The sequence below is a fragment of the Polaribacter sp. genome, from assembly GCF_036480315.1.
Lineage (GTDB): Bacteria > Bacteroidota > Bacteroidia > Flavobacteriales > Flavobacteriaceae > Polaribacter.
The window spans coordinates 1-57,671 of the sequence record NZ_JAZGGG010000020.1; the positions used below are offsets into that span (position 1 = coordinate 1).

A 57,671-nucleotide genomic window follows, 5' to 3' on the forward strand; every position below is an offset into this window, starting at 1 on the left:
CACGCGGCATGGCTGGGTCAGAGTTGCCTCCATTGCCCAATATTCCTCACTGCTGCCTCCCGTAGGAGTCTGGTCCGTGTCTCAGTACCAGTGTGGGGGATCTCCCTCTCAGGACCCCTACCTATCGACGTCATGGTAAGCCGTTACCTTACCATCTAACTAATAGGACGCATAGCCATCTTTTACCAATAAATCTTTAATTACAACTTGATGCCAAATTGCAATACTATGGAGCATTAATCTTCATTTCTAAAGGCTATTCTCCAGTAAAAGGTAGGTTCTATACGCGTTACGCACCCGTGCGCCGGTCGTCATCTGTGCAAGCACAATGTTACCCCTCGACTTGCATGTGTTAAGCCTGCCGCTAGCGTTCATCCTGAGCCAGGATCAAACTCTTCATTGTATATTTTAAATAATATTTAATGAATAAGTTTCAAAAGAATTTACATTATATAATAATGTGGTTATTCTACTCTTTGTTTACGCTGTCAATTTCAATATTTTCAATGAACTTTTAGGGTATCGCACTCATGTATACATACACTCGTTGTAAATCCTAATTTGTAGAAACTCTAGAATCGAACTAGAAAGCGATTAAACTTTTTCCAAAAATCTCTTTGATCGTTTTTGCTGTTTTTGTTAGCGGGTGCAAATATAAAACTTATTTCTAATTCTGCAAGAAAAAATAAATAAAATTTAATCTTTTTTTAAACCCTAAAAACTGAACGTAGTTGCCGAAAATTTCGGACTGCAAACATACAAGCTTTTATCACCATAAACCTAATTTAATCTGAATAATTTCTAATTTATTTTTTTTACTAAAAACAAACCACTAAACACTCTTAAACATAGACTCACAAACACTAAAACAACTCTCTCAATGAACTAAACTAACAATGATATTTCCGTTAGCGGGTGCAAATATACAACTCATTCTTAATCTCACAACTACTTTGCTGAATTTCTTTTTAAAATGTTTTAACAAACTATCTAAATCTCTGTTTTTAACGCCGTTATATAGTGAGAAAAAATTGAAACTTTTTATTGAATTATTGGAATTGCTGTTTTTTAGCTTTAAATCTCCTATTTAGAACCTAAATAGGAACTAATTTATTATAAAAACTAATTAGAAAAACATTTCTGTTAATCGTAATTGTTAATTAGAAACACCTGTTTGTGTTTTGGAACAATCAAATCATCCCTTTTTAACAACATAGGAAAAGTAGAAATAAGACTATTAATAAAATAAATTACTTCAACAGTCTAAAAAATTATTGAAATGACCGTGTTAGGGATTGGAATGACATCCCTTTTTGAGGTACGAACAAAAAATAGAATCGAAAGCCCGACAAACGCCTTTTTAGGTGTGGAACACCAAAAAAAAAAAAGACCTTTATAATAAGTACATATATATATTGTGTGAAATATTGTTTTCTAATATCTTTGCATCCTTAAATACGATATATTAAATGATTAAAATTACTTTACCTGACGGAACTATTAAGGAGTTTACTGTAAATAGCACTCCGATGGATGTTGCAAAAAGTATTAGTGAAGGATTTGCTAGAAACGTTATATCTGCAAATTTTAACGACGTAACTGTTGAAACCACTACTCCATTAACAACGGATGGTTCATTAATTTTATATACGTTTAATGATGATGACGGTAAGAAAGCTTTTTGGCATTCTTCTGCTCACGTTTTAGCAGATGCTATTTTAAGTTTTCACCCGAAAGCTAAATTAACTATTGGACCAGCAATTGATAATGGTTTCTATTATGATGTAGATTTAGGGGATTCAGTTATTTCTGATAAGGATTTTAAACAATTAGAAACTAAATTTATTGAAATTGCTCGTGGAAAACATGAGTTCTCTTTAAGATCAGTTTCAAAAGCAGATGCCTTGTCTTTATATAAAGAAGAGAATAACGAATATAAACTTGAATTGATTGAAAACTTAACGGATGGTGAAATTACTTTTTGTGATCATAGTGATTTTACAGATTTATGTAGAGGAGGGCACGTACCTAACACAGGAATTATAAAAGCTGTTAAAATAATGAGTGTTGCAGGTGCTTATTGGCGCGGTGACGAGAAGAATAATCAGTTAACAAGAGTTTATGGAATTAGTTTTCCGAAGCAAAAGTTATTGACAGAGTATTTAGAATTGTTAGAAGAAGCTAAAAAAAGAGATCATAGAAAGTTAGGGAAAGAATTAGAATTATTTACTTTTTCTCAAAAAGTTGGTGCAGGTTTACCTTTATGGTTGCCAAAAGGAGCTGCTTTACGTTCTCGTTTAGAAGATTTCTTAAAAGCTGCACAGAAAAAAGCTGGCTATGACATGGTAATGACACCACATATTGGTCAGAAAGAACTATATGTTACTTCTGGACATTATGAAAAATATGGTGCAGACAGTTTTCAGTCCATAAAAACGCCTAAAATGGATGAGGAATTTTTATTAAAACCAATGAACTGTCCACATCATTGTGAAGTTTATAATTTTAAACCTTATTCTTATAAAGATTTACCAAAACGTTTTGCAGAATTTGGTACAGTTTATAGATACGAACAAAGTGGAGAGTTACACGGTTTAACACGTGTTAGAGGTTTTACACAAGATGATGCTCATATTTTCTGTACTCCAGAACAATTAGATCAAGAATTTAAAGACGTTATAGATTTAGTTTTATATGTTTTTGGATCATTAGGTTTTGAAGATTTTACAGCACAAGTTTCTATTAGAGATAAAAACAATCCTGATAAATATATAGGTGACACTGAAACTTGGGAAATTGCTGAAAATGCAATTATAAGTGCGGCCACAGATAAAGGTTTAGATTTTGTAATTGAAGAAGGTGAAGCTGCCTTTTATGGACCTAAATTAGACTTCATGGTGAAGGACGCTTTAGGCAGAAGTTGGCAACTTGGAACGATACAAGTTGACTATAATTTACCAAAACGTTTCGATCTAACCTATAAAGGAGCAGATAATCAATTGCACAGACCAGTAATGATTCATAGAGCTCCATTTGGTTCAATGGAACGTTTTATTGCGGTATTACTAGAACATACGGGAGGAAACTTCCCACTTTGGTTGACTCCAGATCAAGTTATCTTGTTGCCAATCAGTGATAAATATCAAAAATATTCAGAAAAAGTTTTAAAATCGTTAGAAAATTCCGAAATTCGCGCCCTCGTAGACAGTCGAAGTGAGAAAACTGGTCGTAAGATTAGAGATGCAGAAGTTAACAAAACACCATTTATGGTTATTGTTGGTGAGAAAGAAGAGCAAGATGGCACAGTTTCTGTAAGAAGACACGGTGAGGGAGATATCGGTACATTTACAATTGAAGAATTTATTTCTTTAATTAAAACCGAAGAAAACAAAACATTGAAGAAATTTTAATTAATTTTGAAATTCAATAAAAAAATAAAAGGTTGGAAAACAGCCATAAGTTAAATTTTAAATTTATAAGCCATAGCAATACGTAGAAGTAGGTCGAGAAGACCGTTGAGAGTAATCAAAGAAGATCAACATAGGATTAATGAAAAAATAAAATATGTTGACGAAGTTCGTCTTGTGGGCGACAATATAGAAGTTGGTGTGTATCCTTTAGAAAAAGCTAAAGAACTAGCCATAGAACAGGAATTGGATTTGGTAGAGATTTCACCAAAAGCAAAGCCACCTGTTTGTAAAATTATTGATTACAAGAAATTCTTGTATGAGCAGAAGAAGCGTGAAAAATCTTTAAAATCGAAAGCTACTAAAGTAACTATTAAAGAAATACGTTTTGGACCTCAAACTGATGAGCATGATTATGAATTTAAAAAGAAACATGCTATTAAGTTCTTACAGGAAGGAGCTAAATTAAAAGCATTTGTGTTTTTTAAAGGACGTTCTATTATTTTTAAAGAACAAGGACAAATTTTATTATTAAAACTAGCCCAAGAACTTGAAGAATATGGTAAGGTGGAACAATTACCAAAACTAGAAGGTAAACGTATGATTATGTTTATTGCTCCTAAAAAAGTAAAATAATTAGAATATTAAAGATTCTAAAAAGAATACTGAACAAAATAGTTCAGCATAAACAATCTTATAAGCAAGATAAAAACGAAGGATAGATGCCTAAAATGAAAACAAAATCTAGCGCCAAGAAACGATTTAAAGTTACTGGTACTGGGAAAATCAAAAGAAAGCACGCGTTTAAAAGCCACATCTTAACAAAGAAGTCTAAAAAACGTAAATTAAAGTTAACTCATGATGGTTTAGTACATAAATCAGATAAGTCTAACATTATGCAAATGTTAAACTTGAAATAAGTTTAACAAGGGAATTTAATTATTAACCATGGAGTTAGGCCAAAAATAAAAGTATTCTATATAGAATCGCCTACTACAAAAAAACATTGAAATTATGCCAAGATCAGTAAATTCAGTAGCCTCAAGAAAAAGAAGAAAAAAAATCTTGAAGGCAGCAAAAGGTTACTTTGGAAGACGTAAAAACGTTTACACAGTAGCAAAAAATGCGGTTGAAAAAGGAATGCTTTATGCATACCGTGACCGTAAAAATAACAAGAGAAACTTTCGTTCTTTATGGATTGTACGTATTAATGCTGCAGCTCGTTTACACGGAATGTCTTACTCACAGTTTATGGGAAAAGTAAAAGCTAATAATATCGAATTAAACCGTAAGGTTTTAGCTGATTTAGCTGTTAACAGCCCAGATGCTTTTAAGGCAGTTGTAGAAAAAATAAAATAATTTATAAATTACTTGCTTATAATAAAAACCCAAACGAATTCGTTTGGGTTTTTTTATTACTTTTATTGTTTGATAAAACCTCTATTAAAAATTAAAAAAAATGAGACTACACCTATTAACTTTTGCAACAATTTTATTAGCATCAATTTCTTTTGCACAAGAAACAGTTACAGAAGATGTTTCTTTAAATGGACAATTTGATAAAATCTATAGAACTTCAACTAGCTATCAGGTATATAAAGTAATTAGTAAAGAAGGTTTTCAGAAATTAAAATCTAATGTTTTAGATTCTATAAACTCCTCTAAAAAACTAGTTTTAGAACAAAAAAATTTATTTAAAAAAGAAAAAATAAACTCTGCAGAACTAGAGAACAAGTTAGCCAAAACTAAACTTGAACTCGATGTTGCCTTAAAACAAGAAAACTCTATCTCTTTATTTGGTCTTCAATTAAGCAAAATAACCTACAATCTTATTCTTTGGGCAATTATTGCTCTTTTACTATCTGGCTTAATGTATTTCATCTTTAAGTTTTCTAGAAGTCATATTATAACAAAAAAAGCAGAAAATAGTTTATTAGATGTTGAACAAGAATTTGATAAACACAGAAAAAAATCATTAGAAAGAGAGCAAAAGTTAAGAAGACAACTCCAAGACGAAATTAACAAGCATAGAAATTCATAAATAACAACTATATAAATAGCTTTAAATTAAACTTAATTTAACAATTACACTCTTATATTAAACTTACATTAATAATTTAAAACAATTATTTTAGTCAATATTTATTTTGTAAATTTAGGTTCTAATCATCTAATTTTAAATATTGAATATACTACATATAAGTGCAGAATGCTTCCCAATTGCTAAAGTTGGTGGACTTGCTGATGTTGTTGGAGCTTTGCCAAAATATCAAAAAGAATTCGTTACTACAAGCAACGTAGTAATGCCTTTTTACAATAATAAATTTACACAAAGCAATACCTTTGAAAAAGTTTACGAAAACTTTATTGCTCTTGGTCATGAATATTATAATTTTAAAATATTAAAACTCAACAATAACCAGTTAGGTTTTGATCTTTTCTGTGTTGATGTTCCTTGTTTAATCTTTAAAGAATATGTATACTCTAATGATGATACAGAACGCTTTTTAGCGTTTCAAATTGCAGCATTAGATTGGATTTTAACGTTGGATGAAAAACCAGATGTAATTCATACTCACGATCATCACACAGGTTTAATTCCTTTTATGATGTCTAATAGTTTTAAATATGAAACTCTTAAAGAAATTCCCACAATTTTAACAATACACAATGCACAATACCAAGGTTGGTTTTCTCATGAAAAAGTTAATTTAATTCCGCCTTTTAACTTTGATAATGTTGGTCTTATAGATTGGGGTGGTAATATAAACTCTTTGGCTACTGCCATAAAATGTGCTTGGAAAGTAACTACAGTTTCACCTTCTTATATGGAGGAGTTAAAAATAAAAGCAAACGGATTAGAAGACTTATTAAATCATGAAAGCGCTAAATGTGTTGGTATCTTAAATGGTATAGATTCTAAAGTTTGGAATCCTGAAACAGATGATCGTTTAATAAAAAATTTTTCTACAAAAACAGTTCTTTCAGGAAAAAAAGGAAACAAAGAATGGTTGTGTAAAGAATTTAATTTAGATAGTAAAAAACCACTTTTCGCTTTTATAGGGAGATTAGTTGGCGAAAAAGGAGCCGATTTGTTTCCAGAAATATTTAAAAAAGCATTAGCTGAAAATGATATTTCTATTCTACTATTAGGCTCTGGACATAAAGAAACTGAAGAAAAACTAACTTCAATGCCAAAAGAAAACTTTAATACATTTATTGGTTACGATGAAAAATTAGCACACATTATATATGCAGGTGCAGATTTTTTATTAATGCCATCTCGTGTAGAACCTTGTGGTTTAAACCAAATGTATTCTTTAAGATATGGTACTGTACCAGTTGTAAATGCAATTGGTGGATTAAAAGACACAATTGTAGATATCGAAAACAAAAATGGTTTTGGTATTAGACACAATGGTGTAACAGTAGATAATGTTACTAAAGCGATCACTAGAGCTTCAGAATTTTATTCCGAAGAAAAAGAATTTAAGAAAAACTTAAAAAGAATAATGTCAATAAATCATTCTTGGAACAATTCTGCCCAAGAATATGTAACCCTATATAAATCTTTAAAAGAATAAGTTATGAATGACAACAGCGTATTATCAATCATTTTAGGTGGCGGACAAGGTTCTAGACTTTATCCTTTAACAGCAGATAGATCTAAACCAGCAGTACCAATCGCAGGTAAATATAGGTTGGTAGATATACCTATTTCTAATTGTATAAATTCTGACATAAAAAGGATATATGTATTAACGCAGTTTAATTCTGCTTCTTTAAATCAACATATAAAAAACACGTATCATTTTAGTTTTTTTAGTAATGCGTTTGTAGATGTTTTAGCAGCAGAGCAAACGATGGCAAGTGATAAATGGTTTCAAGGAACTGCAGATGCTGTGAGACAAAGTATGCATCACTTTTTACAAAATGATTTTGAATATGCTTTGATTCTTTCTGGAGATCAATTGTATAATATGGATTTACAAGATATGATTAAAAAGCATAAAGAAAGTAATGCCGAAATTTCTATAGCAACGTATCCTGTAAATGCAAAAGACGCCACTGGTTTTGGGCTTTTAAAAACAAATTCTGAAAACCAAATTACTTCATTTATAGAAAAACCAGGAGAAGATTTGTTAAAAAATTGGACTTCTGATGTAAGTGATGAAATGAAAAAAGAAGGTAGAAACTACCTAGCTTCTATGGGAATCTATATTTTTAATAGAGATTTATTAATAAAATTAATGGAAAACCCAGATACCATAGATTTTGGTAAAGAAATTATTCCTCAATCTATTCACAATCATAAAACAGTTAGTTATCAATATGAAGGTTATTGGACAGATATTGGTACAATAGAATCTTTCTTTGAAGCAAATTTAGGTCTAACAGATGATATTCCTAAATTTAATTTATACGATGAAAATAGAGTGTATACAAGAGCTAGAATTTTACCAACTTCTAAAATTTCTGGAACAAAGATAAACAAATCTGTTATTGCTGATGGTTGTATTATTCATGCAGATAAAATAGAAAAAAGTGTTATTGGTATTCGTTCTAGAATTGGTAAAAATACTTCAGTAACAAATACTTATATGATGGGTAATGATTCTTATGAATCATTAGAGAATATAGAAAAGTTAAAAATTGAAAACCTTTTAGGAATTGGTAATAATTGTAAAATAAACAATTGTATAATAGATAAAAATTGTAGAATTGGTGACGATGTAATAATTAATGGCGGTCCTCATCTTAAAGATTCAGAAACAGACAGCTATTTAATTAAAGACGGAATCGTAGTTATTAAGAAAGGAGCTACTGTAACTAAAGGAACAAAAATTCAATAATTAAATTTTTATTTAAAACAACTAAATGTCTAAAGTTATAGTACATAGTTTATTTTCTAATTTTGATATTAGTTTATTTAAATCGGGTAAACACTACAAATTATATGAGAAATTTGGCTCTCATATTATTACAAAAGATGGTATCGAAGGAACTTATTTTGCAGTTTGGGCTCCAAGTGCTAAACAAGTCTCAGTAGTTGGAGATTTTAATTATTGGAATGACCAAGAACATCAACTAAATGTAAGATGGGATTCTAGTGGAATTTGGGAAGGATTTATTCCTTACGCAGGAAAAGGTAACACTTATAAATACAAAATACAAAGTAATAATAATGGTGAAGTAACAGAAAAGGCAGATCCTTATGCTCGTAGATGTGAGCATCCACCAAAAACAGCTTCAATTATTTGGGAAGACAATTATTTTTGGAAAGATAAAAATTGGATGAAAGAACGCAAAAAGCACAATGCTTTAGACGCTCCGTACTCTGTTTATGAAGTTCATTTAGGTTCTTGGAAGCAAAAGGTAGAAGAAAATAGGTTTATGAGCTATACAGAATTAGCTGATGAACTTGTAGATTACGTTGAAGAAATGAATTTTACACATGTAGAATTTATGCCAATTATGGAATTTCCATATGACCCAAGTTGGGGTTATCAATTAACAGGTTACTTCGCTCCTACTTCTCGTTTTGGTTATCCAGATGAATTTAAATTTTTGGTAGATAAATTTCACGAAAAAGGAATTGGTGTAATTTTAGATTGGGTTCCATCACATTTTCCATCAGACGCACATGGTTTAGGTAATTTTGATGGTTCTAGTTTATACGAACATCCAGATCCTAGAAAAGGGTATCATCAAGATTGGAAAAGTTTAATCTTTAATTATGGTAGAAACGAAGTAAAATCGTTTTTAATAAGTAATGCTATTTTTTGGTTAGAACAATATCATGCAGATGGTTTAAGAGTAGATGCTGTAGCATCAATGCTATTTTTAGATTATTCTAGAGAAGAAGGCGAATGGGAACCAAATGAATTTGGTGGAAGAGAAAATTTAGACGCAATTGCATTTTTAAAAGAGATGAATGAAGCTGTTTACAAAAACTTCCCTGATGTGCAAACAATTGCAGAAGAATCAACTTCATTTCCACAAGTTTCTAGTCCAGTTTTTTCTGGCGGTTTAGGTTTTGGAATGAAATGGATGATGGGTTGGATGCATGATTCTTTAGATTATTTTGCAAAAGAACCAATCTATAGAAGACATCATCAAAATGATTTAACTTTCAGTTTAAATTATGCTTTTACAGAAAACTTTATGCTACCTCTTTCTCATGATGAAGTAGTTTATGGTAAAAAGGCAATTGTAGATAAAATGCCAGGAGATGAATGGCAAAAATTTGCTAATTTAAGATTAATGTATAGTTTTATGTATACACACCCTGGAACAAAATTATTATTTCAAGGAGCAGAATTTGGACAAACTAGTGAATGGAATTTTCAAACAAGTTTAGATTGGCATTTATTGGAACATAATGTTCATAAAGGCGCCCAAGATTTAGTGAAAGATTTAAATAAATTATATAAAGAAGAACCAGCTTTACATGAAAAACAATTTTCTCATGAAGGGTTTGAATGGATAGATCATGGTGATCATGAAAATTCTGTAATTTCGTATATCAGAAAAGGTGAAAATGAAAAAAATAATGTAGTTATTATTTTAAATTTAACGCCAGAACCTAGAGAGAAATACAGAATAGGATTACCTAAAAAAGGAACTTTAAAGCCTGTTTTTAATAGCGATATTCAGAAATATAATGGAACAGGAGATTTTAAAAACACCAAACTTACTTCCAATAAAAAAACATGGAATAGTAGAGATAATTCTATAGAATTAAACTTACCTCCATTAAGTATGCTTGCCTTTAAATACAAATAATTTTTCACAATAAGCCCTCTTTTTAAATCATGCTATTATTATGATAAAAAAAGAGGACTTATTTTTAAACTTCACAATAAAAGGCTTCATTTTTAAGGCTTTACAAATTCTTTTAAGAATTATTAAAACAAAACACATTTAGCTGATTTTCTGTAAAATAAGCAATATTTTTGTATTTAAAATAGACGAATACGTTATCGTAAAAAAAATATTTTAAGTACTAAAATTTTATCAACTTTTACGATTTTTGCAAGTCAAAATAAACAACCAATATTTATGATTGTTAATACAGAATTAGAACAAAAAGGAAATTTATTTCCATCAGAAATTATAAGTTATAAAAAAGACGTAGATACGCTTTTTTTTACAGCAAAAAATAATGTTGTTTTACAAGTTACTGTAGTTAGAGACAGTGTAATTAGATTTAGATATGCAACTACAGGAAAATTTGAAAATGACTTTTCATACGGTGTTACAATTCACGCAAGTAGAGGATATAGTTTTTTAGAAGTTTCAGAAGACGAAACACACTATATTATTACAACTTCAAAATTAATTTGTAAAGTAGAAAAATTAAGCATGCAAGTTGCTTTATACGATGCTTTAGATTTAAAACTAATCAACCAAGATGAAATTGGTTTTCATTGGGAAGAATGTTACGAACATGGTGGAGACATCGTGAAAATGAGTAAAGCTTCTAGACCAGCAGAAAGTTTTTATGGTTTAGGTGATAAACCAGTAGACGTAAATTTAAAAGGGAAACGTTTTGAAAACTGGGCAACAGATTCTTATGCTTTTGGGAAAGATACAGACCCAATATATAAAGCAATTCCGTTTTATACAGCAATACAAGACAATAAATCTTACGGGATATTTTTTGACAACACATTTAAAACTTCTTTCGATTTTGCACATGAAAGAAGAAATGTAACCAGTTTTTGGGCTCAAGGTGGTGAAATGAATTATTATTTCATTTACGGCCCACAAATGGAAGAAGTAGTTAAAAACTATACAGATTTAACAGGTAAACCCCATACTTTACCTCCTTTATGGGCTTTAGGGTTTCATCAATGTAAATGGTCTTATTACCCAGAAAGTAATGTAAAAGAAGTTACTAATACTTTTAGAGATTTAAAAATCCCTTGTGATGCTATCTATTTAGATATCGATTATATGGATGGTTTCCGATGTTTTACTTGGGATAAAAATCACTTTCCAGATCCTAAAAGAATGGTAAAAGAATTAGAAGATGATGGTTTTAAAACCGTTGTTATTATAGATCCAGGAATTAAAATAGATGCAGATTATATTGTTTTTAAAGAAGGGTTAGATAAAGATTATTTCTGTAAACGTGCAGATGGACCCTATGTGAAAGGGAAAGTTTGGCCTGGTGAATGTTATTTTCCAGATTACACAAAACCAGAAGTTAGAGAATGGTGGGCAGGTTTGTTTAAAGAACTAATTGAAGATATCGGTGTAAAAGGTGTGTGGAATGATATGAACGAACCTGCAGTTATGGACGTTCCTAACAAATCTTTTCCAGATGATGTTCGTCATGATTATGATGGAAACCCTTGTTCACATAGAAAAGCACACAATATTTACGGAACACAAATGGCACGTGCAACCTATCATGGGTTAAAGAAATATGCGTATCCAAAAAGACCTTTTGTTATTACAAGATCTGCTTATTCTGGTGCACAACGTTATACATCGACTTGGATGGGAGATAACGTTGCAACTTGGGAACATTTAGCAATTGCAAATAACCAAGCGCAAAGAATGGCAATGTCTGGTTTCTCTTTTGCAGGATCTGATATTGGTGGATTTGCAGAACAACCTCAAGGAGAATTATTTACAAGATGGATACAATTAGGCGTTTTTCACGCCTTTTGTAGAGTTCATTCTTCAGGAGACCATGGATCTCAAGAACCTTGGGTTTTTGGTGACGAAGTTACAGATATTGTTAGAAAATTTGTAGAATTAAGATACCAGTTATTACCTTATTTATATACTGCTTTTTGGAAATATTTAAATGACGGAACACCAATTTTAAAATCTTTGGTATTATACGACCAAGAAGATACTGCTACTCATTATAGAAGTGATGAATTTATATATGGAGAACAAATTTTAGTTTGTCCAATACAAGAACCAAATGCAAAAGGAAGAAGAATGTATATTCCTAACGGAAAATGGTACAACTTCTGGACGGACGAAGTAGTTGAAGGCGGAAAAGAAATGTGGGTAGATGCAGATTTAGACAGCATGCCAATCTTTATTAAAGAAGGAGCTGTAATTCCTAAATATCCTGTTCAACAATATGTTGGTGAAAAGAAGTTTGATGAAATAACTTTAGATGTATATTATAAAAAAGGAAAAGAATCTTCAAAACTATATGATGATGCACATGATGGATATGATTATAAAAAAGGACGATTTAGTTTACGTACTTTTAAGGTAACTGGAAAAAAAGAAGAATTAATTTTACAACAACACAAAAGAGGAGACTTTAACGCAGATTATTCTAAATTTAAAATTGTTTTACACAACTTACCTTTTAAAATTACATCTATTCAAGTAGATAATGTAGAAATTTCTTTAGAAGGTTTAAATAGTGATAAAACACAGTCTATCACAATAGATAAAGAATTTACAGAGCTACATTTATTTGGAAAATAATATTTTTCTCTCACGGTTTTCAGTGAGTTCTCTCACGGAAAACCGTGAGAGAAAAAAAACCCCATTAATGGGTATTGTGGGTTCTCTAAAACTACTCTAAATTTGTAGTGTTAGTAATTTATTCTTTCCCCCACATAGTAATATGTATAGAATAACTTCATAATTATTTGTTTAACATAAAAGCGATTAAAAGTTCCCCCTAAAACTTTAATCGCTTTTTTTTATGTCTAAATTTTGAGGTTTTTAAATTTATAATTTAAGAAAACTAGATTCCGTCTCCTAATGTTTTTAATTTCTCTGTATTTTCTGCTAACATCAATTCATCAATAATTTTCTGAATATCTCCATTCATGATATTAGGTAGATCATATAATGATAAACCTATTCTATGATCTGTAACACGTCCTTGTGCATAATTATAAGTTCTAATCTTTGCACTTCTATCTCCAGAAGAAACCATAGAACCACGTTTTAAAGCATCTTCAGCATTCTTCTTTGCTAATTCTAAATCATACAAACGAGAACGTAATACTTTAAAAGCTTTTTCTTTATTCTTATGCTGACTTTTTTGATCTTGACATTGTGCAACCAAACCAGTAGGTAAATGCGTTAAACGAACTGCTGAATACGTTGTATTTACAGATTGACCTCCAGGGCCTGAAGAACAGAAAAAATCGATTCTTACTTCTTTTGGGTTAATCTCAACATCAAATTCTTCTGCTTCCGGAAAAACCATACAAGTTGCTGCAGAAGTATGAACTCTACCTTGTGTTTCCGTTTGTGGAACTCTTTGCACACGATGTACACCAGCTTCAAATTTTAAAATTCCGTAAACATCTGATCCATTTACTTCAAATTGAATTTCTTTAAAACCACCATTTGTTCCTTCAGAATAATCTACAGTAGAAACTTTCCATCCTCTACCTTCACAATATTTAGTATACATTCTAAATAAATCTCCAGCAAAAATACTTGCTTCATCTCCACCAGTTCCTGCACGTAATTCTACAACTGCATTTTTAGTATCTTCTGGATCTTTAGGTATTAATAAGAATCTTATTTCATCTTCTAATTCAGGAATTCTAGTATTGGCTTCGTCAATTTCCATCTTTGCCATCTCGTTCATCTCTGCATCAGAACCATCTGCAAGAATTTCTTTAGCTTCTGCTATGTTGTTTGTTAAGGTCTGATATTCTTCACCTTTCTTAACAACATCGCCTAAATCTTTATATTCTTTCATTAAACCAGCATAACGTTTTTGATCCATGATAACGTCTGGCTGAATAATTAAATCAGAAACTTCATCATAACGTTGCTTAACAATTCTTAATTTATCTAACATCTTCTGCTCTTTTCTTGGATTGCGAATTTACAATTTTTATCGGAAAGTTAACTATTTCGTTTTTAGTATATTTGAAGAAATCAAAGCTAAACCAATGAAGTATTTACGAATCATTTGCTGTTTTTTATTAATTACTTCTTGTAAAACAGAAAACCTAAAACCTAAAAAACCTTCTTTTCTTTTAGGGGGAATGGATTCGTACAAACGATAAAGATAGCATTACAACTTATGAAACTTGGCAAAATAATTTTTCTGGAGCTGGGTTGACTCTAAAAGGAAAAGACACTATTTTTTTTGAAAAAATGAAAATCATCACCAAAAACGACACTTTATTTTTAAAAGTTTCTGGTGTAAATGAAAATTCTACATTATTCAAATTCACACAACAAACTTATTCTTCTTTTGTTTGTGAAAATCTACAAAATGAGTTTCCGAAGAAAATAACATATTGGCTAGAAAATAAACTACTAAAAGCTGCAGTTTCTAATGATGATTTTAAAATTGATTTCATTTTTAAGAGTATACATTAACACTCTTCCTTTTTACAATCTCTTTAGTTGCTAAAAAAAGTACCATCTAACTAACTTTCAACTGATAAGGTTTTTTATTCCATTTACACCTAAATAATTACAATTGACACATAATACACAATATTAAGCTCTTTGTTGTGCTATATTTATGTTAAAAAAGACATGAAAACATCATTACTTATTTTAGTTTTTTTATTATTTATAGAACAAACAAATAGTCAAACCATACAAAAATTAGATTCCGTTCATTTTCTTTCTTGGGATACAAGCAACACAAATTGGAGGCTTCATACAAGAGAAATTTTAACTTTTGATAATAACGGAAATAAAGAAACCAATTATTTAAGACTGAATCTTTCTGGCACAAATTGGGATAATTTTTATCAAACTTTAAAAGAGTATGATGCAAACAATAATTTAATTGAAACCAATTTTCAGAATTGGAATTTAAATACAGATGTTTGGGACAATAGTACTAAATATGTTTATAATTATTTAGTAAATAATGTTAGTAGTGATGCAAAATTCTATTATTGGAGTGATATTTGGACTCAAGTTGAAAAAACATCTTATCAATATAGTGCTGATAATATAATTGAAGAAATAGTAGAAGTAAGTGATGGCACTAATCCTTTTGTTAATAGTACAAAAACAGAATATGAATATGCTTCAGATAAAATCATCTTACAAACAAAACTTATCTGGAGAGATTTTTTGAATAACTGGCAAAACAATGAAAGAATAATTTATGAAAATGTTGGAGGAAATTTAATAAAAAAATCATGGCATGGTTGGAATATTAGCAACCAAGAATGGAGCGAAAACGGTTATAAAAAAACAGATTATTCGTATAATGCAGAAGGATTAGTGTCTGAAGCAGAAACTGTTCTTGTAACAACTGGTATAGGTGTTGAAAAATTCATATACACGTATCCTACCAATCAATCTATTACTATTCATCAACAATGGTATAGTGTTATTAGCGATTTTAGAAACTATTTTAAACACATAAGAACATTTAATACTAACGAAGATTTAGATGAACATATTCTTCAAAAATGGGATACAACTGATGATTTGTGGAGAAATGATTCACGCTATCTTTATTTTTGGTCAGATGCTCTTGCGTTTTCCTTAAACATAGAAAAAGTAAAACAAGAAGTTACTGCTAATATCTTTCCTATTCCCGCAAAAAATAATTTAAACATTCAATTTTCAGAACAAATAAATGTTGCTTCTACGCTCTATTTTTATGATGTAAATGGTAAAGAACTCTTTAAAAAGAAAATACAACCAAATGAGCAAAAAATAACTCTAAAAACACCTACTTATAATGGTGCCATTTTATTTTTAAAAATTGAAAACAAATTAGGAAACGCTACTTATAAGGTTTTACTTGATAAGTAATATTAAATCACGCTACTAATTTAGTTTGTTTCTATATCTAAAAAACGCTAACTTCGTTATCGACTGACATAAAACATTAAAACGATTTTATATCATAACAATAACGAAACTTAAATTTAATACTCAAAACCACCAAACTCACTTTTAATAGTGAGTTTTTTTTATTCAAATTTCATCAAATTTAAAGAAGTTACTCTTTAAAAATTAAACCAATAAGAAATAACAGCTACCCTTTTGGTGTAAACCACCAAAACACAAAACAAGTGTTTCTACTCTTACAGCTACTAAATAGTAGTTGTAAAATTGTTAATGTATTACCAGGCTAACTTAATACATTAACTAAAACACAGATTATGACTACTAAAGATTACACAAAATTATCCGTAAAAAATGAGACTAAAGAAGCCGTAGAAGTTTTTGTAACTTTTGCTGCAGACAATAATGCAAACAAATGTTGCCCAAGTCCTGCAGCGATTAGCGACTTTCCTGTACTTACAAAAGTAAATAAGCTACGTGGTAAGTTTACGTTAGCCGCAGGAGCTACACAGGTATTCGATTCTAAAGGCGCTTGCTTTAGCGGAAATATCGGTTTCTACATAGAACCTCAATGCCCTGTAAAAAGTGCAGATTTTCATCATGGAAAAACAGGAACTAATATTGCAGAATTCACTTTAAACCCAAATACACCTTGCTTTGAAGCTTATGATATTAGTTGTGTAAATGGTGTAAATTGTTTTATGATGATGAAAGTAGAAGCAGGTTTAGGATGGCATTACGGACCAAAAAACACACCTATAGAAACTATCTACAATAAATCTTTACAAGAAAACAAAGGAAATCCTGGGGTTTTTCCTGTTAATTGTACAGACTGTATACAATTAGTTGGTGACAAACCTTGCCCTGTCTTACCTTTAGGACCAGCACAAACAGAAAGAATTTGCAACATACAACGTTCTGAAAGAGGAGGTACTGTGCAAATTATTTTAGCGACACCACAAATTTTATAAGATTCTTATATAAATAATAAAACCTACAAGAAACAGTTAAGCTATTTTGTAGGTTTTTTATATGTATTGATTTTGATTCTAATACTCAAAAACACCAAATTCACTTTTAATAGTCAACTTTTTTGTTGGTGAAGCTTCTACCTTACCAACAATTTTAGCATCTACATTAAAAGATTTTGAAATTGTAATAATGTCTTCTGCAATTTCTGGAGAAACATAAATTTCCATTCTATGTCCACAATTAAAAACTTGATACATTTCTTTCCAATCTGTATTCGATTGTTCTTGTATCAATTTAAATAATGGTGGAATTGGAAACATGTTATCTTTTACAATGTGTAAATTATCTACAAAGTGTAAAATTTTTGTTTGTGCACCACCAGAACAATGAATCATTCCGTGTACAGTTTCTGAATTAAATTCAGATAATATTTTCTTTATTATTGGAGCGTATGTTCTTGTTGGAGACAACACTAACTTACCTGCATCAATAGGAGAATTGGCTACTTTGTCTGTCAATTTTGTATTTCCAGAATACACTAAATCTTCAGGAACTGCGGCATCAAAACTTTCTGGGTATTTTTCTGCTAAATACTTATGAAAAACGTCATGTCTTGCAGATGTTAATCCGTTTGATCCCATTCCTCCATTATATTCAGTTTCGTAACTTGCTTGTCCGAAAGATTCTAAACCAACAATTACATCACCCGCTTTTATGTTTGCATTATCAATAACATCTGTACGTTTCATTCTTACAGTTACTGTAGAGTCTACAATAATAGTTCTTACCAAATCGCCAACATCTGCAGTTTCTCCACCTGTTGAGTGAATGGTAACTCCAAAACCTTTTAAGTCTTCTATTAATTCTTCTGTTCCGTTTATAATTGCTGATAGAACTTCGCCTGGTATTTTGCTTTTATTTCTACCAATAGTGGAGGAAAGTAGTATGTTATTTGTTGCACCAACACAAAGCAAATCGTCAATATTCATAATTAATGCATCTTGTGCGATTCCTTTCCAAACGGAAATATCACCAGTTTCTTTCCAATACATATATGCTAAAGAAGATTTTGTTCCTGCACCATCTGCATGCATTATTAAACAGTAATCATTATCATTTGTTAAATAATCTGGTACAATTTTACAGAATGCTTTTGGAAATAAGCCTTTGTCTATATTTTTAATTGCATTGTGTACATCTTCTTTGGATGCAGAAACACCTCTTTGTGCGTAACGTTTAGAAACTTCTTGACTCATGTTGTTGTGTTGTGAATTGCAAATTTAGTCTTTTGATTAAAAATAAAATGAATTTGTCTTTAATAATTTTGAACACATAGGTACATAGAAAACATTACTTAAGTTGTGTTTAAATCTATTGGTAAATTTTAAATAACTTACTTATTAAGTTTTCAATATGCGTTAGGGATTGAACGGTTTGTTTGAGCTCTCACGCTTTTTTGCGTGAAGCGAGTAGTGAAAGCCTGTTAAAACGCCCTAATAATGATAAATTTATTTAGTAAACAACAATTCTCTATATTTTGTGAGTGGCCATAAGTTATCATCTACCATGGTTTCTAATTGATCGCAATGATATCTTATATCTACAAAATACGGTTTAACTTTATTACAATAATGTTCTGCTAATTTTAACCCTAAATGTTTGTTAGCCTTCATCTTTTCTTCTTCCATTTTAATGACCAAAGCGTTAATTTGAGTAATATGATTAGAGATAATCATAATTAGTTCTATCTGTTCTTTGGCGATATTTTTATACTCACCTCCAAAAATTTCTTTTAAATTCTTGGTGTTTTCTAACAATGTATTCTGATAAATAATAGCGGTTGGTACGACTTGGTTTCTAGCAATATCACCTAAAACACTACCTTCAATCTGCACTTTTTTTGTGTAAGATTCTAAATCAATTTCATAACGTGCCTCTAACTCTACTTTACTCATAACATCCATTTCTTCAAACAAAGAAATTGTTTTATCAGCAATTTTTACTTTTAAAGCTTCCGGAGTTGTTTTATTGTTACTTAAACCTCGTTTTTTTGCTTCCTTTTCCCAAGAGTCGCCATAACTATCTCCTTCAAAACGAATCGTTTTTGAATCTTTAATATACTCTCTTAATACATTAAAAACTGCTTCATCTTTTTTGAGTTCTTTTTCATCAATTAAAGCATCTACTTCTATTTTAAATTCTTTTAATTGTTTTGCAACAATGGTGTTTAAAACAGTCATTGGTATTGCACAATTTGCCGAGGAACCAACTGCTCTAAATTCAAATTTATTTCCTGTAAATGCAAAAGGAGATGTTCTATTTCTATCTGTATTATCTAATAAAATTTCAGGAATTTTACCAATAATATTTAGCTTTAAATCGGTTTTTTCTTGTGGAGATAATTTTCCTTTTGTTACGTTTTCTAATTCATCTAAAACTGCTGATAACTGTTTTCCAACAAATACAGAAATAATTGCTGGTGGTGCTTCGTTGGCTCCTAAACGATATTCGTTACTTGCAGAAGCAATTGAAGATCTTAATAATTCTTCATACGTAAAAACTGCTTTTATTGTATTTATAAAAAAAGTTAGAAACTGTAAATTTTTCATTGGTGTTTTACCTGGACTTAACAAATTGGTTTTGTCATCTAATGATAAAGACCAGTTATTATGCTTACCAGAACCATTAATTCCAGAAAATGGTTTTTCATGAAATAATACTTTAAATTTATGACGACGAGATACTTTCTGCATTACATCCATCAACAAAGAATTATGATCTACCGCTAAATTTGCTTCTTCAAATATTGGCGCAACCTCAAACTGGTTTGGAGCAACTTCGTTATGTCTTGTTTTTACAGGAATACCTAACAACATACATTCTTGTTCTAAATCTTGCATAAAACTCATAGCTCTTGCAGGAATTGTACCAAAATAATGATCGTCTAACTGCTGTCCTTTTGCTGATGTATACCCTAATAATGTTCTACCTGTTAATAATAAATCTGGTCTAGAAAGTGCCAAAGCATCATCAATTAAAAAGAATTCTTGCTCCCATCCTAAAGTAGCACTTACTTTATTTGCATTTTTATCAAAATATTTACACACAGCAGTTGCATGTGTATCTAAAGATTGCAACGCTCTTAATAAAGGTGTTTTATTATCTAAAGCTTCACCTGTATACGCAACAAAAATAGTAGGAATACACAATGTAGTTTCATAAATAAATGCTGGTGAAGTTGGGTCCCAAGCTGTAAATCCTCTAGCTTCAAATGTATTTCTAATTCCTCCGTGAGGAAAACTTGATGCATCTGGTTCTTGCTGAACGAGTTGTTCTCCATCAAACTTCTCCATCGCTAAACTACCATTAATAGATTCAAAAAAAGCATCATGTTTTTCTGCAGTTGCACCTGTAAGTGGTTGAAACCAATGTGTATAATGTGTTGCTCCTTTAGACATTGCCCAATCTTTCATACTTACAGCAACTTGATCTGCAATTTTACGATCAATTTTAGTACCATGCTCAATTGCATTCATCACACTTTCATATGCAGCTCTCGTAAGGTACTGTTGCATAGCATGCTTATTAAATACATTTTGACCAAAAAGTATTGATCTTTTTTCATTCTGAACCACCTTTATAGGACTTCTATGAAGTGTTTCTTGCAATGCATTAAATCTTATCCTTGCCATATTACTAATATTTTCTACTTATTTTTAATTTTAAACAAATATACCCTTTAGAAATTAGGGATAAAATTATTTTTTAATCATTTTACAAATTTTACCCCTCTTTTTTTTTGATATGACGTAAAAATATTTGATTTTTGCAGTACGAATATCATTACACAAATAATTACATATTATGGCAAAAATTAAGTTAGAATACATTTGGTTAGATGGATATAATCCAACTCAGAACATGAGAAGTAAAACCAAAGTTGAAGAACACGAAAACTTTCAAGGAACTGTTGAAGAATTAAGCCTTTGGTCTTTTGATGGTTCTTCTACAAAACAAGCTTCTGGTGGAGCATCTGACTGTATTTTAAAGCCGATTGCAATTTATATTGATCCTTCTAGGGTAAATGGATACTTAGTAATGACTGAAGTTATGAACGCAGATGGAACACCACACGTTTCTAATGGTCGTGCAACTATTGAAGATGATGATAACGATTTCTGGTTCGGTTTTGAGCAAGAATACTTTATTATGGATTCTAAAACGCAATTACCTCTAGGTTTCCCTGTTGGTGGTTACCCAGGACCTCAAGGAATGTATTACTGTTCTGTTGGTGGTAAAAATACTTTTGGTAGAGATTTTGTTGAAGAACACGCTGATTTATGTATTGATGCTGGATTAAACTTCGAAGGAATTAATCAAGAAGTTGCTTCTGGACAATGGGAATTTCAATTGTTTGCAAAAGGTGCTAAAAAAGCCGGTGATGAAATTTGGGTAGCTCGTTACTTATTAGACAGGTTAACTGAAAAATATGGATGGTATATTGAGTATCACCCAAAACCAGTAAAAGGAGATTGGAATGGTTCTGGAATGCATGCAAACTTCTCTAATACAATCTTAAGAACTTGTGGTTCTGCAGATAAATATGCTGAAATTTGTGAAGCATTTAGACCAGTAACTAAAGAACATATTGCTGTTTATGGTGAATTTAACGACCAACGTTTAACAGGAGATCATGAAACTGCATCTATTACAGATTTCTCTTGGGGAGTTTCAGATAGAGGAGCTTCAATTAGAATTCCAATTATCGCTGTAGAAAAAGGATACAAAGGATGGTTAGAAGATAGAAGACCTTCTTCTAATGGAGATCCATATAAAATTGCTGCAAGAATTATTAAAACTGTAAAACCAGTTAAATAATCTTAAAGCTTATAAATACAAAAAAAAACGCTAACATTAATTTGTTAGCGTTTTTTTTGTTTAATTTTTATAAGATAAATTATATCGTCATATATATGAAGGACACATAAATTACTAATAATAAAACACCATCTTTCCAATTTAAACGCATTCTTTTTGGAAAGAATACTAATGGCAAGATTAAAAAAGAAACACCTAGCATCCAGAAAATATCGTTGGTTAATAGCCCCATGTCTTTTACTGCTACAGGAGTTATTATTGAAGTAATTCCTAAAACAGCTAAAATATTAAACATATTAGAACCAATAAGATTTCCTAATGAAATTGCTTTTTCCTTCTTTAAAACAGCTATAATTGACGCTGCTAATTCAGGGATACTTGTACCTATAGATATTACTGTAACACCAATTACTCGTTCGCTTACTCCAAACTCTAAAGCTAAAGAAGTTGCACCTTTTATTAATAATTCTGATCCTCCCCAAAGCCCTAAACCGCCAATTACTAAAAAGAGCGCAATTTTAAAAACTGATAAAGGTTCATCATCTTCAGACATTTCATCTACAACTGCTGTTTTTTGAAAACGTAAAAGATACACTATAAAAATAATTAGAAATGAAAGTAAAATAACCCCTTCATATTGTACAATTACATTGTCTCCAGATAAAAAGAAATATAATAACAACGATGCAATGATCATTACCGGCCAATCTGTTTTATAAAAACTTTTTTGAACTTCCATAGTTCCTAAAAGCAAAGTAATACCTAAAACCAAACCTAAATTAGCAATATTAGAACCTATAACATTCCCTAAAGCTAAATCTGACGCTCCACTTAAAGCTGCATTTATACTAACAATTAATTCTGGAGCAGAGGTTGCAAAAGAAACAACAGTCATACCAATTACAATTTTTGGTATTTCTAATTTTAATGATAAAGCAACCGCAGATTTTAATAACCAGTTTCCACCTAAAATCAACAACACCAAACCACCTATTATTAATAAAAAATTCATCTATTTTAATTTTTTACGAAGATACATTTTTATCACTTTAAGAAAAAAATAAAAAATCAAAAGCCAAATAATAGCTTCAAAAAAGATGAGATTTCCTTTACATTTAAAAAAAATGTAAAAAAGCCCCTTAAAAACCTAACAGAAACAAACTTATATTAACTTAATAATTAACATATACAACATAGTTATAGATACAAGTATAAATATTAAAACAAAAATCGTTTTTTTAGTTACAAATTATAAATCAATCTGAATAATAAGTAATAAATCGTTTGGTAGACTTCATAGAACTCTCATATATTGAGAAAACAATCCCGGATTTAACCAATTTTACTAACTTAAAACTACTACTAACTATGATTACTATTGTATTAAAAATTATCAAAATTATTGCAGACATTATTTTTCAAATTTTATTTTAATCAACCTAAAAAACCAACGCTATGCTAATATTTATAGGAATAATATTAATTGTTGTAGGAATTGCAACACTCATTTTAAAAACCATTTTTAAAGACAATGCTTCTCTTACTTGGTTCAATACAAAAAGAAGCATTCAAATTACTGTACTCGGTATTTTAATGGCAATTTTAAATGGATTGTTTTTTTACGCTGATGCTGGTACTGCTTATGCTGTACAATATATAACTGGTGGCGATAAAATGATTACCACACAAGGTTTAAAACTAAAATGGTGGGGAAGAATTATACCGCTTTCTTACGAAACATCAATTAAAGACATTATTGTTGCTAACAATAGTGAGTTACCAGAAAACGGACAAGGTTTTTACAATAGAAAAGCGCAAAAATGGGAATTTAGCGATGCTATTAAAGCAGAAATAAGTACTTCCGTTATTGTTGGCGTAGATATTAATGATGAAAAAATTTTCTTAAACATGGCAGATAGAAATAAAAGTGAATCGAAATTAATTTTCGGTAGAATTTTACCAAATATAGATGCTGCCATAAAAAATACGTGTAAACTAATGGATGCTCAAGATTATATTTCTGGACAAGCATCTGATTTTGATCGATATTTTAGAGATCAATTAGAAAACGGAATGTACCAAGTAGAACAATATTATGAAGCAGAAAACAGTAATGAGGTAGTTGGAGATACTTCTACCATCAGAAAAATTCATGTAGGAAAATCGAGTAAGCAGAAGAAGTTTAGGATCAAAAAAGATACAAATGGAGATATTATTAGAGATAATACAAATTCATTAAAACAATATGGTTTAAAAATCTACCAAGCTCAAGTTACGGGTATCGATTGGGAAACTTCATTTGATGAACGATTAGATTTACAAAAAAATGAAGTTGCACAAACTCAATTAGAAAAACAACAAGCAGAACGTGAATATTACAGAGCTAAAAAAGAAGTGGCTAAAGGAGAATCTGAAAAAGCAAAAGAAAGAGCTCGTTTAGAAAAAATTCAAATTCAGCAAACCATAGAGGCAGAAACTGAAGCTAAAGTTGCAGGTTTTAATTTGATAATGGAAAAAAAACAGTATGAAGTTGAACAGTACAAAGCTAAAAGTAAAAAAGTTGCAGCCGATGCTCAATATTATGAAAACGCAAAATTAGTAAGTGCTGGTTTAACACCACAAGAACGCGCAGAGTTGGAATACAAAACTGCAGTTGGTGTTGCACAACATATTAAGGAGTTACAATTGCCATCTACATATATTGAAGGAGGAAAAAATGGTAATAACAGCAATTTATTGGAATCTTTAATTAGTGCAGATCTTGCTAAAAAAATGATGGGAAAGAAAAAATAAATTAAATCCATCAGAAAACAACTCATCTTAAAAGTGAGTTGTTTATTTTTCATTAAATTTGATATACAATCAAACCAAAAATGAAAAAACAATTTTTTAAAATTATTGCTAAAATTAATAAATTGATCTTACCCTCTTTTACAAAAAAAGAGTTAGATATTTCTAAAGCATCTAAATTTCAATTAGCTATTATTGGTTGGAGAGCTTTTGTAACCATAAATTCACTTACTTAAAATTAAAAATTATGACAACAGAACATGTAAAAATATTTTCAGGGTCTTCAATTATTGTAAATGGATTAAAAAATCTACTTGACGATAATAATATTCAATATCTAATTAAAAATAAATTTGAGTCTGCAAGACTTGCAGGTTTTGGAGAACAAATGAATTCAGTTGAACTGCTTGTTCTAAATGTAGACCTAGAAAAGGCACAACTCATAGCAAATTCATATAAAGAAGAAATTAATTCATAAAAAAACAGAATAGCCTTTCTATATTAAAAAAACTCTATTATATTTGCAGCCGCTTAACGGCCATGTGGCGCAACTGAATAGCGCACTTGATTACGGCTCAAGAGGTTGCAGGTTTGAATCCTGCCATGGTCACAAAAACTCATCTTTAATAAGGTGAGTTTTTTTATTTAAGGTAATGTAAAAGGCCTTAAACTTACGTTTAAGACCTTTTCGTCTAACCAAACTTAGTATAAAACTAACTACTACTATTTTTAAGAATCTTTACAAATCCATATATTATTCCTATTAAAAACAACACACCAGTAAAACCATCAATTGGTAAACCTGGTGGATCTGGCGGTCCTGCTGGTGGTGGCATTATCTGTGCAAAAAATATTGGGGGAAACATTAAAATTACTATTAGTAAGATGTTTCTTTTAATCATTTCTATTGTTATTCTGTTTATATGACACATCCTTTTTCAATAAGTCACATGCTTTTTAAATAAAAAAACTCGAGAATTTTTTCTCGAGTTTAATCTAAATATTGCTTTATAGCTATACGGTGTTCTGGTATACTTTTATCGTAACTTTCTACTAGTAATTCTAGAATTTCTGGAGGTTTCTTACCTATTTCACTTCTCAATTTATATTTTGAAACATATAAATTAAGAGTTGAGTTCTTTTTTTCAAAAACTAAAAAATGCTTTAAATTAATCTCTGCATAACAAATTTCGTTTCCAGAAAAAGCTTCAGATTCATCTTTAAAGTAAGGCGAAAATTGAAAATATTTATATACGTTTTCCATAATTACACCAATTCTGCAGATAAACCTAATTGTAATAATTTAGAACATCTTGGTTCCAAATCTTTATATTCACCAGATTTAACGGTACATTTTCCTTTATAATGAACTAATGTTGCGCATTGTTCTGCTTGTTCTAAAGTATGCTCACAAACATCTATTAAAGAATCTATTACATGATCAAATGTATTTACATCATCATTATGCAATACTATTTCATGCTGAAAAACTTCTTGCTCTAAAACATCAACTTCTTCTTGTATTTTTTCCTTTGTACTCATAATCACAAAATTACAATTTATTGTATTTTAATGCAACCCAATTATTTCTTTCGATAAAAGTCTCTTGTTTTAAATAATATTTAGAAACTTCTGCATCTATTATGGGAATATCTTCTTGATAAAATCCACTTAATAGCAAAACTCCATTTTCATTTAAACAGTTTGCATAGACTTTTATGTCCATCAACAAAATATTTCTGTTGATATTTGCAATAATAACATCGTACTTTTTATTAATTAAAAGTGACGAATCTCCTTCAAAAACAGAAATATTATTACAGTTATTACGTTCAACATTTTCTATGGAATTCTCATAACACCAGTTATCAATATCTATAGCGTCTGTAGGTTTTGCTCCTTTCATTTCAGCAAAAATTGCTAAAATTCCGGTTCCACACCCCATATCTAATACTTTTTTATTCTCTAAATCTAATTGTAATAAATGCTGCACCATCATGTGTGTAGTTTCATGATGACCTGTACCAAAACTCATTTTTGGTTCTATTACAATATCATATTTTAAATTTGGATTTTCATGAAATGGTGCACGAATACTTACTAAATCATCAACCTGAATTGGTGAGAAATTCTTTTCCCATTCTGCATTCCAATTTGTTTGTGGAACTTCATTCTGATTGTATTCAATTGAAAACTCATCAGAATTTAAAACAAATATATCATCAAGAATATTCGAATTAAACACTTCTTTCTGAATATATGCTGTTACACCATTTTCGTTTTCAACAAAACTCTCGAAACCAACATTGCCTAATTCAGCAATTAAAATCTCTGTTGCTGGTTCTTTAGGCGTTACTGTAAAGTTGTATTCTATATAAATATTATCCATAAACTTATTATAAAAAAAATGCATCAAGATTTTAAAATCTCGATGCAAATTTATTGTAAATATCTTTAAATACGATACTTATATCGCTTTAATAATTCCTGTAAAATCAGCTACATTTAATGCTGCTCCACCAATTAAACCACCATCTACATCTGGTTTAGAGAAAATCTCTTCTGCATTTGCAGGTTTTACACTTCCTCCGTATAAAATTGATATTTTATTAGATACTTTTTTACTGTATTTTTTTTCTATAATACTTCTAATAAAAGCATGCATTTCTTGCGCTTGTTCTGCACTTGCAGTTTCTCCTGTACCAATTGCCCAAACTGGTTCATAAGCTAAAATAATATTTTTCCAAGCATCACCTTCTAAATGAAATAAAGCCTTTGATAATTGACTTTCAACAACTTTAAAATGATTATCAGATTTTCTATCCTCTAGTAATTCACCGAAACAAAAGATTGTTTCTAAATCGTTTTCTAAAACAGCATCTACTTTTTCAGCTAAAGATTCATCAGTTTCATTAAAATAAGTTCTTCTTTCTGAATGACCCAAAATAACCGTTTTAATTCCGATTGATTTTAACATACTTGCAGAAATCTCACCTGTATAAGCTCCATTTTTTGCTTGATGCATATTTTGAGCAACTACTTCAATTTTAGATTTTCTTGCTGCTTTCATTGAAGTAGAAAGGTTTACAAAAGTAGGAGCAACAATTACACGAGTATTTTTTAGTTCCTCTTTTTTAATTGCCTTTTTTAAATCTTTGATAAGTTCTCTACTTTCATCCCTATCATTGTTCATTTTCCAGTTCCCTGCTACTATTTTTGTTCTCATATATCTTGTTTTTATCCCTTTTTAATAGGTGAAATTTAACTTTTATTCAGCAGTAAATTTAAGGAATGTAAAATAAAAAACTTTTAAATTTAGAAATAGTTACTAAAACGTTTTATATAGATTTTTTTAATGCTGTAATTATATCTTCATCTGATGCATCAGTAGCCTTAAAGAGTAATATCTTTCCTTTTTCATCAACAACTAGATATCTAGGAATCCAACCTAAATTTAAAAAATCTACCAAATCTCCATTCTTCATCCCTTTTGGTAAATTATAATGTTCTCCTTTAATATTATAACGCTTTACACCTCTTTTCCAAGAACCAATTCTTTGATCAACAGATAAAAATAAAAACACAACTTCTGGAAACTCTTCCTGTAATTCTTTAGTTTTGGGTATAGCTGATAAACAATCTCTACACCAAGAAGCCCAAACATCAATTAATATTTTTTTCCCTTTGTGTTCATTTAATACATCTTTAAAAGTTGTAGAAACATCCTTTAAATCATATACGTTCTCACTTAAAGCTTTTTCTGAAAATTCTGTTGGTCTTTCAAAATTACAACTAACAACGATTAATAGTAAAACTAGAATTGAACCCTTTTTAAACATAAATTAATTTTTGAATTTGGTCTTGTAAGATATCTAATACTTACAACTTGACACTAAATTTAAAAACAAAAATACCTACTTTTGCATAACTTTTAGAAAACAAATGACAACACAAGAACTTATTGCCCAAATTAAAAAGAAAAAATCATTTTTATGTATAGGATTAGATGTGGATTTAAACAAAATTCCATCTCACCTTTTAACAGAAGAAGACCCAATCTTTGAATTTAACAAAGCAATTATTGATGCTACTCATCATTTGTGTGTTGCCTACAAACCAAATACCGCTTTTTATGAAGCTTATGGAATAAAAGGTTGGCAATCTTTAGAAAAAACTATCAATTATCTAAACACAAATTATCCTGAAATTTACACAATTGCAGATGCTAAACGTGGTGATATTGGTAATACCTCAACAATGTACGCAAAAGCCTTTTTTGAAGATTTAGCATTTGATTCTGTTACAGTTGCACCTTATATGGGAAAAGATTCTGTAGAGCCTTTTTTAGCTTTTAAAAACAAACACACCATTATGTTAGCGTTAACTTCTAATGAAGGTGCTTTCGATTTTCAAACAAAAATTATAGATGGAAAAGAAGTCTACAAACAAGTTTTAGAAACTTCTAAATCTTGGAAAAATAGCGAAAACTTAATGTATGTTGTTGGTGCTACAAAAGCTGAATATTTTAAAGAGATTAGAAAAATTGTTCCTACTTCTTTTTTATTAGTTCCGGGTGTTGGCGCACAAGGTGGAAGTTTACAAGATGTTTGTAAATATGGCCTTTCAGAAAATATTGGTTTGCTAATCAATTCTTCTCGTGGAATTATTTATGCCTCAAACGAAACTAATTTTGCTGAAGCTGCTACTACAAACGCTAAAGAATTACAGCAACAAATGGAAGTTATTCTTAATAACTAACAATCATTCCGTTCTTGATAAAGAACCTCATTTAGCATGAAAACGTATCAAGACCAAATTGGCAGCCTTTTAGAGTTTGATAAAAGACCTAAACGAATTATCTCTTTAGTACCTAGTTTAACTGAATTATTAGTTGATTTAGGTTTGGAAGAAAGTATTGTTGGTCTTACAAAATTTTGTATTCACCCGAATTATTTAAAGGAAATAAAAACAATTGTTGGTGGAACAAAAAACATCAACATTGAAAAAATTAAAACTTTAAAGCCAGATATAATTCTTTGCAATAAGGAAGAAAACACAAAAGAGATTGTAAAACTCTGCAAACAAGTTGCACCAACACATGTTTCTGATATTTATACAATTGATGATACTTTAGAACTCATTAAATTATATGGGAATTTATTTTATAAAAAGACTGAAGCAAAAGAAATTATTCGAAAAATTAATTTTGAATTAACAGACTTTCTGCAATTCATCAACACTAAAGAAATAAAAAAAGTGGCATACTTTATTTGGAAAACCCCTTGGATGATTGCTGCTAATAATACATTTATCAATCATTTACTTCAACTAAATAAGTTTGATAATATATATCAAAACAAAGAACGCTACCCAGAAATTGAGTTAGACAAAATAAAGTTAAAAGGTAATCTTGACTTCCTTTTCTTATCATCAGAACCGTATCCTTTTAAAGAAAAAGACGTTTCTGAAATAGAACAAATTACCAATTCTAAAGCATTTCTTGTAGATGGCGAAATGTTTTCTTGGTATGGGAGTCGTTTAATTAAAGCTTTTGAATATTTTAAAACGCTTCATCAATAAATAATCTAACAATTCTTTTCTTATCTTGTCATTCAAACGCTACAAAAGAATGACTTCAGAAATTATTGGTAAATTAATTCCCGCAGCCGTATTATTATTTTTAGGAATTATTGAAGCTTTTGGCGGTTTATATATTGATGATAAAAGAACCAAAAACGATTTTACGATAGAGTTAATTAGTTTAGTAACATTACCAACCTTAATTCAGCCAGCAATTATTGTAGCCGTTGTTTTCTTAATGAATACTTTTTTACCTCAACTTAATAATATTTTTATTGATAGTTCTTTTTGGTATCACATTGCAGCTTTTTTAATTTTTGATGACCTAATGCAATATTGGTGGCACAGGTTCTCTCATGAAAATAAAACTTTTTGGAAATTACACAGACCGCATCATGTCGTAGAAGAGATGGGTGTTTTAGTTACGTACAGAAATGCGACTTTATATTACGCAATGATGCCTGGTATTTGGTTTTCTGCAGTTTTAGTCTATTTAGGAATGGGCGAAATTTACATTTATTATATCGCTGTAAAGTTAGTTGTAATTTTATTAGCTCATAGTGAAACAAAATGGGATCGTTTCTTATATAAATACCGAATTTTACAACCATTTGCTTGGTTAATTGAACGAACAATTTCTACTCCTGCAACACACTTTGCACATCATGGTTTAACTTCTGAAGATGGTGTTAGCAATCCAAATGGAAATTACGGAAATTTACTTTTCTTATGGGATATTATATTTGGTACCGCTAAAATAACTAGAAAATACACAACACGTTTTGGAGCATGGAATCAAATGAAAGAACCATGGTATGTACAATTATTATTTCCACTAATTAGATCTAAAGATCCAAAAAGCGAGCTTTATTCTTTAAAAACAAATAATGATTTTGATCCTTCTGTAGATTTTAAGGAATTTAATAAATAAAATAGCGTTCTTGGGATAAATAAAAAAACGCTATACTTTAAAGCATAGCGTTTTATCATTTTTTATTTTAAACTATTTTTATCTATTGTCTTGTAAAGCAAAAACTTGTTTTAATAAAGCTGTACTTCTTAACCCAACTTTTTCTCTAATACCTTTTTCTTCATTAGTAATCATAGTAAAAACACCTTTTAAAGCTTGGTTAGTTACATAACCTGTTAAATCTGGGTTTACTTTCTTAACAAAAGGAATTGAGTTGTATTTGGTAATTAAATTAGACCATATTTTATCTGCACCTACTTTAGAAAAAGATTTATTAATAACTGGGCTAAAACTATTATACAAACTTTCTGAAGTTTTAGATTGCAAATATGCAGTTGCTGCGTTTTGCTCACCTAATAAAATGTTTTTTGCATCTGCAAATGTTATGTCTTTTACAGCATTTACAAAAATAGGAGTTGCAGTTTTTACAGCATCTTCAGCTGCTCGGTTTAATACTTTTATACCTTCGTCTGCCAAATTACTTAAACCAATACTTCGCAATCCTTTATCTACAGCTTGTAATTCTTCTGGTAATAATATTTTTACCAATTGATTTCTGTAAAAACCATCTTTAGATGTTAATTTAGAAACTTGATTTTTAATTCCGCTGTCTAACGCTTCCCTTAAACCATTTCCTATTTGCTGCTGAGATAAAGCACCTCCACTTGGTAAATTATTAATAACATTTTGCAATTCTGCACATCCAGTAAACTGAATTGCAATTACTAAAACTAAAATTCTTTTTATCATTTTTCTAAATTTATTTATTCTATTTAAACCTTTTTTTATTAAAAGTCACTTTTTTAATTAAATGTATCTGTTTTTTTATCATATCCGTACGGACAATGTTTACAACCACTTTTACAGCAATGACCTCTTTTTAAATGAAATTTTTCGGTAAAAACCTTATACCCTTGCTCATTTAGGTAATAATCTCCTTCTTCTAATTCTACTCTTTTATTATACACTTTGCAAAAATATCATTTTAATCCATAAAAAAAGCGTTCCGAAGAACGCTAATTTAATTTTATTTTTCTTTACCTGGTGGAAACCTTGAAATAATTTCATTCGCGAATTCTTTAATTCTAGCCTCTTTTTTTTCTCTATTCTGAAGTTTTAAAGCTCCGGTTCCAATTCCTTGCCAAACTAATTCTTTCTTTTCTTTATCTATAAAATCTATAAATAACGTTCCTTCGGTATATTGAGAAACATTAGTATTGTTCATGTTTCCAAACATATAAGGATTCCATCCCCAGCCAAAACCATAGCCAAAATTATTATTTTGATTTACGTTTACTTTCTCTCTAGACTTTGTAAAAATACTGACTAACATATCTGGATTTTCAGATTTTGTAAATCCTTGAGCGATTAACCCAGATTCAATTGCTCTTAAAATCCTTTTTTTATCTAAATCAGAAATTTCTGCTTTATCAATTCCGGGTTTATAGAATGCAAATGTTTTGTATTGATTGAAATCGACTTTGGTATCATAATCTGTAGTCACTTTTACAGAACTACAAGAAGTAATTAAAAAAGCACTAAATACTAAAAAAATAAAATTTTTCATCAGGTATAGTTTTAAGTTATAGAATTCATCAAGTCATCTTTAACTTTATTCGGAATTGTAACTTTTAATTTCTTTTCTGATTTCATTGCCCTTTTAATAGCAAAAATAGCCTCATCATTTCTTGCCCAACTTCTTCTAGAAATACCATTATTTACATCCCAAAAAAGCATTGATTTTAAACGCTTTGATGCTCCTTTAGAACCATCAAGAAGCATGCCAAAACCACCGTTTATAACTTCTCCCCAACCAACACCACCTCCATTATGAATAGAAACCCAAGTTGCTCCTCTAAAACTATCGCCAATTACATTCTGTATTGCCATGTCTGCGGTAAATTTAGAGCCATCGTAAATATTAGAAGTTTCTCTATATGGTGAATCTGTTCCTGAAACATCATGATGATCTCTTCCTAAAACAACATGTCCAATCTCTCCTTTTTTAATCGCTTTATTAAATGCTTTTGCTATTTTCATTCTCCCTTCTGCATCTGCATATAAAATTCTTGCTTGCGAACCTACAACCAATTTATTCTCTTGTGCACCTTTTATCCATTGAATATTATCAGCCATTTGTTGCTGAATTTCCATTGGCGAATTTTCTTTTATTTTCTCTAAAACATCACACGCAATTGCATCTGTTTTTGCTAAATCTTCTGGTTTTCCCGAAGCACAAACCCACCTGAACGGTCCAAAACCATAATCGAAACACATTGGTCCCATAATATCTTGCACATAACTTGGATATCTAAATTCTTTACCAATTGTAGGGTTTGGATTCATAATAGCGGCTCCTGCTCTACTTGCTTCCAATAGAAAAGCATTCCCATAATCGAAAAAGTAAGTTCCTTTATCAGCATGTTTATTAATTGCTTTTACATGTCTTCGTAACGTTTCCTGCACTTTCTCTTTGAATAACTCAGGGTTTTCAGCCATCATTATGTTGGCATCTTCAAAAGGAATATCAACAGGGTAATAACCTCCAGCCCAAGGATTGTGTAATGATGTTTGATCTGAGCCTAAATCTATATGAATATTGGCTTCATCAAACTTTTCCCAAACATTTACAATATTCCCTAAATAGGCAATTGAAACCGTTTCTTTGTTTTGTTTTGCTGCTCTTACTCGAGCAACCAAATCATCTAAATCTGTAATTTTTTCATCAATCCAACCTTGATCTAAACGAACTTGGGTAATCTTCGGGTTTACCTCTGCACAAACCGTAATACAGCCTGCTATATTACCTGCTTTTGGTTGCGCTCCAGACATTCCGCCTAAACCAGAAGTTACGAATAAATTTCCTTTAGGTTCTTTTTTTATTTTTCTGAATCCGTTTAAAACGGTTATTGTTGTTCCATGCACAATTCCTTGTGGACCGATATACATATAACTACCTGCAGTCATTTGACCATATTGAGAAACTCCCAACGCATTCATTTTCTCCCAATCATCAGGTTGCGAATAATTAGGTATTACCATCCCATTTGTAACCACAACTCTTGGTGCGTTTTTGTTTGAAGGATACAATCCCATTGGATGACCAGAATACATTGTTAATGTTTGTTTATCAGTCATTTCTGACAAATACTTCATGGTTAATAGATATTGTGCCCAATTCTGAAAAACAGCTCCATTTCCTCCATAGGTAATTAATTCATGTGGATGTTGTGCAACCGCATAATCTAAATTATTCTGGATCATTAACATAATTGATTTCGCTTGTGTAGATTTCCCTGGATATTCTGCAATATCTCTTGCTTTCATCTCATAATTTGGGCGAAAACGATACATATAAATTCTTCCGTACTTTTCTAATTCTTCAGCGAATTCAGGTAACAATTCTGCGTGATGTTTAGCTTCAAAATAGCGCAATGCATTCTTTAAAGCAAGTTTTTTTTCTTCATTAGACAGAATCTCTTTACGCTTTGGGGCATGATTCATTTCTAAATCGTACACTTTTTTATTTGGTAAAATAGTTGGAATTCCTTCTCTTATTTGCTCTTTGAATGTCATTTCTAAACTTATTTTGTATCTGTAAACAAATATATTTAATTTGGACCGATATTTGTTTATTTACTGATGATGATTTTTATTTCTAAATATATGGTTCCAAAAGGTTTTGTTGGAATTACACTGTATCCTTTTATTTTCCTAAAAAGGAAAGCGCTAAAAGAGAACAAAGTTTTAATCAATCATGAAAAAACTCACTTGAAACAACAATTAGAATTATTGATTATTTTCTTCTATCTTTTCTACGGAATAGAGTTTTTAATAAAACTATTCAAGTATAAAAACGCCTATATCACTTATAAGAACTTAAGTTTTGAACGAGAAGCATATCAAAATGAAAAAGATTTTAAATACTTAAAAACTCGAAAACAATGGGCTTTTATTAACTATTTATAATCATTAAAGAATTCTTGTTTCTTTTAAGAAATTCGTAAATTGCGACACCAATTTTCTATAAAAATTACGAATGGAACAAATTACACCTTATAAACCAACATACAAAGTTAGAATTGTAACTGCTGCTGCACTTTTTGATGGACATGATGCTGCCATAAATATTATGCGTAGAATTATCCAATCAACAGGAGTTGAAGTTATTCATTTAGGTCATGATAGATCTGTGGAAGAAGTAGTGAATTGCGCAATTCAAGAAGACGTTAATGCTATTGCTATAACTTCTTACCAAGGAGGACACAATGAGTATTTTAAATATATGTACGATTTATTGAAAGAGAAAAACGCAACACATATCAAAATTTTTGGTGGCGGTGGCGGCGTAATTCTTCCTGAAGAAATTAAGAATTTAATGGATTATGGAATTACACGTATTTATTCTCCGGATGATGGTCGTGCATTAGGTTTACAAGGAATGATTAATGATTTAGTTCAAAAATCTGATTTTGCAATTGGTGACGTTCTAAATGATGAAGCAGATAATTTATCAGAAAAAAATATTGGAAGTATTGCTCGTGTAATTTCTTCTGCAGAAAATTTTCCTGAAGTAGCAAAAAGCGCTTTGGATAAAATTCATGAAAAAAATAAAGATTCTAAAACTCCGGTTTTAGGAATTACAGGAACTGGTGGTTCAGGAAAATCTAGTTTAGTAGACGAACTTGTTCGTAGATTTCTAATTGATTTTCCAGAAAAAACAATCGGATTAATTTCTGTTGATCCATCAAAAAGAAAAACTGGCGGTGCTTTATTAGGTGATAGAATTCGTATGAATTCAATTAATAACGAACGTGTTTACATGCGTTCATTGGCAACACGTCAATCTAATTTAGCTTTATCAAAATATGTAAATGAAGCTGTCCAAGTTTTAAAGGCTGCCGAATTCGATTTAATTATCTTAGAAACTTCTGGAATCGGACAATCGGATACAGAGATCATAGAACATTCAGACACTTCTCTATATGTAATGACTCCTGAGTTTGGAGCTGCAACACAATTAGAAAAGATTGATATGTTGGATTTTGCTGATTTAGTTGCTATCAACAAATTTGATAAAAGAGGCGCTTTGGATGCGGTTAGAGATGTGAAAAAACAATATATGCGTAATAATAATTTATGGCATATTCACATGGACGACATGCCTGTTTACGGTACAATTGCATCTCAATTTAACGACCCAGGAATGAATACTTTGTATAAAAGTATTATGGATAAATTGATTGAAAAAACTGGCGTTGATTTAAAATCTAAAATGGAAATTACAAAGGAAATGTCTGAAAAGATATTTGTAATCCCACCAAGTAGAGTTCGTTATTTATCAGAAATATCAGAAAGCAATAGAGCTTACGACAAAAAAGTTGACAATCAAGTTATAGTTGCTCAAAAACTATATGGAATTCATCAAACAATTGAATCGATTACAAATTCGACTGTTGAAATTCTAAAAACGGGATTGAATGAAGATGAGATTCTTAATCAAGTCCAAGATGATGAAAAAGATTTTGCAAAACTTTTATTAGCACAATTCGAGAAAGTAAAATTAAATTTTGATCCACATAATTGGGAAATTATTTTAAACTGGAACGAGAAAGTAGCCAAATATAAAAATCCTATTTACACGTTTAAAGTTCGTGATAAAGAGATAAATATTGAAACACATTCAGAGTCGCTTTCACATTCTCAAATTCCGAAAGTAGCTTTACCAAAATACAAAGCTTGGGGAGATTTATTACGTTGGAATTTACAAGAAAATGTTCCTGGAGAATTCCCATTTGCTTCTGGATTGTATCCTTTTAAAAGAACTGGTGAAGACCCTACAAGAATGTTTGCTGGTGAAGGTGGTCCTGAAAGAACAAACAGACGTTTTCATTATGTGAGTTTAGGAATGGATGCAAAGCGTTTATCAACTGCTTTTGATTCGGTTACCTTATACGGAAATGACCCTGGAGAAAGACCAGATATTTATGGGAAAATTGGAAACGCAGGAGTTTCAATTTGCTGTTTAGACGATGCTAAAAAATTATATTCTGGTTTCGATTTAAGCCACGCAATGACTTCAGTTTCTATGACAATTAACGGTCCAGCACCTATGTTGTTAGGTTTCTTTATGAATGCGGCAATCGATCAGAATTGTGAAAAATACATCAAAGAAAACAAATTAGAAAAAACTGTTGAAGCTAAATTTAAAGAGATTTACGATTCAAAAGGATTAGAAAGACCAATATATCAAGGAGATTTACCAGAAGGAAATGATGGTTTAGGTTTGATGTTGTTAGGATTAACTGGTGATTTAGTTTTACCTGCTGACATCTATCAACAAATAAAAACAACCACTTTAGCACAAGTTAGAGGAACGGTTCAAGCAGATATTTTAAAAGAAGATCAAGCACAAAACACCTGTATTTTCTCAACAGAATTCGCATTGCGTTTAATGGGTGATGTTCAAGAATATTTCATCGAAAAACAAGTTAGAAACTTCTATTCGGTTTCTATTTCTGGTTATCATATTGCAGAAGCGGGTGCAAATCCAATTACACAATTGGCATTGACATTATCAAACGGATTTACTTACGTTGAATATTATTTATCAAGAGGAATGGATATTAATAAGTTTGGACCAAACTTATCTTTCTTTTTCTCAAACGGAATTGACCCAGAATATTCAGTGATTGGTAGAGTTGCTCGTAAAATTTGGGCAAAAGCGATGAAAATTAAATATGGTGCAAATTCAAGAGCACAAATGTTAAAGTATCATATTCAGACTTCAGGACGTTCTTTACACGCACAAGAAATCGACTTTAATGATATAAGAACTACACTTCAAGCGCTATATGCGATTAACGATAACTGTAATTCTTTGCATACAAATGCCTATGATGAAGCCATTACAACGCCTACGGAAGAATCTGTTCGTAGAGCAATGGCAATTCAGTTGATTATCAACAAAGAATTAGGTTTAACAAAAAATGAAAACCCTATTCAAGGTTCATTTATTATTGAAGAATTAACAGATTTAGTAGAAGAAGCTGTGTTAACTGAATTTGACAGAATTACAGAACGTGGTGGCGTTTTAGGCGCGATGGAAACGATGTATCAACGTTCTAAAATACAAGAAGAAAGTTTGTACTACGAAACTTTAAAGCACAATGGAGAATTCCCAATTATTGGTGTAAATACATTCTTAAGCTCTAAAGGATCTCCAACGGTTCAACCCGCGGAAGTTATTCGTGCAACAGAAATAGAAAAGCAATTTCAAATTGAAACAAAAAATTTATTGAATAAAGCCAATGATGGAAAAGTTCAAGAACAATTAGCTATTTTACAAGAAGCTGCAATACAGAATGAAAACCTTTTTGATAAGTTAATGGAAGCAACTAAATTCTGTTCTTTAGGACAGATAACTGATGCCTTATTTGAAGTTGGTGGACAATATAGGAGGAATATGTAGAAGGCAATGCTTTTATATAAATTGTAAAAATCCACACGAATTTGTGTGGATTTATTATTTGAAGAATATTATAAAAAACACTGAGCCTAAATATATCCAAAATATTGTAAAAATAATATGCATAGAAGTTTCAAACTTTTTTCCTCTCCAAAGTTTTGGAGAATACACAAAAAGTTGAAAAATTAATCTGATACACCAAAACACTCCCAAACCTAAAGAAATTCTCTTTCCAAAATTAGTTTCTATTAATTCATTTGCTGAAGTAAAACAAAGCAATCCTATTAAGAAAACAACTAATGCTATAAAGAATGTATGAACAGTCATCATTTGCTGATTTATTAAACTCATAGACTTTAATTCTTTTTTCCAATTGAAATAATTTGGAAAACCAATGTGAATAAAAGCAAGTAGAGATAAAAGAATTCCTATAATTTTTAGTTGTAAAATCATTTCTTAAAATTTAATTATTTAGTGAATTGAAAATTGACATAAAAGGAGTAAACTTTCTCTCTTTAGTTTTTAAAAATCCTGCCTTACCAAAAATATTCAACCAAGTTTTTTTTGAAAAAAAATGTGTAAACCCTACAGAAAAAGCAAAGAAATTTGAAACGCTTCTTAAATGTTCTACCATAATTACTCTTCCATTTGATTTGCAAATCCTTCTACATTCACTTAAAAACTCGACTTTCTCATTATTCTTTCTTATTTCATGAACTGCAGATAACAAAAAAACAACATCTACTGAATTAGCTTCTAAAGGAATAGAGTTATACTTTATTTCTTGAGTGTTTGGATACACTAAACTCACTTTTCTTGCTCTAATTATTGCTAGTTCAGTATGTTTTTCAGAATTATAAAAATCAAAAACTTTTAAATCTGATTTTGGAAATTTATCTTTTAAAATAAAACTTGTTTCATCAAAACCTGCATTTATGTTTACAAAAACATTGTCTTTTGAATCTGATATTTCAAACAGATTTAACCACTCAAAATTATAATACCCAGAGAAATCATACACATATGCAGATACTATTAACGGCATTAAGAGCCCATAAATAAACCCAGAAACAACCACCCAAATTAATGATTTTGAAAAATTAAAATACCAACAAATAGTAATAATCAAAAATAAAACAATTAAACCAATCACATAAAAGTGTCTGTTAAAACTTAAAATATTTAAGACTCCTTGAAACTTTTTTCTTTCTATTTCCATAATTCAATTTTTCCTTTTTTCCATTTATATGGAACGTTTTCAATAATAAAACTATTTGCTAAAACACAATTTTGTAATTGTAAATTATCCAGAAAATCAAAATGATAACTTTCTACTTTTAATGGTTTTGGCTTCCAATTAGTTCGAACTCCTTCAATAATTAAAACCTCTTTAGTTTCTTTATTATAAGTAAATGTAAATGGCAAGGGACCTGCGAACCTTCTAGCTTCTTTCCAATTTAAAAAAGGAGAATCTTTTGGCAATTCAACTTCTTTATCCGTTTTATTTACTTTTATATTAAAGTTCGATTTTTTAGAAAATATTTCTATAATATTTTTTTCATTGTTAGTACAAATATCTGTTGTTGTATACTTATAATGTGTAAAAACATTTCCCCTAAAAGTCATTTTTTTACTATTTGTTTCAGATTTTAAAATATACAAACCTCTTAATCTTTTGCCTTTACTATTTGTATACCTTACAAAAACCCTATAACCAATTAAGAAGAAATCGTTTCCCATAAATTTAGGAAATCCTTTTGGACGTAATTTTTTGGTTTGCACCATTGCAACTGCAATAAACGCCCATTTGTCTTGAAATAAATCTAATTCTAAACAATCTGGAATTAAATTTTCTAATTGTTCTTTTGGAACGGAAAACGTGAAAACAATTGAGCTTTCGAAAAAAGTTTCTACAGAAAACGGATGATTTTTTAAGATCTTAAACATTCCTTTTTTCTTTTAAAATAAATTCTTGATAATAGATTACCAACACAAATAAAAATGCTATTACAATATTTAGTTTTCCAAAAAGCAGTAAATCTTTGGCAAGCGTAAACTCAATAATATTCATAGTAATTATAACTGCAATCTGCAACAAACTGTTTAATTTGGATTTGAATCCTGACAAAATCCAAATGACCATTATAATCTCTAACACGCCTATTGCAATTGTTATTTCACTAGAATATGTTTCTCCAAAACTCTACCAACAATTTCTTGATGTCTAGGAACAAGGTTTAGTATTTTACAGAAAAATCCATTTATAAACCACACAGAAACTATAATTATAGTAATCACTTTATTTATCATTCTTACAACTCTTTAGTCATTACATCTAAATTAATTTTCTCTGCTTTTGTAAACTTAATTTCTCTAACCATACTCATATCATTCCATAAATACTGGCTTCCTTTTAACCTTTTTGTTTGTCTAATTCTTTTTTAAAAAGCGCTATATTCTTTTTCTGTTGCTTTTCTTTTCACACCTAATTCGCCTTACAATTTTACAGCAGGATATTTGGAAAATTGCATTCTGAATAAAGATTTTAACCAAAACCACTTACAACTATTTACAGCTAGGACACAGATGCTTTTATTCATTTTAGAATTTACATTTAGTATGGTTGCAAACTTTTCAAAATAAAAACCTGTTTAATCATTATTTAAAAAAAACGAACCAATTGGTGTAATTGTTGGTTCATTTTTTTTGATTTACTAAAGCTATCGCTACATGCATATTTTTGCCAAATGACTTGCTAAAATGCCTTCTTATTTTTTGCCAATTTTCATCTAAATTTATTTTCATAGTTTCAGAAATATTTGAAAATTTATATTCAAATTTTTTTACTTTTTTATTACTTTGGTAAAGTTGGATAATAACCAGTGTTCATCAGCTTTAATAGCTTTGTCTAAAATATTATTTACTGTTGTAGTAACTTTAGATAAATCTCCAAGTACTTGTTTAAATTGTGCAGCTTCATCAGAATTATCTTCAACTTGCTGCAACTCTGCTAATACTTTTAAAACAGGTTCAATTTCTCTTTTCTTACGTTCTTTGGTAATTTGTTTGAACAATTCCCAAATATCTTTATCAGCCACAAAAAACTCTTTACGCTCTCCTACTACAAATTCTTTGGTAACAATTCCCCAATCGATTAAAGCTCTTACATTCATGTTTACATTTCCTCTAGAAATTTGCAGAGTCTCCATAATGTCTTCTGCCGAAAGAGGATTTGTAGAAACTAATAACAACGCATGAACTTGTGCCATCGTTTTATTAATTCCCCAAGAAGTTGCTAAACTTCCCCAAGTTTGAATGTATTTATTTTTTGCGTCGTCTAATTTCATACACCCAAAATACAACTATTTTCTGAACTTTCAATAGTTATTGAAATATAAATAATATTAACGAAAGTGAATCTTTAAACCATGCTATTCGTCTAACTATAAACTTTTAAAATTATGAATATTAAAAATGAATTTTATCATCAATTAGAATTTGGCCAAATAGCCTTGAAAGAGAAAAATTATAAAACATCCTTTTATCACTTTGAAAATGCGCATATATTAGGACAAAATCATTTAATAAGACATACAATTAGTCATTATTGGATGTTAGTTTATGGCATAAAATCGAAAAACCGTAAAGAAATCATTGGTCAGATTGTTCGAATTATTGCCTCTCTCCTATTTACTTTACTTTGGGTTCCTAAAGGAAATACTGGTGGTTCAGATGTTTCATCCATAAAATTAATGCCAATTAGAAAAGAATTGCAAAAATATTTTTAAATTAATGCATCTTTTTAAAAGATTCTCTGTCTATTAAGTGAACATTAAAACTAATATTATGAAATATAAAAATGAGTGTACTTGTAATTGTGAAGGTTGTAAAACTGGAGAATGCAAAAACTGTACTTGCGAAAGCTGTACTTGCAATAACTGTAGTTGTTAACTAACAATTTTCTATCTAAACTTGTACAGTTTCTTTTTATAAGATACTGATACAAGTTTAGTATAATGTATTTTTACAAATATTATGACCACAAAACAAGTTTGGACTTCCTATTCTGAAGATTTAAAACGCTTTATCATCAGCAAAGTAAAAGATATTACAAATGCAGATGATATTTTGCAGGATACTTTTATTAAAATCCACACAAAGCTACATACCCTAAAAGATATTACAAAATTAAAATCTTGGTGTTTTACAGTAGCAAGAAATTCTATTTTAGATTACTGGAAATCTACGAATCAAACTTTTAAAATTGCTGATTTTGAAGCAGAAACTACAACAATAGAAAACCAACATACTGAACAAGATTGCCTACGTGGAATTCTTAAAAACTTACCAAAAAAATATAGAGACCCATTATTTCTTGCTGACATAAAAGGATTAAAACAACAAGAAGTTGCTACACAACTAAAGCAGACATTACCAACTACAAAATCTCAAATTCAACGTGCAAGAAAATTGATTGCACAAGGTTTTATGGATTGTTGTGGGTATGTTTTAAATGATGAAGGAAACTTGGTTGGTGAAATTCAAGAAAAAGACGATTGCAAAGTTTGTAATTAAAAACAAAATTTGATCAACTTAGAGAAAATCATCCAAGTTGATCAAAAAATATTATTCTTTTGATTCAGGTAAATGAATACCTTTTTTTAATAAAGTAAATCCCATTGCAAGTAACCAAACTACTTTTACGTGAAATATTGGTTTGTAGATTTCAAAATTATCTGGAATTACTAAAATAATACCCATTGCTATTAGACCAAAAGTTGCTGTAAACCAACCCAACCAAGTACTTACAATGTTCCATTTTATAAAAGCGTAACCAAGTAATACTAAACCAACACCAGAGAAAATACGTCCAAAACGCACAAAACAAGTTACATATTGATTGGTAGATAAAATACTATCCATAAAAACGGCTACTTCTGTAGCAGACATTCCAGCTGTTTTACCAACTCCCCAAGCACCAAAATTATAAAAAAACGCATTAGCAATAGCTAGAGTAAAAGTTCCTACTACAACCATTCCAATACCAGGATATATAACAACGTTATAAGGTGCTCCTGAAGTTAGAGGCAATAAAGCAAACATAGAGATACCCATCGTTACCCATCCAAAAATATGAATACGATACATCCAAATCCAATACCAAACGTTTTCACCAACTTTAGCAAAATCTTCGGCAACAATATATTCTCCTATATGATGAGATGATAATGCCCAACCAAACCATAGTAATATTGCTGCTAAAATAAACGCCCAACCAGTAAAACTAGTTTCGAAATTTTTTTTCATTATTCTCATAATTTTGTTTTTTTTTAATTATGCAATATAAAAGTGTTTTTATGTAACTTTTGTTACGCAAGAAGAAAATTAGTAGATGTATATTGTGAAATTATTAATTTAACTAAAACAAACTACCAACTTGGATAGAAGATCATTTATAAAAAAAACTGTACTAAGCTCGTTTACAGCTCTTATAGGAACTGAAATTATCTTTGGCTCAAAAATTATTAATGGCTATACTCCTTTAGCAATCCAAGATCCAAATCCTTTTAAAATGTTCAATAAGAACAAGGGTATGGTTGTTTTAAATGACAAACCTTGGAACATTGAGGCACAAGCGCATTTATTAGATGATAAGATTACTCCGAATTCATCAATGTTTATTAGAAATAACGGTAGAACTCCAGAGGAAATCAATCCAAAAACATGGACACTTACTATTGATGGAGAATCTGCTAAAAACAAAAAAACATATTCTTTAGAAGATTTAAAATCTAAATTTGAGCATCATACTTATCAATTAACTTTAGAATGTGGTGGTAATGGACGAGGTGAATTTGACCCACCAGCAAAAGGAAATCAATGGACTATTGGCGCTGTTCATTGTGCTTCTTGGACTGGAGTTCGTTTACGCGACGTATTAGAAGATGCAGGTATTAAAAGTGATGCTGTATATATTGGATACCATGCTGCTGATACACATTTAAGTGGAGACCCATCAAAAGAGCCAATATCTAGAGGTTGTCCGATGCCAAAAGCACAACAAGATGAAACTCTATTAGCTTTCGGGATGAATGGTAAAGATATTCCTTTAATACATGGTTACCCTTTACGATTAGTTGCTGGTGGTTGGCCAGCATCTGTATCAGGTAAATGGGTAAATAGAATTAGTATTCGAGACAAAGTGCATGATGGAACAAAAATGACAGGGACAGCATATAGAGTTCCTTGTAATCCAGTTGCTCCAGGGGAAAAAATAAAAGATGAAGACATGTGCATTATTGAATCGATGCCTGTTAAGTCTTTAATTACTTATCCAAAAACGGGTGCAACTATAAAAGAAGGAAAAACTTTATATATTAGAGGGCATGCTTGGGCAGGGGAATTAGAAGTTTCAAAAATGGAGTATTCAATAGACTTTGGTTCTACATGGAGCAATTGTTCTGTAGAAAAACCATCAAATCGTCTTGCTTGGCAACATTTTTCAGCGTCTATAAATTTTCCAAAAAAAGGATATTACGAAGTTTGGGTAAGAGCAACTGATACAAATAGCGTTGCTCAACCAATGCTTCTACCTGGTTGGAATCCTAAAGGATATTTAAATAATGCCTGTCATAGAATAGCAATAAAAGTTATTTAATGAGTAATCAAAAAGAGTTTCAAAAAAAGGTTAAAAAGGCAGAAAAAACAGCTTATTTCGCAATGTTTTTCGCTCTTATAGCTTCAGTATTACTTCTTTTTGCTGTATACAATCCTACGTTTTCAATTTTTGGAAATGACAATTCTAATGTTGTTTATAGTGAGATAATTGAAGATAAAGTTGAAAACGGAATTCACTTAAGAACAGGTTTAATTGACGCTGAAGGTTTAATGACTGTAGTTAATAATTGTACAAATTGTCATTCAGCAAAGTTGGTTACCCAAAACAGAATGAATAAAGAACGCTGGAATGCAACAATAAAATGGATGCAAAAAACCCAAGGTTTGTGGAACTTAGGTGAAAACCAAGAAAAAATTGTAAACTATTTAGTTACAAATTATCCAACTATTGCAAAAGGTAGGCGTTTAAAACTTGAAAACATTAACTGGTATACATTAGAAAATAAGAAATAAGAAATAAGAAAAATGAATAATTATTTAGATGCATTTGTAAATGCTTTTACAGGAACAGTAGATTGGACATGGAAATCTATAATTTTTGATGTGCCTTGGTACACCAACTATTTTTGGGGACTTATTACTATTTCTTTGATCGTTTGGGTTTTAGAAATTGCCTTTCCATGGAGAAAAAACCAATCAATAATTAGAAAAGATTTTTGGCTAGATGCATTTTACATGTTTTTTAATTTCTTTATTTTCTCCATTGTTATTAGTGGGGTTTATGAAATTTTAGGTTTGTTTTTTGGCGAATTTAATATTACAGCAAAAAGTTTAGCGCTCTTTGATATTTCAGAATGGGCTCCGTGGTTACAATTATTGGTCTTCTTTATAATTCTTGATTTTGTACAATGGTTTACACACGTATTATTACATAAATATAGTTTTCTATGGAGATTCCACAAAGTACACCACAGTGTAAAAGAAATGGGCTTTGCGGCACATTTAAGATATCACTGGATGGAAAATATCTTTTACAAACCTCTAAAAACTTTTGCAGTAATGCTAATTGGTGGTTTTGAACCTGAGCAAGCGTACATTGTTCACTTTATAACTATTGCAATCGGTCATCTTAATCATGCAAATATTAAAATTACTTGGGGCGTATTTAAATACCTTTTTAATAATCCAGTAATGCATTTATATCATCATGCATATGTTGTTCCTGAAGGAAGAAATGGTATGAATTACGGAATTAGCTTAAGTCTTTGGGATTATATATTTAAAACAAATTACATTCCTGAAGATAGTGGAACTGTAGAAATTGGTTTTAAAGGTGATGATAAATTCCCTCAAGGTTTTATAGATCAAAATCTTTATGGATTTAAAAAAGGTCAGGAATAAGTACGAAATATATTTTTTGAATTGAACAAATAAACCGTTTAAAATATCCTTTTGGGTTTTCTAAACGGTTTATTCATTTACACCTATTAATTCTCTTTTTTTGTCACTCCAATAAAGTTTATACTCAACCTGGTTTGGCTAACAAAAATCCATTTTCATTACAAATGTCATTTCGACAGAATGAAATATGAATGACGAGAAATCTAATTTCAAAAGAGATTCTTTATCATACTTCTTCAGAATGACAATCTAAACCCTTTTTTCACTTTAATTTAATTACTTTTATCTTTTAAATATTTAAGGTGAAAAAGAAAACTCTTATCAGTAAAGAATTAGACGATTTTTACAACAAAGCTTCAGAAGAAACCAGGCTAGAAAAAGGAATGGGTATTTTTGAATTTGAACGTATAAAAGAACTCATTCAACAGCATATATCAAAACCAAACAGTACCATTATTGATGTTGGTGGTGGAACAGGAAAATATTCTGAATGGTTAGCAAAAAATAATCATACAGTTCATTTAGTAGAACCAGTTTTAAAGCATATAAAACTTGCTGAAAAAAGAGCAAAAAAACTAAAGAAACCTTTTTCTGTTGCTATTGGTGAAGCAACAAAGTTACCTTTTAAAGAGAATTCTGCAGATTTAGTAATTCTACACGGTCCTTTATATCATTTACAAAAAAGAGAAGATAGAATTGCAGCGATTGTTGAAGCGAAAAGAGTATTAAAAAAAGGCGGAATTATTTTAGGTTTCGCAATTAACGCAACTGCTTCTACTGTTGTTGGTTTAATGAATGGAATGATTCATGCCAACTCCTTTTTTGATATGTGTAAAGAAGAATTAACTACAGGTATTCATGATGCTCCAAAAGACTTTCCTTTTTTATTAGCAGATGCTTTTTATCACAAACCAGAAGGGTTAAAGTCTGAATTTCTAGAGCAAAACCTCAACTTTATAAACCTTTTTGCAGTTGAAGGAATGATTTGGTTAGACAATGAATATTTTGCAAACATGATTCATAAGAAAAAATCGAAAACTTTAAAAGCGTTACAAACTCTTACTCAAAACGATGAGTATTTATTACCTTTTAGCCCACATATGATGATTGCAGTTAAGAAATAGTGAAAGAAGTTAAACACAAAAATAACTATTGGAATGCTTGTTCAGACTGTAAAGGTATTGGCAAAAAAAAGCAACGTCTTCGAAAAAATGTTCGTTTAGAGTACCAAAAAGCATTAGATCTTTTTGAAAAATCAAATAGAAAAGGAATTGTCCCAATTAAACCAATTGGTAATTTACAAACTTGTACTAATTGTAAAGGAACAGGATTAATATTATCTACTTCTAAACCCAAAGTAAACAAAGAAAAATATCCACACGTTGCAATTATTGGTGGTGGAATTGGTGGTGTTGCACTTGCCGTTGCTTGTTTACATCGTGGAATTCCTTTTACCCTTTTTGAAAGAGATGATAGTTTCAATGAAAGATCCCAAGGTTACGGGCTTACTTTACAACAAGCAAGTAAAGCTATGGCAAGTTTGGGAATTTTGTCTTTAGATAAAGGTGTAACCTCAACCAGACATGTAGTTAATAATACCGAAGGAGAAATTATTGGTGAATGGGGAATTAGAAAATGGGGAAGATCAAAAACCAAAGCAACACCAAAACACACAAACATACATATTGCAAGACAATCTTTACGTTTAGCTTTACTAGAAGAATTAGGAGAAAATGATTCTATAAAATGGGGACATCAATTATTAAGTTTTGATGAATCTAATAACGAAAGTATAGAACTGAAATTTCAAGTAAATAACGAAATAAAAATTACAAAAGCAAATCTTGTAGTTGGCGCAGATGGAATTAGAAGTACAGTAAGAAAACAACTCATTGGTGAACAAATTTCTCCATTACAATATTTAGGTTGCATTGTAATTCTTGGCATTTGTGCTTTAAAGAACCTAAAAAATATTGAAAGTACTTTATTAGATTCTGCAACCGTTTTTCAAACTGCAAATGGTAATGAAAGAATCTACATGATGCCTTATGATACAGAAACTATTATGTGGCAATTGAGTTTTCCTATTCCAGAAAACGAAGCAAAAGAATTGAATATTAAAGGCGTAAAAGCACTTAAAGAAGAAGCTGTAAAAAGAACTCAATGGCACAGTCCTATTCCTCATATTGTAGCAGCTACAGATGAAAATCAAATTTCTGGTTATCCTGTTTATGATAGAGAATTACTAAAATTAGAGCAACTTCAAAAAGGAAATAAAATAACATTAATTGGAGATGCAGCTCATCCTATGAGTCCGTTTAAAGGTCAAGGTGCAAATCAAGCTTTGTTAGACGCATTATCTTTAGCTCGTGAAATTACTATAGATTCTAAATGGCAAGAAACTGGAATAAGAGAAAGTATCTTAAATACTTTTGAAACAGAAATGATAACACGCAGTACTTCTAAAGTAAAAAGTTCTGCTGAAGCTGCAAAATTGTTACATTCTGAAATTGTATTGAAAAAAGGTAATGGTCCTAGAGGGAAATATCGAGAAGAAAAAAAATAAATTCCAAGTCTTTAGTTAAATTAAACCTACCTTCTCCTCTTTTTGGAAGAACTTCTAGTCGCTTTTTTCTTTCGCTTATTAAAAGGAACAGGAACTGCATCATCAAAAGTATTCTTTACTTCTTTAGCATTTTTGTTCTTTTTCCAAGAATTAGAATCTGGCAATAAAACTTTTAATAAATCTTGTCTACCTACTTTGTTTAGTGTGTTTCTAATCCAATCTTTATTTTCTTTTTTATACCAAAAGAAAAATTTATGTTGGTCTTCTCTCTCCTTTTTAGTTTTCGGAGTTTTAGTAGGTTTTAACGTATAAGGATGAAATCCTGAATAATAAATAACCGTTGCAACTGTCATTGGTGTTGGTGTAAAACCTTGCACTTGCTCTAACTGAAAGCCCATATCTTTGGTTTCTGCAGCTAGGTTTGCCATGTCCTCTACTTCACTTGCTGGGTGACTAGAAATAAAATACGGGATCAATTGAAGGTTCAATCTTTTCTTTACATTTATTCTATCAAAACGCTCCTTAAACATATGAAAATATTTAAAAGACGGTTTACGCATCAATTTTAAAACAGGGTCAGAAGTATGTTCTGGTGCAACTTTTAATCGCCCAGAAACGTGTTTTGTCAATACTTCTTCTGTGTACGCATCTAATTCTTTAGGGTCTGCATTCTTATTGAATTCTGGCACCAACATATCATGTCTAATTCCACTTCCAATAAAAGATTTTTTAATCTTCGGATGTTTATCAACTGCTTGATATAATTCCGTTAAAGGTTTATGAGAAGTATCTAAATTAGAACAAATGACGGGCGAAATACAACTTGGGGCAACACATTTATCGCAAATAGATTGTACTTTTCCTTTCATCTGATACATATTTGCAGAAGGTCCTCCAATATCAGATAAATTGCCTTTAAAATCTGGCATATTTGCCACTTTATCTATTTCTTTTAAAACAGACTCTTGACTTCTACTCGCAATAAATTTCCCTTGATGTGCAGAAATAGTACAAAAACTACAACCACCAAAACATCCTCTGTGAATATTTATCGAGAATTTTATCATTTCAAACGCAGGTATTGGTCCACGTTTATCATATTTTGGATGCGGTAATCTCGTAAAAGGCAAATCGAAAGAACCATCAATTTCCTTTTCGGTCATTGTTGGATACGGCGGGTTTATCACCAACGTTTTTCCTTCTACATCTTGTAAAATTCTTCTTGCTTTTAATTTATTCGATTCTTGTTCAATTATTTTAAAGTTAGAAGCAAATGTTTTTTTATCATTTAAACAAGCAACATGAGAATTTATAGTTACATCTTCCCAATCATTAATAATTGGTAATTTCTCTACCTTTTCATCAACAAAAATAGCCGTTTGTTTAATGTTTTTTAAACTAGAAAACGGAACCCCTTTTTGCATTAGTTCTACAATTTCACGCAAAGGTTGTTCTCCCATTCCATACACCAACATATCTGCTTTAGAAGTTTCTAAAATAGTTGGCAACAACTTATCAGACCAATAATCATAATGTGTTACACGTCTTAAAGAAGCTTCAATACCACCAATTAAAACAGGAATATCCGGGAATTTATCTTTTAATATTTTCGAATACACAGAAGTTGCATAATCTGGTCTAAAACCTTTATCTCCATTTGGCGTATATGCATCTTTATCTCTACTTCGTTTACTTGCAGTGTAATTAGAAACCATCGGATCCATACAGCCACCAGTAACACCAAAAAATAAACGAGGTTTTCCTAATTTTTCAAAATCTTGTAAATTATCATTTACACTTGGTTGCGGCACAATTGCAACACGCAAACCATAACTCTCTAAAATTCTACCAATTACTGCTGGTCCAAAAGACGGATGATCTACATACGCATCTCCACTAAATAAAATCACATCTAATGCTGACCAACCACGAATCTTAACTTCCTTGTTTGTAGTTGGTAACCAATCTGTTAGTTGATGTCTTTTAGTTTCTTGCATAGTTTGCAAAAATACGAGAATTATAATGGATTAAAACACTTTTTTTAAGCAATTTCCTGCTTTCACTACTCGCTTTTTTTGTACCTCAAAAGAGCTCAAACAAACCGTTCAATCAGGGCTAGACTTGTTTGCTAACTTTTAACAAGACCAAAACTATTCTAATTCCTTAAACATTATTTTACAATTAAATGCGGAACATCATCCACATTCCAATCAATTACTAAACCACCAGCTAAAGATTTTGCAACTTCTTTGCCGTATAAAAATTCACATAAATACAACGCAGCTTCAAAAGATTTTGCACCTCCAGCAGATGTAATGTATTTTCCATCATGCACAAACAAAACCTCTTTTCTAATTTCTAATTCAGGGAACATTGTTCTCATTTTATCAATATCACTCGGAAAAGTAGTAGAAACTTTTCCATTTAACAATTCTGCTTTTGCTAATACAAATGCACCGTCGCAATGAGAAGTAACATAAGTAGCTTCCTTATCAACTCGTTTAACAAATTCTATCATAGCAGTATCTTCCAAATCGGAATCTAAATGATGTTCTGCTGAAGGAACTACTAAAATATCAATTTTTGGTAACGAATCTTTTAAATAATTAAAATCTGGTAAAATTCTCATTCCTTCAAAAGTGACAATTGGTTTGTTTGTATTTGCAACTGTAAAAACATTCATTGCTTTAATATTTTCTCTAAAAATAGTATGTTGAAAAATATCAAAAGGAGCCGTTAATTCAGTATTAAAAGTTCCGTCCATAATTAAAAAAGCAACATTATATCTGCCTTTTTCTAATTTAGGAAACACTTTACTTTGTTTCACTTCTTCTTGTAATTTGTTCTTATCCTCATCACTTTTGGTTTGACAACTAACAATTACAATTATTAATAAAGACAACAGAACTCTTTTCATATTATGTGTTTTAATCAAATATAAAAGTATTCAAAATCATTTTAACACTCAATTTTTTCATCAACTCTTTTTTGTTTCGTAGTTTTATCAAAAACTAATAAAACTCACCATGAAAAAACTTATCCTATTCACAATTTTTAGTCTTTTCTTATTTTCTTCTTGCAACCCTAAAAAAGATAAAGAAGAAAAAAAAGATACTTATGTAGCTGATAATTACACAAAAAAAGAAATAGATATTGTAATGAGAGATGGTGTAAAATTACATACAACCGTTTATTATCCTAAAGATACTTCTAAAGAATATCCAATTTTAATGCAACGAACTCCTTATAGTTCTAGACCTTATGGAGAAGGAAAAATGAAAACCAAAATTGCACCTAATGCTCATTTAATGAAAGACGGTTATATTGTTGTTTACCAAGATGTGCGTGGCCGTTGGATGAGTGAAGGTGTTTACGATAATATGCGTGCTTACATTCCTAATAAAACTGCAAAACAATCAGATGAAGTTTCAGATACTTACGACACAATAGATTGGTTGGTAAATAATTTGGAAAACAATAACGGAAATGTTGGTACTTGGGGAATTTCTTATCCTGGACATTATGCAACCATTTCTGCAATTGATGCACATCCAGCCTTAAAAGCAGCTTCTCCACAAGCGTGTATTGGCGATTTCTTCTTTGATGACTTTCATCATAATGGCGCTTTTTTATTGAGTTACTTTAGAGCAATTTCTTTATTCGGAACATACAAAGACACACCAACGGATTCTGCCTGGTATTCATTTCCGAAGATGAATTCTAAAGATCAATATCAATTTTTCTTGGATAAAGGTCCTTTAAAAAACTTGAACGAATATTTTCAATATGATAAATTAGATGTAAAAACTGCCGAAAATAAAGACAGAATCGATGATTTTTTCTGGAAAGAAATAGTTGATCATCCTAATTACGATTCGGTTTGGAAAAGCAAAGGAATTATTCAACATTTAAATAGAGTTCCTTCTAATGTAGCAACTATGATTGTGGCTGGAGAATTTGATGCAGAAGATTTATACGGGCCTTTAGAAACGTATAAAGCAATTGAAAAGCACGGAAAAGAAAATTACAATACATTGGTTTTTGGTCCTTGGGATCATGGGAAATGGTCTAGAACTGGAGTGAAAAATTATGTTGGTAATTATTATTTTGGAGATTCGATTTCTTTAAATTTTCAGAAAAATATTGAAACCAATTTCTTTCATCATTTCTTAAAAGGAAAAGGTGATAAAAATTCTGGTTTACCAGAAGCTTATGTTTTCGATTCTGGTAAAAAAGAATGGAAATCTTACGATACTTGGCCTCCTAAAAATGTTATGAAACAAGTAGGTTACTTCAGAAACGAACAAAAACTACAAATTGTAAACAAAAATGTAGAATTTAAACATAAAATAGAATCAATCAAATTTATCAGTGATATCAAACGTCCTGTACCATATTCAGAAGATATTAAAACGGTTTTTACGCCAAGAAAATACATGACAGATGATCAACGTTTTGCGGCAAGAAGACCAGATGTTTTGGTTTTTGAAACAGAAGTTTTAACGGATGACTTTACGTTAGTAGGAGACATTTTAGCAAAATTAAAAGTAGCAACTACAGGTACGGCAGCAGATTGGATTGTGAAAATTATTGATGTACACCCAGATAATTTAAAAGAAAATAATGGTAAACTACAAGATCATTTAAAAATGAGTAACTATCATTTAATGGTTAGAAGTGAAGTTTTACGTGGGCGTTTCAGAAATAGTTTTGAAAATCCAGAGCCTTTTACACCAAACAAAAAAACGGATGTAAACATAAAATTACAAGATATTTTTCACACGTTTAAAAAAGGGCATAAATTGCAAATTCAAGTGCAAAGTACTTGGTTTCCTTTAATTGATTTAAACCCGCAAACCTATGTAGATAATATTTTTAAAGCTAATAAAGAAGACTTTAAAACACAAACACATTCAGTTTTTACAGATTCATCAATCCAATTTTCAGTATTAAAATAAATTATTCAACATGAAAAATAAAATTCAATTTATCCTATTATTTCTTATAGTATTTTCATTTCAAGCACAAGAAAAAGCTGTTCCCATTTTCAAAGATGGAGAAGCACAAATTGTAGAAGCTTTTAAGGATTCAGAAAAATGGATTCGCCACGATTTATGGGTAGAAACTACTTTTGACACAGATGGCGATGGTAAATTAGACAGAATGCATGTAGATGTTACTAGACCTTTACAAACAAAAACAGAGGGTTTAAAATTACCTGTTGTTTATGAATCTAGCCCTTACTATTCTGGAGTTGCAAACGGAGGAAGAGAATTATTTTGGAATGTAAAACATGAACTAGGTAAAAAAGTACCAAACCCTTTTCATCCAGAAGTAAAAAGAAGAGGAAAACGCCCAATTATTTCGAATTCTCAAATTAAAACGTGGGTAGCTAGAGGTTATATTGTAGTTCATTCTTCTTCACCAGGAACCGGTTTATCAGATGGTGCGCCAACAGTTGGTGGTGATAATGAGTCTTTGGCTCCAAAAGCAGTTATAGATTGGCTGAATGGACGTGCAAAAGGATTTATTTCTAGAGAAGGAAATGAAACAGTAACCGCTTTTTGGTCTACTGGAAAAGTAGGAATGACAGGAACTTCTTATAACGGAACGATTCCTTTAGCAGCTGCTACAACTGGAGTAGAAGGTTTAGAAGCAATTATTCCTATTGCACCAAACACATCTTATTATCATTACTATCGTTCTAACGGGTTAGTGCGGTCTCCTGGAGGTTATTTAGGGGAAGATATAGATGTTTTATACGATTTTATTCATAGTGGGAAAGAAAAAAATAGAGCCAGAAATAACAAAGTTGTTAGAGATACTGAAATGGCAAATGGTATGGATAGAATCTCTGGAGATTACAACGATTTTTGGGCTGGAAGAGATTATATAAATGATATGAAACCAATGAAAGCTGCATTGTTAATGTCTCATGGTTTTAACGATTGGAATGTGATGCCAGAACATAGTTACAGAATTTATAAGAAAGCTTCAGAAATGGGCTTGTCAACTCAAATTTATTATCATCAAAATGGACATGGAGGTCCACCACCAATGAAAATGATGAATCGTTGGTTTACAAGATATTTACATGGGATTGAAAATGGTGTTGAAAACGACTCAAAAGCTTGGATTGTTAGAGAAAATGACAAAAGAACTGAACCAACAGCTTATAAAAATTATCCAAACCCCCAAGCTAAACCTGTTACTTTTTATTTAAATGGAGGGGCTCCTGGGGTTGGAAGTTTAACTACAAACAATTCAACATCAAAAGGAACAGAAACTTTAGTAGATAATTATTCTTTTTCTGGAGAAACTTTAGCGCAAGCTGATTATACAAACCATCGTTTATTATATGTTAGTCCAGCCTTAAAAGAAGATCTACATATTTCTGGTGTATCAACCATAACAATAAAAGCAGCAAGTTCTAAATCTGCAATAAACCTATCTGTGTATTTGGTTTCTTTACCATGGAATAAAGGCCGTAGAACAAAAATAACTGATAACATTATAACACGTGGTTGGGCAGATTTACAAAATCATAAATCTTTATCAAAAAGTGCTCCATTAAAACCTGGTGAATTTTACGAAATGACGTTTGATTTACAACCAGATGATCAAATTATTAAAAAAGGCCAGCAAATTGGGTTGCTAATTTTTTCTAGTGATGCAAATTTCACCTTATTACCTAAACCAGGAACTGAACTTACGCTTGATTTAAAAGGAACTAAAATTACAATTCCTATTGTTGGAGGAATGAATACTGTTGAAAAATCTTTGAAATAATTTTGTATGAAATTCATTTGTTCTGTAATTATAAATTCATCTAAAAACAATGTTGCAAAGTTATTTGGGAATCCTGATTTTTTAGGTGAATATCAAGATGGTTTTTTAAGAAAAAAACATATTTCTGGAGAAGCTGGCAAAGAAGGTTCTATTTCTAAAATGTATTATAAAATGGGAAAAGGTGAAATGGAATTGACAGAAACCATTTTAAAGAATGAATTGCCTAATTCATTCTCTGCTTTTTATTTTCATAAACATACAGAAAATACCATGACATCAACATTTATTACATTAGATGAAAATATTACAGAATTAAGTGCAGAAATAGATTACACTGCTTTAAAAGGTTTTATGGTAAAAATAATTGCTTTTCTATTTCCTTCTTTTTTTAAAAAACAAGTTCAAAAATGGTTGAAAAACTTTAAAGTATTTGTAGAAAAACAATCAAATACGGTTAATTAATATGGAAGATACTAAAGGAATTTTATCTAAAGAAAAAACAAACGATTGGCTACAAAGATTAAAAAATGAAAGCTGGGAAGCTGAATTATTAGTTTCTGCAATTGCTATTTTTGGTACTTTTCAATTATTTAAAGTAATAAATTGGACCACAAATTGGTTTATAGACATCTTAACGCCTAACCAATATATTTATGCTTACTTTATAGTGTTTTTTGGCTTAATAGCCATAAGCACATTGGTTGCAATGTTTATAATACACTTTTTTTTACGAGCCTATTGGATTGGTCTAGTAGGTTTAAATTCTGTTTTTTCTGATTATAGTATAGAAGACAGTGCATATTCAAAAATTTATACAGAAAAAATACTTTCAATCTTACCAAAACTAACAGATTCAATACAAAAAGTAGACAAACTATGTAGTGTTATTTTCTCTGTAGCTTTTACATTTTTACTAATGTTTGGCTACATAGCATTACTCGCAAGCATCTACTTATTACTGTTTAATTTATTATCTGACTATGTTTCAATATATATATATTATTAATTCCTGCTATAATATTTTTGATTATTTACTTTTTACAGTTAATTATTTCTGTAATTGCTAACATAAAAAAATATAAAAATGATACCAAAATTCAGACTTGGTATTTTCAGCTTGTAAAAATTGGTTCTATTTTTATGTTAGGTCCTTTGTATAAAAATATTTTACAAATAACAATGATTTTTGGCTCTAACTTCAAGAAAAACAAATCGTTAGTAATGCTAATTATAGCTTTTTTATGTTCAGGAATGTTAGTTTCTTTTGTTAAAATTGATGATACTAATATCTTTTATTTAATTGATAAATCTTTCGATATACCTACAGATAATTCTAAACCTTTTTCTAGTTATTATAAGTCTGAAGATAGTAGTGTAGATTTTTTATTAACACCACAATTAGAATCAGATGTTATTACCACTAAACTCACAAAACTCTTTATTCCTATT

55 protein-coding genes, 1 tRNA gene and 1 rRNA gene (1 of these 57 running past the window's edge) are annotated in these 57,671 nt (G+C 30.4%); 34 read left to right on the forward strand and 23 right to left on the reverse strand.

Annotation, left to right across the window (positions count from 1 at the left end; translation table 11 throughout):
• A 16S ribosomal RNA gene (locus V3V28_RS03070) occupies nucleotides 1-403 on the reverse strand; the annotation flags it as partial.
• Nucleotides 404-1,469: 1,066 nt separating this feature from the next.
• Here V3V28_RS03070 and thrS point away from each other — a divergent pair.
• The 9 genes from thrS to V3V28_RS03115 all read left to right on the forward strand — a co-directional run bounded on the left by thrS (nucleotide 1,470) and on the right by V3V28_RS03115 (nucleotide 12,875).
• On the forward strand, nucleotides 1,470-3,410 hold the full coding sequence (gene thrS, locus V3V28_RS03075) for a threonine--tRNA ligase (protein WP_331363559.1): 1,941 nt from the start codon (nucleotides 1,470-1,472) through the stop codon (nucleotides 3,408-3,410).
• 105 nt (nucleotides 3,411-3,515) lie between these two features.
• Complete coding sequence (gene infC / locus V3V28_RS03080; protein ID WP_331363560.1) at nucleotides 3,516-4,043, forward strand: translation initiation factor IF-3; 528 nt, start codon at nucleotides 3,516-3,518, stop codon at nucleotides 4,041-4,043.
• 86 nt (nucleotides 4,044-4,129) lie between these two features.
• Complete coding sequence (rpmI, locus tag V3V28_RS03085) at nucleotides 4,130-4,327, forward strand: 50S ribosomal protein L35 (protein WP_087520784.1); 198 nt, start codon at nucleotides 4,130-4,132, stop codon at nucleotides 4,325-4,327.
• 94 nt (nucleotides 4,328-4,421) lie between these two features.
• A complete protein-coding gene (gene rplT / locus V3V28_RS03090) occupies nucleotides 4,422-4,766 on the forward strand; it encodes a 50S ribosomal protein L20 (RefSeq protein WP_087520785.1) in 345 nt (114 codons plus the stop codon).
• Between the two features lie 100 nt (nucleotides 4,767-4,866).
• Nucleotides 4,867-5,448: a hypothetical protein gene (locus V3V28_RS03095; RefSeq protein WP_331363561.1), complete on the forward strand. Its 582-nt coding sequence runs from the start codon at nucleotides 4,867-4,869 to the stop codon at nucleotides 5,446-5,448.
• Between the two features lie 142 nt (nucleotides 5,449-5,590).
• Nucleotides 5,591-6,991 (forward strand): glycogen synthase, encoded by a 1,401-nt coding sequence (locus tag V3V28_RS03100; RefSeq protein WP_331363562.1) that lies wholly within the window; start codon nucleotides 5,591-5,593, stop codon nucleotides 6,989-6,991.
• A gap of 3 nt (nucleotides 6,992-6,994) precedes the next feature.
• The gene (locus V3V28_RS03105) at nucleotides 6,995-8,260 is read left to right on the forward strand and encodes a glucose-1-phosphate adenylyltransferase (RefSeq protein ID WP_331363563.1); all 1,266 of its coding nucleotides are present in this window, start codon (nucleotides 6,995-6,997) and stop codon (nucleotides 8,258-8,260) included.
• A 25-nt stretch (nucleotides 8,261-8,285) separates the two neighbouring features.
• The gene (gene glgB / locus V3V28_RS03110; RefSeq protein ID WP_331363564.1) at nucleotides 8,286-10,193 is read left to right on the forward strand and encodes a 1,4-alpha-glucan branching protein GlgB; all 1,908 of its coding nucleotides are present in this window, start codon (nucleotides 8,286-8,288) and stop codon (nucleotides 10,191-10,193) included.
• A gap of 276 nt (nucleotides 10,194-10,469) precedes the next feature.
• The gene (locus tag V3V28_RS03115; RefSeq protein ID WP_331363565.1) at nucleotides 10,470-12,875 is read left to right on the forward strand and encodes a glycoside hydrolase family 31 protein; all 2,406 of its coding nucleotides are present in this window, start codon (nucleotides 10,470-10,472) and stop codon (nucleotides 12,873-12,875) included.
• A gap of 265 nt (nucleotides 12,876-13,140) precedes the next feature.
• Here V3V28_RS03115 and prfA read toward each other — a convergent pair whose 3' ends face one another.
• On the reverse strand, nucleotides 13,141-14,217 hold the full coding sequence (prfA, locus tag V3V28_RS03120; protein ID WP_331363566.1) for a peptide chain release factor 1: 1,077 nt from the start codon (nucleotides 14,215-14,217) through the stop codon (nucleotides 13,141-13,143).
• A gap of 302 nt (nucleotides 14,218-14,519) precedes the next feature.
• Between prfA and V3V28_RS03125 the strand changes: the two genes are divergently transcribed.
• From V3V28_RS03125 to V3V28_RS03135, 3 genes are all read left to right on the forward strand, one after another.
• Nucleotides 14,520-14,747, forward strand: a complete 228-nt coding sequence (locus V3V28_RS03125) for a hypothetical protein (RefSeq protein ID WP_331363567.1) — start codon at nucleotides 14,520-14,522, stop codon at nucleotides 14,745-14,747.
• Nucleotides 14,748-14,909: 162 nt separating this feature from the next.
• Entirely contained in the window at nucleotides 14,910-16,154 is a 1,245-nt protein-coding gene (locus V3V28_RS03130; RefSeq protein ID WP_331363568.1) for a T9SS type A sorting domain-containing protein, read from the forward strand.
• Nucleotides 16,155-16,507: 353 nt separating this feature from the next.
• Nucleotides 16,508-17,161: a hypothetical protein gene (locus tag V3V28_RS03135; RefSeq protein WP_331363569.1), complete on the forward strand. Its 654-nt coding sequence runs from the start codon at nucleotides 16,508-16,510 to the stop codon at nucleotides 17,159-17,161.
• A gap of 78 nt (nucleotides 17,162-17,239) precedes the next feature.
• Here the strand turns inward: V3V28_RS03135 and V3V28_RS03140 are convergent, their stop codons facing one another.
• Together V3V28_RS03140 and V3V28_RS03145 are read right to left on the reverse strand one after the other, a co-directional pair.
• Nucleotides 17,240-18,418: an AIR synthase related protein gene (locus V3V28_RS03140; protein ID WP_331363570.1), complete on the reverse strand. Its 1,179-nt coding sequence runs from the start codon at nucleotides 18,416-18,418 to the stop codon at nucleotides 17,240-17,242.
• Between the two features lie 252 nt (nucleotides 18,419-18,670).
• A complete protein-coding gene (locus V3V28_RS03145) occupies nucleotides 18,671-20,854 on the reverse strand; it encodes a glutamine synthetase III family protein (RefSeq protein WP_331363571.1) in 2,184 nt (727 codons plus the stop codon).
• A gap of 172 nt (nucleotides 20,855-21,026) precedes the next feature.
• Between V3V28_RS03145 and V3V28_RS03150 the strand changes: the two genes are divergently transcribed.
• Entirely contained in the window at nucleotides 21,027-22,040 is a 1,014-nt protein-coding gene (locus V3V28_RS03150; RefSeq protein WP_331363572.1) for a glutamine synthetase beta-grasp domain-containing protein, read from the forward strand.
• 79 nt (nucleotides 22,041-22,119) lie between these two features.
• Here V3V28_RS03150 and V3V28_RS03155 read toward each other — a convergent pair whose 3' ends face one another.
• The gene (locus tag V3V28_RS03155) at nucleotides 22,120-23,052 is read right to left on the reverse strand and encodes a calcium/sodium antiporter (RefSeq protein ID WP_331363573.1); all 933 of its coding nucleotides are present in this window, start codon (nucleotides 23,050-23,052) and stop codon (nucleotides 22,120-22,122) included.
• A gap of 443 nt (nucleotides 23,053-23,495) precedes the next feature.
• On the opposite strand from V3V28_RS03155, the gene V3V28_RS03160 reads away from it, so the two are divergent.
• The 4 genes from V3V28_RS03160 (at nucleotide 23,496) to V3V28_RS03175 (ending at nucleotide 25,440) form a co-directional block, all read left to right on the forward strand.
• On the forward strand, nucleotides 23,496-24,833 hold the full coding sequence (locus V3V28_RS03160) for a hypothetical protein (protein ID WP_331363574.1): 1,338 nt from the start codon (nucleotides 23,496-23,498) through the stop codon (nucleotides 24,831-24,833).
• A gap of 80 nt (nucleotides 24,834-24,913) precedes the next feature.
• Nucleotides 24,914-25,066 carry an SsrA-binding protein gene (locus V3V28_RS03165; protein ID WP_331363575.1) on the forward strand — a complete coding sequence of 51 codons (153 nt, stop codon included), beginning with the start codon at nucleotides 24,914-24,916 and terminating at the stop codon, nucleotides 25,064-25,066.
• A gap of 11 nt (nucleotides 25,067-25,077) precedes the next feature.
• Entirely contained in the window at nucleotides 25,078-25,308 is a 231-nt protein-coding gene (locus V3V28_RS03170; RefSeq protein ID WP_331363576.1) for a putative signal transducing protein, read from the forward strand.
• 58 nt (nucleotides 25,309-25,366) lie between these two features.
• Nucleotides 25,367-25,440 (forward strand) — tRNA-Arg (locus tag V3V28_RS03175).
• A gap of 103 nt (nucleotides 25,441-25,543) precedes the next feature.
• Here V3V28_RS03175 and V3V28_RS03180 read toward each other — a convergent pair.
• From V3V28_RS03180 to V3V28_RS03205, 6 genes are all read right to left on the reverse strand, one after another.
• Nucleotides 25,544-25,696 (reverse strand): hypothetical protein, encoded by a 153-nt coding sequence (locus V3V28_RS03180; RefSeq protein ID WP_331363577.1) that lies wholly within the window; start codon nucleotides 25,694-25,696, stop codon nucleotides 25,544-25,546.
• Between the two features lie 125 nt (nucleotides 25,697-25,821).
• Nucleotides 25,822-26,094, reverse strand: a complete 273-nt coding sequence (locus tag V3V28_RS03185; protein ID WP_331363578.1) for a hypothetical protein — start codon at nucleotides 26,092-26,094, stop codon at nucleotides 25,822-25,824.
• A gap of 2 nt (nucleotides 26,095-26,096) precedes the next feature.
• A complete protein-coding gene (locus V3V28_RS03190) occupies nucleotides 26,097-26,372 on the reverse strand; it encodes an ATP-dependent Clp protease adaptor ClpS (protein WP_331363579.1) in 276 nt (91 codons plus the stop codon).
• A gap of 10 nt (nucleotides 26,373-26,382) precedes the next feature.
• Nucleotides 26,383-27,219, reverse strand: a complete 837-nt coding sequence (prmA, locus tag V3V28_RS03195; RefSeq protein WP_331363714.1) for a 50S ribosomal protein L11 methyltransferase — start codon at nucleotides 27,217-27,219, stop codon at nucleotides 26,383-26,385.
• A gap of 78 nt (nucleotides 27,220-27,297) precedes the next feature.
• Nucleotides 27,298-28,056: a triose-phosphate isomerase gene (gene tpiA / locus V3V28_RS03200; RefSeq protein ID WP_331363580.1), complete on the reverse strand. Its 759-nt coding sequence runs from the start codon at nucleotides 28,054-28,056 to the stop codon at nucleotides 27,298-27,300.
• Between the two features lie 112 nt (nucleotides 28,057-28,168).
• Nucleotides 28,169-28,669 (reverse strand): TlpA family protein disulfide reductase, encoded by a 501-nt coding sequence (locus V3V28_RS03205; protein ID WP_331363581.1) that lies wholly within the window; start codon nucleotides 28,667-28,669, stop codon nucleotides 28,169-28,171.
• 103 nt (nucleotides 28,670-28,772) lie between these two features.
• On the opposite strand from V3V28_RS03205, the gene pyrF reads away from it, so the two are divergent.
• From pyrF to V3V28_RS03220, 3 genes are read left to right on the forward strand one after another with little or no spacing between them, the layout of a single operon-like run.
• Nucleotides 28,773-29,588, forward strand: a complete 816-nt coding sequence (gene pyrF / locus V3V28_RS03210; protein WP_331363582.1) for an orotidine-5'-phosphate decarboxylase — start codon at nucleotides 28,773-28,775, stop codon at nucleotides 29,586-29,588.
• Nucleotides 29,589-29,624: 36 nt separating this feature from the next.
• Nucleotides 29,625-30,410 (forward strand): ABC transporter substrate-binding protein, encoded by a 786-nt coding sequence (locus V3V28_RS03215; RefSeq protein ID WP_331363583.1) that lies wholly within the window; start codon nucleotides 29,625-29,627, stop codon nucleotides 30,408-30,410.
• A 49-nt stretch (nucleotides 30,411-30,459) separates the two neighbouring features.
• Nucleotides 30,460-31,341, forward strand: coding sequence for a sterol desaturase family protein (locus V3V28_RS03220; RefSeq protein ID WP_331363584.1), 882 nt, complete (start codon nucleotides 30,460-30,462; stop codon nucleotides 31,339-31,341).
• Nucleotides 31,342-31,419: 78 nt separating this feature from the next.
• Here V3V28_RS03220 and V3V28_RS03225 read toward each other — a convergent pair whose 3' ends face one another.
• From V3V28_RS03225 to V3V28_RS03240, 4 genes are read right to left on the reverse strand one after another with little or no spacing between them, the layout of a single operon-like run.
• Nucleotides 31,420-32,130, reverse strand: coding sequence for a DUF4197 domain-containing protein (locus tag V3V28_RS03225; protein WP_331363585.1), 711 nt, complete (start codon nucleotides 32,128-32,130; stop codon nucleotides 31,420-31,422).
• A 53-nt stretch (nucleotides 32,131-32,183) separates the two neighbouring features.
• Nucleotides 32,184-32,348 carry a DUF5522 domain-containing protein gene (locus V3V28_RS03230; RefSeq protein WP_331363586.1) on the reverse strand — a complete coding sequence of 55 codons (165 nt, stop codon included), beginning with the start codon at nucleotides 32,346-32,348 and terminating at the stop codon, nucleotides 32,184-32,186.
• A gap of 59 nt (nucleotides 32,349-32,407) precedes the next feature.
• The gene (locus tag V3V28_RS03235) at nucleotides 32,408-32,947 is read right to left on the reverse strand and encodes a DUF4136 domain-containing protein (RefSeq protein ID WP_331363587.1); all 540 of its coding nucleotides are present in this window, start codon (nucleotides 32,945-32,947) and stop codon (nucleotides 32,408-32,410) included.
• A gap of 11 nt (nucleotides 32,948-32,958) precedes the next feature.
• Nucleotides 32,959-34,956 (reverse strand): urocanate hydratase, encoded by a 1,998-nt coding sequence (locus tag V3V28_RS03240; protein WP_331363588.1) that lies wholly within the window; start codon nucleotides 34,954-34,956, stop codon nucleotides 32,959-32,961.
• A 66-nt stretch (nucleotides 34,957-35,022) separates the two neighbouring features.
• Here V3V28_RS03240 and V3V28_RS03245 point away from each other — a divergent pair, with 66 nt between their 5' ends.
• Both V3V28_RS03245 and V3V28_RS03250 read left to right on the forward strand, forming a co-directional pair.
• A complete protein-coding gene (locus V3V28_RS03245; RefSeq protein WP_331363589.1) occupies nucleotides 35,023-35,349 on the forward strand; it encodes a hypothetical protein in 327 nt (108 codons plus the stop codon).
• A 70-nt stretch (nucleotides 35,350-35,419) separates the two neighbouring features.
• On the forward strand, nucleotides 35,420-38,851 hold the full coding sequence (locus V3V28_RS03250; protein ID WP_331363590.1) for a methylmalonyl-CoA mutase family protein: 3,432 nt from the start codon (nucleotides 35,420-35,422) through the stop codon (nucleotides 38,849-38,851).
• Between the two features lie 54 nt (nucleotides 38,852-38,905).
• On the opposite strand, the gene V3V28_RS03255 is transcribed toward V3V28_RS03250, so the two are convergent.
• From V3V28_RS03255 to V3V28_RS03275, 5 genes are all read right to left on the reverse strand, one after another.
• Nucleotides 38,906-39,301 carry a hypothetical protein gene (locus tag V3V28_RS03255; RefSeq protein ID WP_331363591.1) on the reverse strand — a complete coding sequence of 132 codons (396 nt, stop codon included), beginning with the start codon at nucleotides 39,299-39,301 and terminating at the stop codon, nucleotides 38,906-38,908.
• Nucleotides 39,302-39,311: 10 nt separating this feature from the next.
• A complete protein-coding gene (locus V3V28_RS03260) occupies nucleotides 39,312-40,067 on the reverse strand; it encodes a class I SAM-dependent methyltransferase (protein ID WP_331363592.1) in 756 nt (251 codons plus the stop codon).
• Nucleotides 40,058-40,795: a DUF2071 domain-containing protein gene (locus V3V28_RS03265; RefSeq protein WP_331363593.1), complete on the reverse strand. Its 738-nt coding sequence runs from the start codon at nucleotides 40,793-40,795 to the stop codon at nucleotides 40,058-40,060. Before V3V28_RS03265 ends, V3V28_RS03260 begins: the two co-directional genes overlap by 10 nt.
• The gene (locus V3V28_RS03270; RefSeq protein WP_331363715.1) at nucleotides 40,788-40,991 is read right to left on the reverse strand and encodes a hypothetical protein; all 204 of its coding nucleotides are present in this window, start codon (nucleotides 40,989-40,991) and stop codon (nucleotides 40,788-40,790) included. The genes V3V28_RS03265 and V3V28_RS03270 overlap by 8 nt, the downstream gene beginning before the upstream one ends.
• A gap of 700 nt (nucleotides 40,992-41,691) precedes the next feature.
• Complete coding sequence (locus tag V3V28_RS03275) at nucleotides 41,692-42,195, reverse strand: GbsR/MarR family transcriptional regulator (RefSeq protein WP_331363594.1); 504 nt, start codon at nucleotides 42,193-42,195, stop codon at nucleotides 41,692-41,694.
• Between the two features lie 114 nt (nucleotides 42,196-42,309).
• On the opposite strand from V3V28_RS03275, the gene V3V28_RS03280 reads away from it, so the two are divergent.
• Nucleotides 42,310-42,636: a DUF3703 domain-containing protein gene (locus V3V28_RS03280; protein ID WP_331363595.1), complete on the forward strand. Its 327-nt coding sequence runs from the start codon at nucleotides 42,310-42,312 to the stop codon at nucleotides 42,634-42,636.
• A 247-nt stretch (nucleotides 42,637-42,883) separates the two neighbouring features.
• The gene (locus V3V28_RS03285; RefSeq protein WP_331363596.1) at nucleotides 42,884-43,423 is read left to right on the forward strand and encodes a sigma-70 family RNA polymerase sigma factor; all 540 of its coding nucleotides are present in this window, start codon (nucleotides 42,884-42,886) and stop codon (nucleotides 43,421-43,423) included.
• 51 nt (nucleotides 43,424-43,474) lie between these two features.
• Here the strand turns inward: V3V28_RS03285 and V3V28_RS03290 are convergent, their stop codons facing one another.
• Complete coding sequence (locus V3V28_RS03290) at nucleotides 43,475-44,155, reverse strand: hypothetical protein (RefSeq protein ID WP_331363597.1); 681 nt, start codon at nucleotides 44,153-44,155, stop codon at nucleotides 43,475-43,477.
• Nucleotides 44,156-44,285: 130 nt separating this feature from the next.
• Here V3V28_RS03290 and V3V28_RS03295 point away from each other — a divergent pair, with 130 nt between their 5' ends.
• The 5 genes from V3V28_RS03295 to V3V28_RS03315 all read left to right on the forward strand — a co-directional run bounded on the left by V3V28_RS03295 (nucleotide 44,286) and on the right by V3V28_RS03315 (nucleotide 49,433).
• Nucleotides 44,286-45,506 (forward strand): sulfite oxidase, encoded by a 1,221-nt coding sequence (locus tag V3V28_RS03295; RefSeq protein ID WP_331363598.1) that lies wholly within the window; start codon nucleotides 44,286-44,288, stop codon nucleotides 45,504-45,506.
• The gene (locus tag V3V28_RS03300) at nucleotides 45,506-45,979 is read left to right on the forward strand and encodes a monoheme cytochrome C (protein WP_331363599.1); all 474 of its coding nucleotides are present in this window, start codon (nucleotides 45,506-45,508) and stop codon (nucleotides 45,977-45,979) included. The genes V3V28_RS03295 and V3V28_RS03300 overlap by 1 nt, the downstream gene beginning before the upstream one ends.
• Before the next feature lie 12 nt (nucleotides 45,980-45,991).
• Nucleotides 45,992-46,867 carry a sterol desaturase family protein gene (locus V3V28_RS03305; protein WP_331363600.1) on the forward strand — a complete coding sequence of 292 codons (876 nt, stop codon included), beginning with the start codon at nucleotides 45,992-45,994 and terminating at the stop codon, nucleotides 46,865-46,867.
• A 302-nt stretch (nucleotides 46,868-47,169) separates the two neighbouring features.
• Nucleotides 47,170-47,991 carry a class I SAM-dependent methyltransferase gene (locus tag V3V28_RS03310; RefSeq protein ID WP_331363601.1) on the forward strand — a complete coding sequence of 274 codons (822 nt, stop codon included), beginning with the start codon at nucleotides 47,170-47,172 and terminating at the stop codon, nucleotides 47,989-47,991.
• Nucleotides 47,991-49,433: an FAD-dependent oxidoreductase gene (locus tag V3V28_RS03315; RefSeq protein WP_331363602.1), complete on the forward strand. Its 1,443-nt coding sequence runs from the start codon at nucleotides 47,991-47,993 to the stop codon at nucleotides 49,431-49,433. The genes V3V28_RS03310 and V3V28_RS03315 overlap by 1 nt, the downstream gene beginning before the upstream one ends.
• 26 nt (nucleotides 49,434-49,459) lie before the next feature.
• Here V3V28_RS03315 and V3V28_RS03320 read toward each other — a convergent pair whose 3' ends face one another.
• Both V3V28_RS03320 and V3V28_RS03325 read right to left on the reverse strand, forming a co-directional pair.
• Nucleotides 49,460-51,430 (reverse strand): YgiQ family radical SAM protein, encoded by a 1,971-nt coding sequence (locus tag V3V28_RS03320; protein WP_331363603.1) that lies wholly within the window; start codon nucleotides 51,428-51,430, stop codon nucleotides 49,460-49,462.
• Nucleotides 51,431-51,603: 173 nt separating this feature from the next.
• The gene (locus V3V28_RS03325) at nucleotides 51,604-52,350 is read right to left on the reverse strand and encodes a DJ-1/PfpI family protein (RefSeq protein WP_331363604.1); all 747 of its coding nucleotides are present in this window, start codon (nucleotides 52,348-52,350) and stop codon (nucleotides 51,604-51,606) included.
• 109 nt (nucleotides 52,351-52,459) lie between these two features.
• On the opposite strand from V3V28_RS03325, the gene V3V28_RS03330 reads away from it, so the two are divergent.
• The 5 genes in view from V3V28_RS03330 to V3V28_RS03350 are tightly spaced (at most 17 nt apart) and all read left to right on the forward strand, a layout consistent with a single transcriptional unit that may run on beyond the window.
• A complete protein-coding gene (locus V3V28_RS03330) occupies nucleotides 52,460-54,391 on the forward strand; it encodes a CocE/NonD family hydrolase (protein ID WP_331363605.1) in 1,932 nt (643 codons plus the stop codon).
• A 10-nt stretch (nucleotides 54,392-54,401) separates the two neighbouring features.
• A complete protein-coding gene (locus V3V28_RS03335) occupies nucleotides 54,402-56,222 on the forward strand; it encodes a Xaa-Pro dipeptidyl-peptidase (protein ID WP_331363606.1) in 1,821 nt (606 codons plus the stop codon).
• Nucleotides 56,223-56,228: 6 nt separating this feature from the next.
• The gene (locus tag V3V28_RS03340) at nucleotides 56,229-56,684 is read left to right on the forward strand and encodes a hypothetical protein (RefSeq protein WP_331363607.1); all 456 of its coding nucleotides are present in this window, start codon (nucleotides 56,229-56,231) and stop codon (nucleotides 56,682-56,684) included.
• A gap of 1 nt (nucleotide 56,685) precedes the next feature.
• A complete protein-coding gene (locus tag V3V28_RS03345) occupies nucleotides 56,686-57,228 on the forward strand; it encodes a hypothetical protein (RefSeq protein WP_331363608.1) in 543 nt (180 codons plus the stop codon).
• A 17-nt stretch (nucleotides 57,229-57,245) separates the two neighbouring features.
• Nucleotides 57,246-57,671 carry the 5' portion of a hypothetical protein gene (locus V3V28_RS03350; RefSeq protein ID WP_331363609.1) on the forward strand. Its footprint extends 327 nt past the window's final position, so the window shows 426 of its 753 coding nt (coding positions 1-426); it begins with the start codon at nucleotides 57,246-57,248; its stop codon lies off the right edge, out of view.

What these genes read in the sequence shown, in the direction of transcription:
- thrS (WP_331363559.1), top strand. Translation starts at nt 1,470, where the DNA reads ATGATTAAAATTACTTTACCTGACGGAACTATTAAGGAGTTTACTGTA.
- rpmI (WP_087520784.1), top strand. Translation starts at nt 4,130, where the DNA reads ATGCCTAAAATGAAAACAAAATCTAGCGCCAAGAAACGATTTAAAGTT.
- rplT (WP_087520785.1), top strand. Translation starts at nt 4,422, where the DNA reads ATGCCAAGATCAGTAAATTCAGTAGCCTCAAGAAAAAGAAGAAAAAAA.
- V3V28_RS03095 (WP_331363561.1), top strand. Translation starts at nt 4,867, where the DNA reads ATGAGACTACACCTATTAACTTTTGCAACAATTTTATTAGCATCAATT.
- V3V28_RS03105 (WP_331363563.1), top strand. Translation starts at nt 6,995, where the DNA reads ATGAATGACAACAGCGTATTATCAATCATTTTAGGTGGCGGACAAGGT.
- glgB (WP_331363564.1), top strand. Translation starts at nt 8,286, where the DNA reads ATGTCTAAAGTTATAGTACATAGTTTATTTTCTAATTTTGATATTAGT.
- V3V28_RS03115 (WP_331363565.1), top strand. Translation starts at nt 10,470, where the DNA reads ATGATTGTTAATACAGAATTAGAACAAAAAGGAAATTTATTTCCATCA.
- prfA (WP_331363566.1), bottom strand. Translation starts at nt 14,217, where the DNA reads ATGTTAGATAAATTAAGAATTGTTAAGCAACGTTATGATGAAGTTTCT.
- V3V28_RS03125 (WP_331363567.1), top strand. Translation starts at nt 14,520, where the DNA reads ATGAAAATCATCACCAAAAACGACACTTTATTTTTAAAAGTTTCTGGT.
- V3V28_RS03130 (WP_331363568.1), top strand. Translation starts at nt 14,910, where the DNA reads ATGAAAACATCATTACTTATTTTAGTTTTTTTATTATTTATAGAACAA.
- V3V28_RS03135 (WP_331363569.1), top strand. Translation starts at nt 16,508, where the DNA reads ATGACTACTAAAGATTACACAAAATTATCCGTAAAAAATGAGACTAAA.
- V3V28_RS03140 (WP_331363570.1), bottom strand. Translation starts at nt 18,418, where the DNA reads ATGAGTCAAGAAGTTTCTAAACGTTACGCACAAAGAGGTGTTTCTGCA.
- V3V28_RS03145 (WP_331363571.1), bottom strand. Translation starts at nt 20,854, where the DNA reads ATGGCAAGGATAAGATTTAATGCATTGCAAGAAACACTTCATAGAAGT.
- V3V28_RS03150 (WP_331363572.1), top strand. Translation starts at nt 21,027, where the DNA reads ATGGCAAAAATTAAGTTAGAATACATTTGGTTAGATGGATATAATCCA.
- V3V28_RS03155 (WP_331363573.1), bottom strand. Translation starts at nt 23,052, where the DNA reads ATGAATTTTTTATTAATAATAGGTGGTTTGGTGTTGTTGATTTTAGGT.
- V3V28_RS03160 (WP_331363574.1), top strand. Translation starts at nt 23,496, where the DNA reads ATGCTAATATTTATAGGAATAATATTAATTGTTGTAGGAATTGCAACA.
- V3V28_RS03165 (WP_331363575.1), top strand. Translation starts at nt 24,914, where the DNA reads ATGAAAAAACAATTTTTTAAAATTATTGCTAAAATTAATAAATTGATC.
- V3V28_RS03170 (WP_331363576.1), top strand. Translation starts at nt 25,078, where the DNA reads ATGACAACAGAACATGTAAAAATATTTTCAGGGTCTTCAATTATTGTA.
- V3V28_RS03180 (WP_331363577.1), bottom strand. Translation starts at nt 25,696, where the DNA reads ATGTTTCCCCCAATATTTTTTGCACAGATAATGCCACCACCAGCAGGA.
- V3V28_RS03185 (WP_331363578.1), bottom strand. Translation starts at nt 26,094, where the DNA reads ATGGAAAACGTATATAAATATTTTCAATTTTCGCCTTACTTTAAAGAT.
- V3V28_RS03190 (WP_331363579.1), bottom strand. Translation starts at nt 26,372, where the DNA reads ATGAGTACAAAGGAAAAAATACAAGAAGAAGTTGATGTTTTAGAGCAA.
- prmA (WP_331363714.1), bottom strand. Translation starts at nt 27,219, where the DNA reads ATGGATAATATTTATATAGAATACAACTTTACAGTAACGCCTAAAGAA.
- tpiA (WP_331363580.1), bottom strand. Translation starts at nt 28,056, where the DNA reads ATGAGAACAAAAATAGTAGCAGGGAACTGGAAAATGAACAATGATAGG.
- V3V28_RS03205 (WP_331363581.1), bottom strand. Translation starts at nt 28,669, where the DNA reads ATGTTTAAAAAGGGTTCAATTCTAGTTTTACTATTAATCGTTGTTAGT.
- pyrF (WP_331363582.1), top strand. Translation starts at nt 28,773, where the DNA reads ATGACAACACAAGAACTTATTGCCCAAATTAAAAAGAAAAAATCATTT.
- V3V28_RS03215 (WP_331363583.1), top strand. Translation starts at nt 29,625, where the DNA reads ATGAAAACGTATCAAGACCAAATTGGCAGCCTTTTAGAGTTTGATAAA.
- V3V28_RS03220 (WP_331363584.1), top strand. Translation starts at nt 30,460, where the DNA reads ATGACTTCAGAAATTATTGGTAAATTAATTCCCGCAGCCGTATTATTA.
- V3V28_RS03225 (WP_331363585.1), bottom strand. Translation starts at nt 32,130, where the DNA reads ATGATAAAAAGAATTTTAGTTTTAGTAATTGCAATTCAGTTTACTGGA.
- V3V28_RS03235 (WP_331363587.1), bottom strand. Translation starts at nt 32,947, where the DNA reads ATGAAAAATTTTATTTTTTTAGTATTTAGTGCTTTTTTAATTACTTCT.
- V3V28_RS03240 (WP_331363588.1), bottom strand. Translation starts at nt 34,956, where the DNA reads ATGACATTCAAAGAGCAAATAAGAGAAGGAATTCCAACTATTTTACCA.
- V3V28_RS03245 (WP_331363589.1), top strand. Translation starts at nt 35,023, where the DNA reads ATGATGATTTTTATTTCTAAATATATGGTTCCAAAAGGTTTTGTTGGA.
- V3V28_RS03250 (WP_331363590.1), top strand. Translation starts at nt 35,420, where the DNA reads ATGGAACAAATTACACCTTATAAACCAACATACAAAGTTAGAATTGTA.
- V3V28_RS03255 (WP_331363591.1), bottom strand. Translation starts at nt 39,301, where the DNA reads ATGATTTTACAACTAAAAATTATAGGAATTCTTTTATCTCTACTTGCT.
- V3V28_RS03260 (WP_331363592.1), bottom strand. Translation starts at nt 40,067, where the DNA reads ATGGAAATAGAAAGAAAAAAGTTTCAAGGAGTCTTAAATATTTTAAGT.
- V3V28_RS03265 (WP_331363593.1), bottom strand. Translation starts at nt 40,795, where the DNA reads ATGTTTAAGATCTTAAAAAATCATCCGTTTTCTGTAGAAACTTTTTTC.
- V3V28_RS03270 (WP_331363715.1), bottom strand. Translation starts at nt 40,991, where the DNA reads ATGGTCATTTGGATTTTGTCAGGATTCAAATCCAAATTAAACAGTTTG.
- V3V28_RS03275 (WP_331363594.1), bottom strand. Translation starts at nt 42,195, where the DNA reads ATGAAATTAGACGACGCAAAAAATAAATACATTCAAACTTGGGGAAGT.
- V3V28_RS03280 (WP_331363595.1), top strand. Translation starts at nt 42,310, where the DNA reads ATGAATATTAAAAATGAATTTTATCATCAATTAGAATTTGGCCAAATA.
- V3V28_RS03285 (WP_331363596.1), top strand. Translation starts at nt 42,884, where the DNA reads ATGACCACAAAACAAGTTTGGACTTCCTATTCTGAAGATTTAAAACGC.
- V3V28_RS03290 (WP_331363597.1), bottom strand. Translation starts at nt 44,155, where the DNA reads ATGAAAAAAAATTTCGAAACTAGTTTTACTGGTTGGGCGTTTATTTTA.
- V3V28_RS03300 (WP_331363599.1), top strand. Translation starts at nt 45,506, where the DNA reads ATGAGTAATCAAAAAGAGTTTCAAAAAAAGGTTAAAAAGGCAGAAAAA.
- V3V28_RS03305 (WP_331363600.1), top strand. Translation starts at nt 45,992, where the DNA reads ATGAATAATTATTTAGATGCATTTGTAAATGCTTTTACAGGAACAGTA.
- V3V28_RS03320 (WP_331363603.1), bottom strand. Translation starts at nt 51,430, where the DNA reads ATGCAAGAAACTAAAAGACATCAACTAACAGATTGGTTACCAACTACA.
- V3V28_RS03325 (WP_331363604.1), bottom strand. Translation starts at nt 52,350, where the DNA reads ATGAAAAGAGTTCTGTTGTCTTTATTAATAATTGTAATTGTTAGTTGT.
- V3V28_RS03330 (WP_331363605.1), top strand. Translation starts at nt 52,460, where the DNA reads ATGAAAAAACTTATCCTATTCACAATTTTTAGTCTTTTCTTATTTTCT.
- V3V28_RS03335 (WP_331363606.1), top strand. Translation starts at nt 54,402, where the DNA reads ATGAAAAATAAAATTCAATTTATCCTATTATTTCTTATAGTATTTTCA.
- V3V28_RS03340 (WP_331363607.1), top strand. Translation starts at nt 56,229, where the DNA reads ATGAAATTCATTTGTTCTGTAATTATAAATTCATCTAAAAACAATGTT.
- V3V28_RS03345 (WP_331363608.1), top strand. Translation starts at nt 56,686, where the DNA reads ATGGAAGATACTAAAGGAATTTTATCTAAAGAAAAAACAAACGATTGG.